Consider the following 54780-nt stretch of genomic DNA (forward strand, 5'->3'; position numbering starts at 1 on the left):
GCGTGGTCCTGCAACTGGCGGTCGATCCCGGCGCGGCGCGTTTCGAACGAGGCCACCACGCGGCCCTGTTCGGCCAGCGCGGTCTCGTAGGCATCGGCGGCGGGGAAGTCGATGGGGGCGTCGGCCATGAAGCGGTGCCCCAGGGTGCGGCGGCCGGCCTGCAGGCCCAGCGCCGCGACCGGCACCACGTCGGCGCCGTGCAGCGCCACCAGGCCGTGCGCGGGGCGCACGAATTTCACGGTGGTGACGCCGTCGGCCAGCTGGTAGCGCATGACCTTGGGAATGGGCAGGCCGTCGATCGCGGCCTGCAAGCCTTCCTGCAGGCCGTCGGCCAGCCTGGCGCCAGCGGCCGTGCCGCGCGCCACCAGGTAGTCCTGCTTGCCGTCGGATTCGCGCGCCAGCGCGGCCGGGTCGGCGCCTTCCAGGCCCTTGGCGGCCAGTTTCTTCAAGAGGGCGGGCGTGGGCTTGCCGTCGGCGTCCAGGCCCACTTTCACGGGCATGAGCTTTTCGGCGTAGGCCTGGTCGGGCGCCTGGCCCAGCACGGCCGACAGGCGCACCGCCAGGCGGCGCGGCGTGGCGTAGGGCACGGCCTGGCAGCCTTCGGCCAGCAGGCCGTGGCGGCCGAGCGTGGCGCGCACGCCTTCGGCGAAGGCCTGGCCCAGCTTCTGCAGGGCCTTGGGCGGGAGTTCTTCGGTCAGCAGTTCGACCAGCAGGGGGCGGGTGTTCGTCGTCATTCAGGCAGCCTCCCCGGCGCGGTTGGTGGCCAGCATGGGGAAGCCCAGTCGTTCACGGGAGTCGTAATAGGCCTGCGCCACCGCGCGCGACAGGTTGCGGATGCGGCCGATGTAGGCGGCGCGCTCGGTCACGCTGATGGCGCCGCGCGCGTCGAGCAGGTTGAAGGTATGGGCGGCCTTCAGGGTGGCTTCGTAGGCGGGCAGCGCCAGCGGCACGTCCATCAGGCGCCTGGCCTCGGCCTCGTAGTCGTTGAAGTGCGCGAACAGCATGTCGGCCGAGGCGTGCTCGAAGTTGTAGGTCGACTGCTCGACCTCGTTCTGGTGGAACACGTCGCGGTACAGCACGCGGTTGCCGTGCGCGCCTTCGGTCCAGACCAGGTCGTAGACGCTTTCCACGCCCTGCAGGTACATGGCCAGGCGTTCCAGGCCGTAGGTGATTTCGCCGGTGGTGGGGGTGCAGTCCAGGCCGCCCACTTGCTGGAAGTAGGTGAACTGGGTGACCTCCATGCCGTTGAGCCAGACTTCCCAGCCCAGGCCCCAGGCGCCCAGCGTGGGGTTTTCCCAGTCGTCTTCGACGAAGCGGATGTCGTGCCGGGCCGGATCGATGCCCAGCGCCTTCAGCGAGCCGATGTACAGGTCCAGGATTTCCGGCGGCGCGGGCTTGAGCACCACCTGGTATTGGTAGTAGTGCTGCAGGCGGTTGGGGTTCTCGCCGTAGCGGCCGTCCTTGGGGCGGCGCGAGGGCTGCACATAGGCGGCGCGCCAGGGTTCCGGACCGATGGCGCGCAGGAACGTGGCGGTGTGCGAGGTGCCGGCGCCGACTTCCATGTCGTAGGGCTGCAGCAGGGCGCAGCCCTGCTTGTCCCAGTATTCCTGGAGCGTGAGGATGATTTGCTGAAAAGTGAGCATAGGTTCTTGGAATTCGGAGCGCGCCGGCCTGCCTGGGCCGGCCGGCGCGGGCGGCCCGGGAGTTCCTGGCGCGGGAAACCGGCCATTTTAACTGGCCCCGGCGGCGGGCGGGGCGACGGGCCGCGCGGCGGGGACGGATCCGACCGGTTCAGTAGGTGGGCGGCGTCACCGCGCTGACGATTTCGCCCACGCCTTCGCCGACGTTGCGGAAACGGTGCGGCGTGCGGCTGTCGAAATAATAAGCGTCGCCGGCCCGCAGCACGCGGGTCTTGTCGCCCACCGTGACCTCGATGGCGCCGGCGGTCACCAGGCCGGCCTCCTGGGCGTTGTGGCTGAACAGCTCGCCGGTGTCGGTGCCCGGCGCATAGCGCTCCTGCATCATCAGCATGGCGCGGTTGGGAAAGCGGCTGCCGATCATCCGGTACGAGATCGTGCTGGTCTTGCCGATTTCGAGCAGGTCTTCCGGGCCGTAGAACGGCGATTCGGCCACCAGCAGCCGGCTGCTGGAGAAAAAGCCCACGATGGTGGTGCCCAGGGCGTCGAGCACCGCGGCCAGCGTATCGAGCGACGGGCTGATCTTGTCGCGCTCGATCAGCGAGATCGAGGCATGCGACACGCCCGAGCGCTGCGCGACCTCGCGAATGCCGAGCCCGCGCCGGCGACGTAATTCCCTGATATCTGCCCCGATTCTCGGCATGGCGTGGTCCTCCCCGGATAGCCTCGACCGCCAGGATACACGCCCGCGCGCATCGCGCATCAGCCGCGCGGCAAGGTGTCCAGGTCGACCGCCCGCGGCTGGAAGTCGAGGGCGTCCAGCGGGTAGAGCGGACGGGCCCGCGCGAACGGCAGGCGCTCGGGGTGATAACCGGTCAGCCCCGGGGTTTCGGCGCAGGCGCAGGCGCCCAGCGTGTCGAAGGCCAGCTTGAAGTGATAGCCGGACTTCACCACGATGATGTCGGCCGCGTCCAGGTCGATGCCGGCGTCCAGGTAGCAGCCGGGGTCCTGCGACATGACCGCGTCCTGGGTGATCAGCAGGTCGTAGCGTGGCTGGCGCAGTACGGCATGCGGCCCCAGGCGCAAGGTGGCGCCGCGCATGAACACGCCGCGGTTGCGGAAGACGCCATCGCCCAGCACCGCGACGCGCCCCTGCACCGGCAGGGCCGGGCAGCCGGGGCTGTAGGCGCCGCCCGCCGCGAACGCGACCTCGGCGCCCACGCCGGCGCGCTGGCAGCGCGCCAGGGCGGCCGGGTCGGTGACGATCGCGGCGATGCGTTTGTCGGTCAGGGCCAGGCAGCGCTCCAGCACGTGCATGCTGTCGCCCGGGCCGCCGGCCAGTACGCGGTCGCCGAAATCGCCGATCACCAGCTTGCCGGCATGGCGCGGGTGGGCGCGCAGCAGCGTCGCCACGTCTGGCAGCGCATGCACGTAGCGGTCGCGCTCGTCCCACAGCGTCCGCGCCAGGTCGAGCGCCAGGCGGCGCGCCGGTGCGCGCGCGCCCGCGCGGGCGTAGACGGCCACTGTCTGGCCCACGCCCGGGCCGTCGATGAACGGATTGACGTTGAACACCGACACGTCCAGCAGGCCCTCGCCGGATGCCACGGCGGCGGCGGCCCGCGCATGCAGGGCGGCCAGCGGGCCGCGGGCCGTCTCGTCGTTGCCGCGCGTCAGCATGGGCACGTGCACGCTGACGCCGATGGGGCGTTCGCCGCTATCGAGCATATGCAGCAGTTGCGCGGCCACGCGCTCGCCGGTGGCGGCGGCGTCGCCGTGCGGGTTGGTCTTGTAGGCCGAGGCGAAATCCAACTGGCCCAGCATCGCGGGGACCGCATGCCCGTGCAGGTCGAAACCCGCCACGATGGGCATCGCCGGCCCGACGATGCGGCGCAGCCGCGCCAGCAGGTCGGCCTCGGCGCTGTCCAGGCTGGCGGTCTGCATGCACCCATGCAGGCACAGGGCGATGGCGTCGTAGCCGCCGCCAGCGGCGACCGCCAGGATGCCGTCGCGCAGCCTGGCATAGGCCGCGTCCTCGACCCGGCCGCCGGGCCGGGCGCGCGCCGCCAGCGTCGGCACGGGCTGGCAGCCGCGCGCCCGCAGGGTGCGCAGAATGCCGCCCAGCACCGAATCGGCGGCCGCGTTGGCGGCCAGCATCGCCGGGCCTTCCTCGATCTCGAACGCCGCCAGCGGCGTGGCGACCGGCGTGAACCCGTGCGTTTCCTGGAACAGCTGCGCCACCAGGACGCGGTAGGGCGAACTCGGCATGGCCGGTCTCCGTGCAGGCCGCGGGCCTATTTCAGGTTGATGTGGGCGCGCTCGGCGGTCTGGCGCTGCTTGTCGATCTCGGCCGCGAGCTCGGCGGCGAATTCGCGTGGCGGATTGCCGACCGGCACCGCCGAGAAGCCGGCCAGCCGTTCCTTGACGTCCGGCATGGCGAGCACCTGGCGGACCGCTTCGTAGATGCGCTGCACGATCTCGTCGGGCGTCCCCTTGGGGGCGACCAGGCCGAACCACGACGCGTCATTCACCTCGGGCACGCCCGCTTCGGCGAAGGTCGGCACGTCGGGCAGCGCTTCCAGGCGCTGCGGATACGCGACCGCCAACGCCTTGAGATCGCCATTGCGGATGAACGGCAGCGACGAGGGCAGGTTGTCGAACACGGCCGCAATTTGTCCGCCCAGGGCATCCTGCAGCGCCGGGCTGGAGCCGCGGTAGGGCACGTGCATCATTTCCGTGCCGGTGCTCAGCTTGAACAGTTCGCCCATCATGTTGGCCTCGGAGCCCGCTCCCGCCGAGCCATAGGCGTAGTGGCCGGGCTGGCTCTTGAGCAGCGCGATGAACGACTGCATGTCGGTGGCGGGCACCTTGGGGCTGATGGTCAGCACATTGGGCACCGAGGCCAGGCGCGTGATGGCCACCAGGTCGCGGGTGACGTCGTATGGGATATCGTCGTAGACCACGGGCGTGACCGCGTGCGAACTGACCGTGGCGATGCCCAGCGTGTAGCCGTCGGGTTCGGCGCGGATCACGAATTCGCTGCCGATGCGGCCAGCCGCGCCGCTGCGGTTCTCGACCACCACCGATTGCTGCAGCAGCTTGCCCAGTGGATCGGCGATGGTGCGGGCCAGCACGTCGGTGGTGCCGCCGGGCGGGAACGGCACCACCAGCTTGATTGGGCGCGACGGATAGGGCTGCTGGGCCTGGGAGGGCCCGGCGAGGGCGGCGGTGGCCATGAGCAGGCCGGCGAGTAGCGTGTGCAGTTTCAATTTGTTCCCCTTGTGTGCGGATGATAGGTGGCGAGGGCGCCGGCTCCGCCGGCCGGCGCCCGGCGGCTGTCAGCCGAGCCGCAGCGCGGCGGCGCGGCGGTGGCCTTCCATGCCTTCGGTCCGGCTCTGGCGCACCGCCGGCGGCGCGACCGCCGCCACGCCGCGCTGGTCCAGCCATTGGTGGGTGCAGACCTTCAGGAACGATCCCACCCACAGGCCGCCGGTATAGCGGCCGGCGCCCATGGTCGGCAGCGTATGGTTGGTGCCGCAGCATTTGTCCGAATACACCACGCTGGCCAGCGTGCCGATGAACAGCGAACCGTAGTTGCGCAGCTTCAGGCTGGTGGCGTGCGGGTCGCGGGTGTGCACTTGCAGGTGCTCCGCCGCCACCTGGTCGGAATAGGCCAGCATGGCCGCCTCGTCGGCGCACAGCGCGATCTCGCCGTAGTCATGCCAGGCGCGGCCCGCCACGTCGGCGGTGGGCAGGTCCTGCAATTGGCGCTGCACCGCGGCCAGCGTGGCGCGCGCCAGCGGCTCGCTGGTGGTGATCAGGCCCACGCGGGTGCGCACGTCGTGCTCGGCCTGGGCCAGCAGGTCGGTGGCGATCATGTCGGGGTCGCCCGTCTCGTCGGCCACCACGAAGATCTCGCTCGGCCCGGCCAGCTGATCGATGCCGACTTCGCCGAAGACCTGGCGCTTGGCTTCGTTCACATAGGCGTTGCCGGGCCCGACGATCTTGTCCACGGCCGGGATCGATTCCGTGCCGCAGGCCATGGCGGCGATGGCCTGGGCGCCGCCCACCAGGAAGATGCGGTCGGCGCCGGACAGGTGGCAGCCGGCGATCATGGCCGGATGGGCGCCCGGCGGCAGGCAGGCGATCACTTCTTCGCAGCCCGCCACCTTGGCCGGCACGATGGTCATCACCGGCGCCGACAGGATCGGATAGCGTCCGCCCGGCACATAGGCGCCGATGCGCTGCACCGGAATGACGCGATGGCCCAGGTGCAGGCCCGGCAGCGGCTCGACCTCGAGCGGCAGCACGGTCGCCAGCTGCGCCTCGGCGAAGGCGCGCACCCGCTCGATGGCGAACTCGGTGTCCTGGCGCGTTTGCGCGTCCAGGTCGGCCACGGCCCGCAGGCGCGCGTCCATGCCGACTTCCAGCACGGGCGTGTCCTGGCGGTCGAATTTGAGGGAATACTCGCGCACGGCGGCGTCGCCGCGGGCGCGCACCTGGGCGATGATCTCGCGCACGGTGTCCTCGATGGCGCCGACGCTGTCCTGGGCGCGGGCGGCGGGCGACTTGATGTAGGTGGGAGTGGCGGGGGCAGTGGGCATGAATACTCTCGAATGATGGAATGACTGGCGACAGCGGCCACTATACGAGCGCCAAGCCCCGCAAATTCATGCCCGCGCAGAGGTGGTCAAGATATTGAACGCGCTACCATGGCGTTTTTGCGCCGCCAGTCCATGGACCCCTTGCGCCACTTGCCCCCGCTGACGACGCTGCGCGCCTTCGAGGCGGTCGGCCGGCACTTGAGTTTCAGCCGCGCCGCCGACGAATTGTTCGTCACCCAGAGCGCGGTCAGCCACCAGATCAACAAGCTCGAGCGCGAGCTGGGCGGGCCCTTGTTCGTGCGCCGGACCCGCGCCATCGCTTTCACGCCGCGCGGCCAGGCTTACTACGACCAGGTGCGCGCCGCCCTGGAACTGCTGGCGCGGGCCACGCGGCAGGCGCGCGCGCCGCAGCGCGCCGAGGCGCAGTTGAAGGTCGGCCTGCTGGCTTCGTTCGCGGCGCGCTGGCTGGTGCCGCGCCTGCCGGCGTTCACGCGCGCGCATCCCGGCATCAGCCTGCAACTGGTGCCGGACATCGGCCTGGCCGACGTGGCCGCGGGCGACGTGAACCTGGCCATCCGCTACGGGCGGGGACACTGGCCCGACGCGCACCTGGTCAAGCTGATGCCCGAGCGCCTGGCGCCGGTCTGCGCGCCGGGCCTGCTGGGGCGGCGGCGCCAGCTCAAGTCGCTGGACGACTTGCTGCGCCATCCGCTGCTGGTCTCGCATTCGCGCCATCCCTTCGAATGGGAAATCTGGTCGCAAGCCCACGGCGTGGACCTGTCCGGCGCCCGCACCCTGCACCTGCACGACTACAACATCGTGATCGAGGCCGCGCTGGGCGGGCAGGGCATCGCCATGGGCCGGCATCGGCTGGTCCAGCCGCTGCTCGCCGCCGGCGCGCTGGTGCTGCCCGCGCCGCACGCCGTCTATGAGGATCCGGACATCGGCTGGTGGCTGGTGTTGCCGCGCACGGCGCTGCCGGAGCCGGCCGCCGCCTTTTGCCAATGGGTGCAGGCCGAGGCCGCGCGGCGGCCCGAGTGAGCGGCATGTATGAATGGCATTGATGCGTGGGCCGCCATTTTTCATTCGCCAAAGCCGCCGCGGGACGGCTAGGATGAGGCCTGTATTGTTTTCATCGCAGAGGTAGCCAGCATGTCTTCGACCATTTCCGCCCGCGTCCAGTCCCTCGGCCTGACTCTCGAGCCGGCCGCCGGCCCGGCCGCCAACTACGTATCCAAAGTGCAAACGGGGGACCTGCTGTTCATTTCCGGGCAGGTGCCGCGCCGCAACGGCGAGGCGGTGTTCCTGGGCCGGGTCGGCGACACCCTCAGCGAGGAAGAGGGCCGCCAGGCCGCGCGCCAGGCGGCGCTGTGCGTGCTGGCGCAACTGGCCGACGCGGTCGGCGACGACCTGGCGCGCGTGGCGCGCGTAGTGCGGCTGGGCGTGTTCGTCGCCTGCCCGCCGGATTTCCAGCGCCAGAGCACGGTGGCCGATGGCGCTTCCGACCTGATGGTCGACGTGCTGGGCGACGCGGGTCGCCACGCCCGCACTGCGGTGGGCGTCGCCTCGCTGCCGCGCGGCGTGGCCGTCGAGGTCGAGGCCATCGTGCAGATCAAGCCCTAGCCGCGCGGGAGCCGCCCATGCCGCAAGCCACATTGACCGACGCCGACGTGGCGCGGCTGCGCCGCGCCACGCCCGGGATCGACCAGGTCCTGCATTTCAACCATGCCGGCGCATCCCTGCCGTCCGCCGCCACGGTGCAGGCGGTGGTGGAGCATCTGCAGCGCGAGGCCGCCAGCGGGCCGATGGAAGCCGCCCAGGCGGCCCAGGACAGCGTGACCGCGGCGCGCCAGCGGGCCGCCCGCCTGCTCGGCGCGCAGCCGGACGAAGTGGCTTTCGCTTCCGGCTGTTCCGATGCCTGGGGCCGCGCCTTCGCGGCCCTGGGGCCGTGGCGGCCGGGCGACCGCATCCTGGTGGGCCGCTCGGAATGGGGCGGCAACCTGGCCACCCTGCAGCAGGTCGCCGGGCGGGCCGGCGCCAGCATCGAGGCGATTCCCTGCGACGCGGCCGGCCGCGCCGCGCCGGATGCGCTGCAGGCCATGCTGGACGAGCGCGTGCGCCTGATCTCCCTGACCTGGCTGCCGGCCAATGGCGGCCTGATCAACCCGGCCGCCGCCATTGGCGCGGTGGCGCGCCGCCACGGCATTCCCTATATCGTCGACGCGGCGCAGGCCCTGGGGCAGTTGCCCATCGACGTACGTGCCGTCGGCTGCGATGTGCTGGTGGCGCCGGTGCGCAAGCACCTGCGCGGCCCGCGCGGCCTGAGCCTGCTGTACGTGCGCGACGATTTCGCCGGGCGGCTGGCCCCGGCGTTCGTGGACACCTCGTCCGCGCCGGTGGATGCCGACGGCGTATCGGCGCTGCGCGGTGGCGCGCGCCGCCTGGAAACCAGCGAACAGCCGGTGGCGCTGGTCTGCGGCCTGGCCAATGCCCTGCAAGAGGCACTGGACCTGGGCGTGGCGTCGATCCGCGCGCGCATCGACGCCAACGCGGGCGCGTTGCGCGAGCGGCTGGCGTCCTTGCCCGGCGTGGCGCTGCACGACCTGGGCGAGGAGCGTTCCGCGCTGGTGTCGTTCAATGTGGATGGCATGGCCGGGCCGGAGGTGCGCGCCGCGCTGGCGGCGCAAGGCATCAACATTTCCGCCAACGGCATCCCCTACACGCCGCTCGACATGCGGGCGCGCGGGCTTGTGGCGGTGGCGCGGGCGGCGGTCAGCTACCTGACGACCGCAGATGAAATCGACCGGCTGGTGGCCGCGGTGCGCGCGCTGGCGAAATAGGCGCCACCCGGGGGGGCACGGCGCTTCCGCGCCTGGTCAATATTGTGACCACCGCCGCCCGCACGGCGGGCCGGCGCCGATGGTCGTATCATTCGGTTATCCCCCAAGTCTTATAGATAACCCAGGCCCCAGAGACAGGCCAGAAGGAGTCCCGCATGTCCGAGCTGATCAAGGTAGACGTCGTCGATGGCATCCAGGTCATCACCATCAACCGCCCCGAAGCCAAGAACGCCATCAACCTGGAGACCGCGCAGGCCATGGCCGCCGCGCTCGAGCAGCTCGACAGCCGCGATGACGTGCGCATCGGCATCCTGACCGGCGCCGGCGGCACGTTTTCGTCGGGCATGGACCTGAAAGCCTTCGCGCAGAGCGGCCAGCGCCCGCTCATCCCCGGCCGCGGCTTCGCCGGCCTGAACGAACGGCCGCCGCGCAAGCCGCTGATCGCCGCCGTGGAAGGCTACGCCCTGGCCGGCGGTTGCGAGATGGCCCTGGCGGCCGACCTGATCGTGGCCGCCAGCAACGCCAAGTTCGGCCTGCCGGAAGTCAAGCGCGGCCTGGTGGCCGGCTCCGGCGGCATGCTGCGCCTGCCGCGCCGCCTGCCGTACCACATCGCCATGGAAGTGATCCTGACCGGCGACATGCTCAGCGCCGAGCGCGCCCACGGCTACGGGCTGGTCAACCACCTGACCGAGCCCGGCAAGGCGCTGGACGGCGCCCTGGAACTGGCGCGCGTCATCGTCGAAAACGGCCCCCTGGCCGTGCAGACCGCCAAGAGCATCGTGGCCCAGGCCACCGACTGGGAACAAGAGGGCATGTTCGACCGCCAGCGGCCCCTGATCGCGCACATTTTCACCTCCGCCGACGCCAAGGAGGGCGCCACCGCCTTCGCCGAAAAGCGCAAGCCCGTGTGGCAGGGCAAATAGCCCTTGCCCCGGCTGGTCATAAAATAACCCGTCGATCGCGCGCGGCCGGCTCGCCCGGCCGCGCGTCTTGCCGCCGCGCCGCGGGCCCCGCACGGGGTTTTTCCCGGTTTCCGTTTTCCATTCGCTTTCCGTTCATACCGCCATGTCCGTCCTCATCAAAGAAGAAGACTTCATCCAGTCTATCGCCGATGGCATCCAGTTCATCAGCTACTACCATCCCGTCGACTACATCCGCCACCTGGCGCGCGCCTACGAGCGCGAGGAAAGCCCGGCCGCGCGCGACGCCATGGCGCAGATCCTCACCAACTCGCGCATGTGCGCCGAGGGCAAGCGGCCGCTGTGCCAGGACACCGGCATCGTCAACGTGTTCCTGAAGATCGGCATGGACGTGCGCTTCGACACCCGCCGCACCCTGCAGGAACTGTGCGACGAAGGCGTGCGCCGCGGCTACACCAACCCGGACAACCCGCTGCGCGCCTCGGTGCTGGACGACCCGCTGTTCGCCCGCAAGAACACCCGCGACAACACCCCCTGTATCCTGCACGTCGAACTGGTGCCCGGCGCCAAGGTCGACGTGCAGATCGCCTCCAAGGGCGGCGGCTCGGAAAACAAGTCGAAGTTCGTCATGCTCAACCCGAGCGACTCGCTGGTCGACTGGGTGCTCAAGACCGTGCCCACCATGGGCGCCGGCTGGTGCCCGCCGGGCATGCTGGGCATCGGCGTCGGCGGCACCGCCGAGAAAGCCATGCTGATGGCCAAGCAGTCGCTCATGGACGACATCGACATGTACGAGCTGCTCGAGCGCGGCCCGCAGAACAAGCTCGAAGAGCTGCGCATCGAGCTCTACGAGAAGGTCAACGCGCTGGGCATCGGCGCGCAGGGCCTGGGCGGCCTGACCACCGTGCTCGATGTCAAGATCAACACCTTCCCCACCCACGCGGCCTCCAAGCCGGTGGCGATGATCCCCAACTGCGCGGCCACGCGCCACGCCCACTTCGAGCTCGACGGCTCGGGCCCGGCGCGGCTCGACCCGCCGGCCCTGTCCGAGTGGCCCGAAGTGCATTGGGCGCCCGACTACAACAAGTCGAAGCAGGTCGACCTGAACACGCTCACCCGCGAGGAAGTGGCCAGCTGGAAGCCCGGCCAGACCCTGCTGCTGTCGGGCAAGATGCTCACCGGCCGCGACGCCGCGCACAAGCGCATCCAGGACATGCTGGCCAAGGGCGAGAAGCTGCCGGTGGATTTCACCAACCGCGTCATCTACTACGTGGGCCCGGTCGACCCGGTGCGCGACGAAGTGGTCGGCCCGGCCGGCCCCACCACCGCCACCCGCATGGACAAGTTCACCGACATGATGCTGGCGCAGACCGGCCTGATCGCCATGATCGGCAAGTCCGAGCGCGGCCCGGTCGCCATCGAGGCCATCCGCGAGCACCAGTCGGCCTACCTGATGGCCGTCGGGGGGGCCGCCTACCTGGTGTCCAAGGCCATTCGCCAGGCCCGCGTGCTGGCCTTCGAGGACCTGGGCATGGAAGCCATCTACGAATTCGACGTGAAGGACATGCCGGTCACCGTCGCGGTCGACGCGCAAGGCACCTCGGTGCACACCACCGGCCCGCGCGAATGGCAGGCCCGCATCGGCAAGATCCCGGTCGCGGTCGCCTGATATCGCTGGTATATCGACCGGGCGGCGGCCGCCCGGTGGCCTTGCGCGCTTGGTGATGTAACCTGGGTTGGGTACATTCAGGGTTCTGTAAGCAACCCGTGTCCCGCCCAGCATGCGCACCAAGCCTTATTATCCCGTCGTGCTGTCCATCCTGCGCCAGCACGGCGCCCGCGTCGTGCTGGACATGCCTTGCGGCAGCGGCTGGCTGGGGCAGGCGGTGGCCGCCGGCAAGCTCCAGCTCGACGCGCTCGACGGCCTGGGCCTGTGGGAATTCCCCGCCGCCGAACTGCCGTACCGGCAGGTGCGCGAACACGATCTCGACACCCCGCTGGCCGGCGCCGCCGGCTACGACGCCATCGTCTGCGCCGAGGCCATCCACCTGCTGCGCAACCCCGGCCTGATGCTGGACGGCGCATTCCGCGCCCTGCGTCCCGGCGGCCGGCTCATCCTGACCACTCCCAACACCTGGCGCGTGGGTTCGCGGCTGGCCTACCTGACCCGCGGCTTCCATTATGGGTTCAGCCCCATGGTGGGCAAGCGCCGCGGCGACTACGTCACCTATGTGCCGTGGTCATTCCCACAATTGCATTTGTTCCTGGCGCACCAGGGGTTCGGCGAGATCGTGCTGCACGAGGTGGATGAGCCCAAGCCCAAGTACCTGGTCGAGCACCTGGCCGGCCTGCCGGCGCGCGCGTACTGCCGCTCGCGCGAGCGCGCCGCGCCGTCCGCGGACGAGCGCGACTACTGGCGCCAGGCCGGCGGCCGGCAGGCGCTGTATGGTCGCTGGCTGGTGATGTCGGCGCGGCGGCCACCGCAGGGCTGAGCCTCACGCGGCCGGCATGCGCAGCGCCATCAGGATCTCGTCGTAGTAACGGCCGTCGATCTTCAAGGCGCGCGGTTCGCGCCCATAGCTTTCGAACCCCAGCTTGCGGTACAACGCGTACGCCGCCGTGTTGGAGGCCTCGACGGTCAGCAGCAGGGTGTCCAGCCGGCCCGTTGCATAGTCGATCAGTTCCCGGACCAGGGCCTGCCCCAGGCCGGCGCCGCGCGCCTCCGGATGCACGAAGACGCCCACGATGGTGCCCTTGTGCCGGGTCTTGCGGCCCTGTTCCAAGTAAATGCCGGCGGTGCCGCACAGGCGTTCGCCCCGCCAGCCGCCCAGCATGGGTTGATTCGCCAGGCGCGCGGCAAACCATTCGACCGGGCGGACGCTTTCTTCTTCCCATGAGCTGCCAAAGGCCGTAGGGTGGGTTTGCAGCGCTTCCAGCCGCAGCCGGCGGTAGGTGGCCGCGTCCTGTGCGTCAAGGCGGCGAATGGCGAAGGGATGCTGCATGGGGGGCATGGTGTGCGTCCGGTTCCGGGCTGTGGTAAAGATGACGGAATCCGTACCATACCGCACCATGCCCGCATCCATTCCCGCCGAGATCATCCCGCAACTGGCGCGCGCCCGCGCGATCCTCGACCGCCACCTGGGCGGCGCGTTGCAAGCCCTCTACCTGTTCGGTTCGGCCGTCGACGGGGGCCTGCGGCCCCAGAGCGATATCGATTTGCTGGCGCTGGTCGGCGCCGCGCCGGACGAGCCGGTCCGGCGCGCGCTGATGCTGGATCTGCTGGACGTGTCCGCCTGGCCCGGCACCGATCCGGCATGCCGCGCGCTCGAAGTCACGGTGCTGGCCCGCGACGCGGTGCTGCCCTGGCGCCACCCCGCGCGGCGCGAGCTGCAGTTCGGCGAGTGGCTGCGCGACGATCTGCGCGCCGGCACGTTCGAGCCGCCCATGGAAGACCATGACCTGGCGATCCTGTTGACCAAGGTCCGGCAGCACAGCATCAGCTTGCTGGGCCCACCGGCGCACGAGCTGTTCGCGCCGGTCCCGCCGGCGGATTTCGCCCAGGCGCTGGCCGATACCATCGCCCAATGGAACGAGCCGGCCGACTGGCGGGACGAGGAGCGCCATATCGTGCTGGCGCTGGCGCGCATCTGGTTCAGCGTGGTGACCGGCAAGATCGCGGCCAAGGACACGGCCGCCGCCTGGGCGCTGCAACGCCTGCCCGTGGCGCATCGTGCGGTGCTGGCCCAGGCGCGCGACGCCTACCTGGGCCGCGCCGCCGACGAGCTGGCGGCGCGGCCCGACCAGGTCGCGGCATTCATCCACTACCTCAAGGCCGCGATCCGGCGCGCGGCCGGGTCGCCGGGCGCCTGACCCATGCCCGCGGCAGGCGGCTCCCCGCGGGCGCCTGGACTAGAATCCTTCCCATCAGCTTGTGACCGAATCCTCATGAATTCCCCCATCCGCCTTACCCAGTACAGCCACGGCGCCGGCTGCGGCTGCAAGATCTCGCCCAAGGTGCTGGAAGTGATCCTGGCCGGCAGCGGCGCCCAGAACCTGGACCCCCGGCTCTGGGTGGGCAACGCCTCGCGCGACGATGCGGCCGTCTACGGCCTGGACGACCAGCGCGGCGTGGTCTCGACCACCGACTTCTTCATGCCCATCGTCGACGACCCGTTCGACTTCGGCCGCATCGCCGCCACCAATGCCATCAGCGACATCTACGCCATGGGCGGCGACCCGCTGCTGGCCATCGCCATCCTGGGCTGGCCCGTCAACCTGCTGCCGCCCGAGGTCGCGCGCGAAGTGGTGCGTGGCGGCCGCGCCGCCTGCGATGACGCCGGCATCCCGCTGGCCGGCGGCCATTCGATCGACGCGCCGGAACCGATCTTCGGCCTGGCCGTCACCGGCGTGGTCGACAAGGCGCGCCTGAAACGCAACGACACCGCTACCGCCGGCTGCAGGCTCTATCTGACCAAGCCGCTGGGCATCGGCATCCTGACCACCGCCGAGAAGAAATCCCGGCTGCGTCCGGAGGACGCCAACCTGGCGCGCGACTGGATGTGCACCTTGAACCGGCCCGGCAGCCGTTTCGGCCGCCTGGCCGGCGTGCGGGCCATGACCGACGTCACCGGCTTCGGGCTGCTGGGCCACCTGGTCGAGATGGCCGACGGCAGCGGCCTGACCGCCCGCATCGTCTTCGACGACGTGCCGCGCCTGCCCGGCGTCGAACACTACCTGGCCGCAGGCTGCGTGCCGGGCGGCACCGCGCGCAACTACGACAGCTACGGCGAGCGCATCGCGCCCATCGGCCAGGACCGCATCAACCTGCTGTGCGACCCGCAGACCAGCGGCGGGCTGCTGGTGGCCGTGGCGCCCGAAGGCGAGGCCGAGTTCCTGGGCGTGGCCGCCGAGCTGGGCCTGGACTTGCGCGCCATTGGCGAACTGGTGCCGCGGCAGCGCCACGCTGTCGAAGTGCTGTGACGGCCCGGACGGCCATGCGCGACGACACCGCCGACTACCGCGCGCTGTTCCTCGGCGACGTCCCGTTGCTGGATACCCGCGCGCCGGTCGAATTCAGCAAGGGCGCCTTCCCCGGCGCCGTCAACCTGCCGCTGATGAACGACAGCGAACGGCAGCAAGTCGGTCTCTGCTACAAGCAGCGCGGCCAGGACGCCGCGATCGCGCTGGGGCACCAACTGGTCAGCGGCGCCGTCAAGGCCGAACGCATCGCCGCCTGGGCCGGCTTCGCGCGCGCCCACCCCCACGGCTACCTGTACTGCTTCCGTGGCGGCCTGCGCTCGCAGATCACGCAGGCCTGGCTGCGGGACGAAGCCGGCATTGCCTACCCGCGCATCATCGGCGGCTACAAGGCGATGCGCGGCTTCCTCCTGGAAACACTGGAGCGGGCCGTGGCCGAATGCCGCCTGGTGGTGTTGGGCGGCATGACCGGCACCGGCAAGACCGACGTGCTGCGCCGGCTGGACCACGGGCTGGACCTGGAAGCGCATGCCCATCATCGCGGCTCCAGCTTCGGCAAGCACGCCACCGCGCAGCCGGCGCAGATCGATTTCGAGAACCGGCTGGCCATCGATATCCTCAAGAAGCGGGCCGCCGGGCACGCCTGGTTCGTGCTGGAAGACGAAAGCCACTGCATCGGCAGTTGCAGCGTGCCTGTCGGCCTGTTCCAGGCCATGCAGCGCAGCCCGGTGGTGTGGCTCGAAGACAGCCTGCACAACCGGGTGGAGCGGATCCTGCGCGACTATGTCGTCGAATTGTGCGCGGAGTTTGTCCAGGTGCATGGCGCCGAACACGGCTTCGACCTGTTCGGCGAACGGCTGCGGCAGAGCCTGGACAATATCGCCAGGCGCCTGGGCGGCGAGCGCCACGCGCGCTTGCGGGCGATCATGGACAGCGCGCTGGCCGAGCAGCGGCGCAGCGGGGCAGTGGCACGGCACCGCGACTGGATCGAAGGGCTGCTGGTGGAATATTACGACCCGATGTACGGGTACCAGCGCAAGTCCAAGGCGGACAGGATCGGGTTCGTGGGAGAGCTCGAGGAAGTGGTCGCGTATTTGCGGGGCGCGCGCCGATAGACGGCAAGGGGAGGGGCGCCGGGGGCCTTGGCCGCGCTGAAAGAGGCCTGGGCAGGCCCTAGCCCTGGTCCAGCAGCAGCACGGCCTCGGCCAGCGACAGCACGGTCGTGCGCGACTCGAACGCGGTGGAAAAAAGATGCTCGTGCACGACCTGGTCCGGGTCGTAGCAGCAATCCTTGACGGTAAACAGGCGAAAATCCGCGTCGCTCGCATGCGCGACCGAGGACAGCACCACGCCGGTCGACGCGATGCCCGCCATGAGCAGCGTATCGATGCCTCGCGCGCCAAGTCGCGCCTGCAGGTCGGTGCCGTAGAACACGCTGGCGCGATGCGCGAGGATGACCGGCTCGTCGGCCCGCCGGTCGAGTTCCGGCGAAATATGGTCGTCGACGAACAGCCCCAGCTGCTTCATCCCCTGTCCGTTCTTGTTCAACGGACTGACTTCCGGATACCCCGGGCTGAAATGGATCTTGGCAAAGTAAACGCCGACGCCCCGGCGCCGTGCCGCATCGCAGAGCTTGCGTGTATTGGCGAGCAGGAGCGGCGCCACCGCGGGAAACAGCCGTAGGATGTCGGTCTGGTAGTGCATCACCAGCAACGCGGTCTGCCCCGGCACGATGGCCGGGGCAGGTGTGGCCGCGCGCGGTTCGGCAGGAGGGCGCGCCACCTCAGTCGCGGTGACGCCAGTGATGCTTGTCGCCGCGATGCTTGTAGTGGCCCCGGTAGCCGGCCCGCTTGTAATAGTGGTCGCGGCCGCGGTCGCGATCCCAGTGGCGGCGGTGGCGGCCGCGGTCGTCGTCATCGGTGATGACGTGCCCCAGGACGCCGCCGGCGGCGGCGCCGCCCAGCGTGATCCAGGGGTCGCCGTCCGACAGCAATGCGCCGGCTACGCCGCCCAGTCCGGCGCCGATGATCGCGTTGCGACCCTGCTCGTCGGCCAGCGCCGAAGTGCTGATGCCAAATGCCAGCATGCCCGCCAGAGCGGCTTGAGTGATTCGTTTGGTGATGTTCATGATTATTCTCCTGTGCCCGGCCGTCCCTGCGACGCAGCCAGACAGATACGGCGGGTTGAACTGGAAATCGCCCGCCTCGCAAGCAAGTTAGCATCGGGCGCCTGTGTCAGTCCCGCAGACTGGGCTACGGTGTGTATAAACTGTTTCAGTCGCTTTCTCCCCACGGGGCGCCGGATTATTCCGGTAAGTGGAATGATGAAATAACAAAACTATGGATTCTGTATTTCGATAGACCTTATTAATCTTCGGGAACGGTACGGCGCTGGGCCGTCCACTCTCGGAGATGCCTCATGAAGCTCTATCACCATTCGCTTTCCGGCCACGCCCATCGCGCCCGCCTGTTCCTGTCCCTGCTCGGGCTGCCGCACGAACTGGTCGAAGTCGACCTGGCGTCCGGCGCGCACAAGACGGCCGGTTTCCTGGCGCTCAATCCGTTCGGGCAGGTGCCCGTGCTGGACGACCACGGCACGGTGGTGGCCGATTCCAACGCCATCCTGGTTTATCTCGCCAAGAAGGCCGGCCGGACCGACTGGTTGCCCGAAGATCCGCAGGGCGCCGCGGCCGTGCAGCGCTGGCTGTCGGTCGCCGCCGGCGAGATCGCGTACGGCCCCGCCGCGGCGCGCCTGGTCACGGTGTTCGGCGCCACATTCAACGCCGCCGAAGTGATCGCCCGGGCGCACGCGATTCTCGGCAAGCTGGAGAGCCACCTGGCCGCGCGCGAATGGCTGGCGGGTGCGCACCCGACCATCGCGGATGTGGCCATCTACAGCTACGTGGCGCGGGCGCCGGAAGGGAATGTCGACCTGGCCGGTTACCCGGCGGTCAACGCCTTCTTGCGCCGGGTCGAGGCGCTGCCGGGCTTTGCGCCATTCATCCGCACGCCCGCCGGCCTGGCGGCCTGAAGCGGCCGCCCGGACGCGCCCTTTCATTCATCGCCAAGGACACTGACATGGCCGGGAAACTGCCGAAGCTGCCCGCCTGGCACGCGGGCGAGACCTACCTCCAGGAGCAGATCGGCGTCGCCGACCGCATGCGCGCCGTCGGCCAGCGGGTCGTGCGCGACTACATGCCCGACCAGCATCGCGAGTTCTACGCGCAACTGCCTTTTATCGTGCTGGGCAGCGTCGATGGCATCGGCGACGCGTGGGCCACTATGCTGTCGGGCAGGCCCGGCTTCATGGCGTCGCCGACGCCGACGACCCTGGACATTGCCGCCCAGGCAGGCGCCGGCGACCCGGCGGGCGCCGGCCTGCAGGCCGGCGCGCCCGTCGGGCTGCTCGGCATCGAAATGCACACCCGGCGCCGCAACCGGATGAACGGCATCGTCAGCCATGCCGGCAGCGGCCTGCGCGTCGAGGTGGACCAGAGCTTCGGCAATTGCCCGCGCTATATCCAGCTGCGCGATTGGCATTTTGCACGCGACCCGCAACAGCCCTTCGCCGCGCCGCGGGAGGACCTGCCCGCGCTGGACCCCGCGGCCCGCGCCATGATCGAGGCCGCCGATGCGTTCTTCGTCGCCTCGTATGCCGACCGGGCCGAGCGCCGGCAGGTCGATGTCTCGCATCGCGGCGGCAAGGCGGGCTTTGTGCGCGTGAGCGACGACGGCCTGCTGACCATCCCGGATTTCGACGGCAACCTGTTCTTCGCCACGCTAGGCAATTTCGTCCTCAATGGCAAGGCGGGGCTCATCTTCGTCGATTACGAACGCGGCGACGTGCTGCAGATGACGGGCGACGCGGCCGTCCTGCTGGATTCGCCGGAGATCGCCGCATTCCAGGGAGCCGAGCGTCTCTGGACCTTCCGCGCGCGCTGCATCGTGCGGCGTCGCGGCGCGCTGGCGCTGCGGTGGCGGTTCCAGCAGGACGGCTGGTCGCCCAATTCGCTGATGACCGGCGATTGGGCACAAGCGGCCGGCCGGCTGCGCGCGGGCGAACTGGCCGGGCGCTGGCGGCCTTTCACCGTCGCGCGGATTGTCGACGAGAGCGCCTCGATCCGCTCGTTTCATCTGCGGCCCGCCGATGGCCTGGGCCTGCCGGCGCACGAGGCGGGCCAGCACTTGCCTGTCCGCGTGACGCCGCCCGGCGCGGCCGCGCCGGCCGTGCGCGCCTACAGCCTGTCGGTCGCCCCGTCCGATGATGCCTATCGCATCAGCGTCAAGCGCGGGGGGGCGATCTCGCGGCATTTGCATGAACACATCCAGGTGGGCGACATCATCGAAGCCGGCGCGCCGGCCGGCGGATTCACCCTGGACGCGCGCGCGCGGCGTCCCGCGGTGCTGCTTGCCGGGGGCGTCGGCATTACGCCCATGCTGGCCATGCTGCGCCACGTCGTCCATGAAGGGCTGCGCAAGCAGCGCGTGCGCCCGACCATCTTGTTCCAGGCCGCCCGCACCAAGGCCGACCGTCCCTTCGATGCCGAGCTGTCCGGGTTGGCGGCCGCGGCGCGAGGCGCGGTCAGGCTGGTGCGCGTGCTCAGCGACTCCGCCGGCGCCGAGGCCGGCCGCGATTATGACGCCGTCGGCCGCATCGACATGGCGCTGCTGACGCGCTTCCTGGCGTTCGACGACTACGACTTCTACCTGTGCGGGCCGCCCGGGTTCATGCAGGCGCTGTACGAAGGCCTCAGGGGCTATGGCGTCGCCGACTGCCGCATCCATGCCGAATCGTTCGGGCCGGCGTCGCTGACGCGCGGCGCCGAAGTCGCGGCCGACGCGCCCGCGCGCCGGCCCGCTTCCGCTGTCCCGGTCTCCGTCGCCTTCCTGGAATCCCTGAAGGAAGCGCGCTGGACGCCCGGCTCGGGCTCCTTGCTCGAGCTCGCGGAGGCGCGCGGGCTGGCGCCGGCGTTCGGCTGCCGGGCGGGCTCTTGCGGAACCTGCCGCACCAGGCTGCTCAAGGGGGAAGTGACCTACACCGGGGAACCCACCGCCAGGGTGGCCGACGGCGAGGTTCTGATCTGCTGCGCCGTGCCGGCCCGGCAAGAAGGCGCATCGCCCGGACCGGTCCACCTTGCTCTCTGACCCGCGGGCGGGGCCGCCCCGGTATTCTGATGGACGTAACATAGGCAGCACATCGGAATGCGGGAGGCCTTGGGTGGATCGCTGGCAGGCAATGCGGATTTTCGTAAAGGTGGCGGAAACGGGCAGTTTCGCCGCTTCGGCGCGCCAGCTGCATATGAGCCCGCCGGCGGTGACCCGGGCGATCGCCGCCCTGGAGGACGCGATCGGCGCGCGCCTGTTCGTGCGCACGACCCGTTCGGTGAAGCTGACGGAGCCGGGCAGGCGCTACCTGGATGACTGCAAGCGGATCCTGGCGGACATTGTCGAAGCCGAGGCCGCGGCGGCGGGGTCCTATGCGGCGCCGTCCGGCACGCTGGCCATTACCGCATCAGTGCTGTTCGGCCAGATGTACGTGCTGCCCATCCTGCACGAATTCCTGAAGCGCCATCCCGCGGTGAACGGCAGGGTCTTGTTCGTGGACCGGCCGGTCAACCTGGTCGACGAGGGCATCGACGTCGCGATCCGGATCGGGCGCCTGCCGGATTCCGGGTTTGCGGCGATCCAGGTCGGCACGATGCGCCGGGTGGTGTGCGGGGCGCCGGCCTATTTCCAGGAATACGGCGTGCCCGGGACGCCGGCGGACCTGAAGGGCCATCGCATCGCGGCATCCACCGGCGCGTGGGGCTCGCCGGAATGGCGCTTCGCCGGCGACCAGCGCGTGACGATCCAGAATTGGCTGCAATCCAATAACAACGAAGTGGCCATCGCGACTGCCCTGGCCGGCCTGGCCCTGACCCGGGTGTTGCATTACCAGGTCGAGCCGGCCCTACGCGACGGCAGGCTGCAGATCGTGCTCGCCGAGCACGAAGAACCGCCTTTGCCCATCCACGTGCTGTATCCCGAGGGACGGCAGGCGCCGGCCAAAGTCAGGGCCTTCGTGGATCTGGCGGTTGCGATGTTGCGGGGGAAGTGAGCGGCGCGCGTTGCGGGCGGTTGCGCGGGGGCCGGCACAGGCCGGCCCCCGCGCCCGCCCCGGGGCGTCAGTTCGCCTGCGACAGGTCGATGCGGTAGACCGCGCGGCCTTCGCCCGAGCCGTCGTCGGCGGCCGCCAGGCTGATGCCGGTCAGGCCGGCGGCCTGCGCCACGCCGAGCGCGTCCTTGCCCGACTTGAACAGCACGGCTCCGGCGACCCGCACCGGGGTGAACCGCCAGCTGCGGGCGGAACCATTGGCGGCGCGCGTGATCTGCGGGTGGTCCTTGATGTAGTTGATCACCACGTCGCGATTCGCGTCGGGCGAGGCATAGACGATGTCGAACGCCTTGCCTTCGCCGAGGATATAGCGCGCGCTGCTTTCGGCCCGATAGTTGTTGGTGGCGACGATGAAGTCCAGGCCCTCCACCGGCGCGCCGCGATAGCTCAGGTTCTTGATGCGGCTGCCCGGGGGCTGGGTGACGTCGATCTCGTAGCGCAGGTCGGGCGTGGTGAACATGTCGAAGTTATACCCGGCGAAGGCGGACTGGCCCTCCGGCACCTGGCCGGTCTTGGTGTCCTTGATCAGCCACTGGTCCTGCGCGGCGGCGGGATCGATCTGGTTGAAGCGCAGCGCGGCGTTTTCCAGCCAGAGCTTGAGTTCCGCGCCGGTGACCTTCACTGCATAGACAGTGTTGGGGTACAGGTAGAGGTCGGCGGCGTGGTAGATGGCCAGCGGGCCCGCGGCAACGTCGGTGTAGTCGCCGCCGCCCTGGAAGCCGGCCTTGAAGGGCGCGCTGATCGACAGCACCGGCAGGCCGGCGTATTGCGGCAGGTTGGCCGCCACATAGTCGCTCACATAGGCTTGCTGGGCCTGGTTCACCAACTGGATCGCGGCCGGGTCGCCGACGTCGGCGAACAGCGTGCTCATGCGGAAGTCCGAGGTGCCGATGGGCGTCTTGACGTACTCCACCGCGGCTTCGTGCTGGGTCTGCACCGAGGCCGCCACGGCCGCGTCGGGCTCGACATACCGGGTATTGCCGGCGGCGTCGACGGTCTGGATGCTGCGCACCTCGGCCTGCGTCTGCGACTTGTCCACCTGCCAGGCCTTGCCGTCCCAGCGCAGCGTGTAGTCGATCACGCCCAGGCCCTTGCCCCAGGAGCTGGCCATGACCGCCGGTACGCCATGCACGGTGCCCGCCGCGTTGTCCACGCCGGCATAGTCGTAGGCCGGCCGGGCGCCGCGGTCCGGGAACACGCCATGCTGGTGCCCCATGACCAGGCCGTCGATGCCGGGAACCTGCGCCACGTACAGGCCGGGGTTCTCCATGTCGGGCGAGTAGCCGGCATCGCTCATGCCGCCGTGCAGCAACACCAGCACCAAGTCGGCGCCCGCGGCGCGCGCCTGGGCGACCTGGGCGGCCGCGGCTTCGCGGCCGCCGCTCACCGTGACCTTGCCTTCCAGGTAGCGCTTGTCCCAGTTCATGATGCCGGGCGTGGTCAGGCCGACCACGCCGATCTTGATCGGCAGGCTGACCGGATCCCCGTCGTCCTGGGTGGCCTTGAGCTCGCGCTCGAGGATGACGTAGGGCGGCAGCAGCTCCTTGCCGCTGGCGACACTCTGCACGTTCGCCAGCGTCATCGGGAAGCCGGGGCCGGCGCACTTCACGCTGGCGTCCACGCCTTCCACCTCCAGGCCGCCGCCGAGGACCTGGTTGAGGAAGGGCAGGCCGTAGTTGAATTCATGGTTGCCCAGCGTGCCGGCGTCGTATTTCAGCACCGCCATGGCCTGGTACATGGAGGACTGGCTGGTGCACGGAATGGGCGCCACCTGGGCTTCGTAGTCGGCCAGGGCGGTGCCCTGGATGGTGTCGCCGTTGTCGACCAGCAGCGTATTGGGAAATTCCTGGCGCGCGGCGCGTATCAGCGTGGCGGTCCGCTCGAAGCCATAGCTGGGGTCGTCGGCCAGCTTGAAATAGTCATAGCTGCGCACGTTGAAGTGCAGGTCGGTAGTCGCCAGCAACGCCAGGTTGGCGGTAGCGCTTTCCTGTTGCGCGGGTGGCGGCGCCGCGCCGTTGTCGTCGTCGGAATCGTCGTCGCTATTGCTGCAGCCGGCCAGGGAACCTGCCAGGAACAGCGCCAGCAGTATTCGCGGAACGCGTCTGCGGCGATCGAGCAACGGCATGCGCACGGACATCGGAAACTCCTCAATTCGGTTGGGTCGGGAAGGCGTTGCCGAGTATTGGGTCCGATGCTGACGCCGTTGTGACGGCCAGATGCCAGCCAGATGAAAGTGTGTATCAAAAAATGCGCGCGGCGACCGGCAGTCAGGCGCCGCGCCGCATGAATTTCGACGGCGCGAGGCCGAAGTGCTGCTTGAAGGCCAGGGTGAAGGCACTGTGGCTCTGGTAGCCGTGGTCCAGCGCCACTTGCAGGATCGGCGCGCCGCGCAGCAGGGCGTCCAGCGCGCGCATCAGCCGCAGCCGCTGGCGCCAGCGGCCGAAGGTCATGCCGGTGTCCTGCTGGAAATGGCGATGGAAGGTCCGCGCGCTCATGGCCAGCGCGGCGGCCCAGTCATCCACGCCATGGGGATGCCCCGGGTCGGCCGCGAGCGCTTCGCATACCCGTGCCAGGCGGGCTTGGGCGGGCCAGGGCAGGTGGAAGGGCAGGGTCGTCTGGCGCTGCAGCTCTTCCAGCAGCAGGGCGGCCATCAGCCGGCCATGGCGCTGCGCGCCGATGGCCAGGCCGGCGTCGGCGATGCGCTGGATTAGCGCGCGCAGCAGCGAAGAAATATTGATGACGCCGTCCGCGCGCGGCAGGCCCGGCCCGCCGCCGGCCACGAAAATGCCCAGCACGCGCGCGCGGCTGCGCATGACCAGGCGGTGCTCGACCTGCGGCCCCAGCCAGACGCCGGTAGTGGGCGGCACCATCCATTGGCCGGATGCCGCGCTGACATGGATGACGCCTTCGGCGGCATACAGCAACTGGCAGCGGTCGTGGCGGTGCAAGGCGACTGCATGGCCGGCCGGATACTCCGCCGCCACGCCGGTCACAGGAAAGCCGGCGCGCGCGTGGCCGTCCAGGTCGAGCGGGGCGGAGCCGGGGATGGGCACGCGGTCCATGGGCAGTGTCGGTTTTTATTGATAAATGAGCAGTTTATATAAAGAAAGACAGGGGCGCGCTGCCTAGACTGACGGCACCCTGCTTCCACGGCGTTTCCCTCCCATGCGTGCTTGCCCGCCCCTACGACTAGCGCTGCCAGGCCTGACCCATGGTCGGGGTCCGGGCGCGCCGGCGCGCGCCGCGACCCACCCTGATTCCCCCTGACCCCGACCTCGACCAGCCTGCGCCCAGGCAGGGGAATCAGGACGACAACCGATTCCCGAGGTCTTTCATGATTGCCCGACCCCATACCAAGTACCGCCCCTATCCCGCGGTGGAATTGCCCGACCGCCAGTGGCCGTCGCGCACCCTGGCGCAGGCGCCCGCCTGGTTGTCCACCGACCTGCGCGATGGCAACCAGGCGCTGTTCGAGCCGATGAACCGCGAACGCAAGCTGCGCCTGTTCGCCGAACTGGTGCGTATCGGCTTCAAGGAGATAGAAGTCGGTTTCCCCTCGGCTTCGCAGACCGATTTCGACATCGTGCGCCACCTGATCGACAAGCGGCTGATTCCGGACGATGTGACGCCGATGGTCATCACCCAGTTGCGCGACGACCTGATCCGCCAGACCGTGCGCAGCGCGCTGGGCGCGCGGCGCGTCATCGTGCATTTCTACAATGCCATCGCGCCGGCCTGGCGCGAGATCGTGTTCGGCATGAGCGTGCCGCAGATCATCGAGATGGTCCGCCATCACATCGGCCTGCTGGCGGAGCTGACCGCCAGGCATCCCGAGACCGAGTGGGTATTGCAGTATTCGCCCGAGACCTTCTGCATGGCCGAACTGGAAGTGTCGCTGGCCGTGTGCAATGCCGCCATCGAAACCTGGGATGCCGGACCCGGCCGGCCCATGATCATCAACCTGCCCACCACGGTGGAGGTCGCCACGCCCAATGTGTTCGCCGACCAGATCGAATGGATGGACCGGCGCCTGGCGCGCCGCGAGCACATCGTGCTGTCGGTGCATCCGCACAACGACCGGGGCACCGGGGTGGCGTGCGCCGAGCAGGCGCTGCTGGCGGGCGCGCAGCGAGTCGAGGGTTGCCTGTTCGGCAATGGCGAGCGCAGCGGCAACCTGGACGTGGTGACCCTGGCGCTGAACCTGTATACGCAGGGCATCGCGCCGGGGCTGGATTTTTCCGATATTGCCGCCGTTGCGCGCATCGCCGAGGAATGCACGGCCCTGCCCATCCATCCCCGGCATCCCTACGTGGGCGACCTGGTGTTCACGGCGTTCTCGGGCTCGCACCAGGACGCCATCGCCAAGGGGTTCGCCGCGCAGCGCGAGGGCGGGCCATGGCGCGTACCGTACCTGCCGATCGATCCCAAGGACCTGGGCCGCACCTACGACAGTATCGTGCGGGTCAACAGCCAGTCGGGCAAGGGCGGCATTGCCTACCTGCTGCAGCGCGACCACGGCATCGTGATGCCGCGCCGCATGCAGGTGGAATTCAGCGCCATCGTGCAGAAGCTGGCCGACGCCAGCGAGGCCGAGCTGAGCAGCGCCGCCATCTGGGACTTGTTCCAGCGCACCTACCTGGCGCCGGCGGCGGGTGCGTACGCGTACCGGGGCCACCGGCTGTCCGACGCGCCACAGGGACAGCGCATCGAGCTCGAGCTGGCGGCGCCGGACGGCGCCGTGCGCCGGCTGCAGGGCGTGGGCAACGGGCCGATCGACGCCACGGTGGCGGCGCTGGGGCTGCCCTTGCGGATCGACAGCTATGAGGAACGCAGCCTCGCCACGGGGGCGGACGCCGCGGCCCTGGCCGTGGTCGAGGCGGCATGGCCCGGCGTGGCGGGCTCGCGTTTCGGCGCGGGCCTGCATGCCAACATCGTGACCGCTTCGGTGCAGGCCGTGCTGAACGCCGCGGCGCGTTTCGGCGCCGGCGGGCCCGCCCAGCCGTGACCGCGCCCGCGCGGCGCGATGCGCGCCGCGCGGGCTGGCGGCCGGCATATACGGCCATTGATTGGTGCCCGTGAGGCAACACCGTGGTCCCTTGGCGGCGTCTACCGGGTTGGCCGGGCCGGACCTACGATTTGCCCGTTGCCCAAGCCAACACAACGCTCCGGCCACCTTCGCGGGTGGCGCCAACCAACCGAGGGAATCATCATGACCCAACGCCTGAACGCAGCCGCCCACGCCCCCGATCTGTTCAAGAAGTTCGCCGAGTTCGGCATGCTGCTCAAATCCCGGTCGATCGAGCCGTCGATCCTGCACCTGGTCGAGATCCGCGCCTCGCAAATGAACGGCTGCGGCTTTTGCCTGGATATGCACGTGAAGCAGGCCAGGATCCACGGCGAACGCGAACTGCGCCTGCACCACGTCGCCATCTGGCGCGAATCCACGCTGTTCTCGCCGCGCGAGCGCGCCGCGCTGGCCTGGACCGAGGCGCTGACGCACCTGGGGGTCCAGGGCGTGCCCGACGAGGTCTATGAGCGCGTGCGCAGCCAGTTGTCTGAACAGGAGATCACCGACCTGAGTTTCGCGATCGTGACCATCAACGCCTGGAACCGGCTCAACGTCGGGTTCCGCACCGTTCCGGGCTCGGCCGACAAGCTGTTCGGCCTGGACAAGGCCGAATTGAACTGAGGAAGCCCATCATGAAAATCCTGGTCATCGGCGGAACCGGCCTGATCGGTTCCAAGCTCGTCGACATCCTGGCCCGGCGCGGCCACCAGGCCATTGCCGCGGCGCCCAGCACCGGCGTGAACACGCTGACGGGCGCAGGCCTGGACGCGGCGCTGGTCGGCGTGGACGTGGTGGTGGACGTCGCCAATTCGCCTTCATTCGAGGACAAGGCGGTGCTGGAATTCTTCCAGACCTCGGGCCGCAACCTGCTGGCAGCCGAGGCGGCGGCCGGCGTGCGCCACCATGTGGCGCTATCGGTGGTGGGCACGCACCGGCTGGCCGCAAGCGGCTACTTCCGCGGCAAGATCGCCCAGGAAAACCTGATCGAGGCCGCGTCGATTCCCTACACCATCGTGCACAGCACGCAGTTCTTCGAGTTCCTCGGCGGCATCGTGCAATCGGGTACTGAAGGCGATGCGGTGCGCCTGTCGCCGGCGTTCATGCAGCCGATCGCCTCCGATGACGTGGCCGCGGCCGTGGCGGACGTGGCGCTCGCGGCGCCGCTGAACGCCACGGTCGAAATCGCCGGCCCCGAGCGGGTGCGCCTGGCGGACCTGGCGCAGCGCTACCTGCGTAAAATCGGCGACGCGCGCACTGTGGTGGCGGACGGCGAGGCGCGCTATTTCGGCGCCGCGCTGGACGACGACACCCTGGTGCCCGGGCCGGGCGCGCGCCTGGGCCGGATCGACTTCGAAACCTGGTTCAGCCGCTCTCGTCCCCAGCAAGCCGCCTGACCGCACGAGAATGCCGATGAGCAAGCCGCAAGCCCCGTCCCTGTCGCTGCTGGAAAAATACCGTGGGGAAGACTTCCGGGCCCTGTACACCACCCGCGTCACCGTGCGGGGCGGGGAGGCCGCCCATGGCAGGGCGTCCGGCATTGCGCGTTCCGACGACGGCGCATTGCAGGTGGACTTGCGGCTGCCGGCCGAACTGGGCGGGCAGGGGGGCGGGACCAATCCCGAGCAACTGTTCGCGGCCGGCTACGCCGCCTGCTTCCATGGTGCGCTGAGCTTGCTGGCCGCGCAGGCGGGGCTGGCCATTCCGGACGCGGCGGTGACCGCGTGCGTCACCTTTGGACGCGATCCGGTCGATGGCCTGTACGCCCTGACCGCTCACATCGAAATCCATTTGCCGGGGCTGGACAAGCCCGTGGCCGAGGAGCTGGTGCGCAATACCGAGCGCCTGTGTCCCTACGCGAAGATGGCGCGGCGCGGCATCGACAGCGTGGTGGCGCTGACCCAATAGCGCACCGGTCACGGCTGCTTCAACAGCAGGCTTTGCAGGATCTGCAAGTCCTGCGCGCGGATCTGCTCGGTCATGTAGTCGATGAAGGCGCGCATGCGCGACGGCAAGTGCTGGCGGCTCAGGAAGCACAGATAATGGCCGCGGTCGTCGGGCGCATACTGCGGCAGGCAGGCCACCAGCCGGCCCGCGCGCAGGTGCTCGCACACCTGGTAGCCGGCCATCTGGGCGATGCCATGGCCGTCCAGCACGGCCTGCAGCACCAGGTCGGCATCGTTGAAGGCCAGCATCCCCGGCGGCGTGAACTTGCGCAGGTGGCCGCCCACCTTGAATTCCCATTCGAACACCCGGCCCGAGGCCAGGCGGAAGTTGACGCAGTCGTGGCTGGCCAGCTCGTCGATATCGCGCGGCAGCGGCTGCCGCGCCGCGTAGGCCGGCGACGCGCAGACCAGCATCTGCATGGGGATCAGCTGCTTGGCGATGACCTGGCTGTCTTCCATGCGCCCGTTGCGGAACGAGACATCGATGCGGTCGGTGGTGAAATCGGTGGGGGCATCGTCCAGCAGCAGGTCGATCGCGATGTCCGGGTAGCGGGCGCGAAAGCCATGCAGCAAGGGGGCCACCACCTTGCGGCCGAAGCCGACCGTCGAACATACCCGCAGGTGGCCTGACGGTGGGCCTTCGCGCAGGTCGCGCATGGCATCCAGGGCCTGCACGATGCGCTCCACGCCGGGGTGGCAATTCTCGTAGAAACGTTCGCCCTCGGGGGTGAGCGAGGTGCTGCGCGTAGTCCGCACGAACAGGCGGGTGCCCAATTGGTCTTCCAGCTTCTGCACACTGCGGCTGACCGCGGAGCGGCCGATGCCCAGGCGGTCGCCGGCCTTGGCGAAATTGCCTTCGGCCGCCACCGCGATGAAGGCGACCACCCCCGCGTAGCTGGTGGCGAAGCTGTATGCCAGGGAATCGGCGCCGTTGGATGGCGCGGCCGGGTTGGACGGAGCGGGCGGCAGGGCGAGAGGGGAGAGGGTCGGCATGGTCGCTGGAAGAATGGAAGGGTGGTCCATGCCTCCAAGACGTTCCAGCCTGCGATTTTGTGACGCAGTTTGAAAAAAATCCCGGTTTCCGCATCGTGGAAAACCAGGGCTCCGCCCGCCAGCGGCCGGGCCGCCCCCGGGCGGCGCGCTTATTGCAGCGGCAGGAGCGCGGGCGTGCCCGCTTTCTTGACCAGCACGACCACGAACTTGGCCGGCTCGGTCTGGCTGGCGTTGCGGCCGACGGTGTGAATATCGTCCGGTCCCTCGTAGAAAGTCTGTCCGGGCTTCAGCGTCACCTCCCGGCCGCCCTTGACCTGCATCACGATGCTGCCTTCCAGCACATAGACGAAGGCGTGGGCATCGTGCCGGTGAATGGGGTCGGCCGCGCCGGGCGGGTAGTCGACGAGGAGCATGAGAGCCTCCTTGCCGGGGATGTCGGGCAGCGCCTTGGTCAGCAGCGGCGTGACGATGGGGTCGGCCGCCCCGCCCGCGTGGCCCGCGTGGCCGGCCGGCGGCGCCGCGTGGGCCGGCGCGCCGAGCAGGACGCCGGCGGCAATGAAGGGTAATGCGATTTTCATGAGCTTCGACATGGCCTTTCCTTGGTCAGTGGGGAGACAGGCCTATCGTAGGAGCCGCGCCGGCGGCCCGGTAGATCCGCGCGCGGGATCACGGTGTTGAACGTCCGGCACCAATGCGCGCGCGGCGCCGGCCAAGGCCCCAGGGCCAGGCCCTAGCCGTGCGCCAAGGCGCTGGCGATGCGTTCGAGCTTGTCCGGATTGCGCTGCACCAGTATGCGGGTGATGCGCTGGCCGTCGGTATCGTAGGACTGCACCGACTCCAGGCTGCCGTTGATGAAGCGCAGCAGGGCCCATTGGCCGTTGACTTCGGCCAGCTCTACGCGCACGCCGTCGCCGAAGCGCCGCGTGCCGGCATAGAACAGCTGCGCCAGGCGCTTGCCGCCCACCAGCCGGGCGAAACTGGGCACTCTGCCGCCGCCGTCGCCGATCAATTCGGCATCGTTGTCGAGCAGGGCGTGCAGGGTATGGAAGTCGCCCTGTTGCATCGCCTGCGCGAATGCCTGCATCAGCCGGCGGTGCGTGTCGCGCGGCACGGTCCGGCGCGGATCGGCCTGGCGCAATTGCTGCCGGGCGCGCCGCACCAACTGGCGGCACGCCGCCATGCTCTTGCCCAGTGTCAACGCGACATCTTCATAGTCGGCGTCGAACACCTCGCGCATCAGAAAGGCGGCGCGCGCTTCGGGCGAGAGGCGTTCCAGCATGAACAGGAAGGCCACCGAGACATCGTCGGCGAACTCGCGGATCTGCTCGGGCGTGTCCGGCGCCGCCATCAGCATGGGTTCCGGCAGCCAGGCGCCCACGTAGTGGGCCCTTTCAGCCTTGGCCGCGCGCAGGCGGTCGAGGGCCAGGCGGGTGGTCACCGTCACCAGCCAGGCTTCGGGGCTTGCCAGCCCGGCGTGGTCGGCCTCGTGCCAGCGCAGCCAGGCATCCTGCACCACGTCCTCGGCGTCGGCCACCGTGCCCAGCATGCGGTAGGCAAGGGCGTACAGGCGCGCGCGATGCTGGTTAAACAAACGGGTGGGGTCGGTCATGGGGCGAGCCGGCGCCAGGAGGCAGGGACCGGTATTTTGCGATCCCCCCGGCGAAACGGCAAGCCGCCCCGCCGTCCGAGGCCGGCCCGGCCCGCGTTCTCGCAGGAATGCCGCCCGCAACTGGTATTCTCCCCGTCATGGCCCGGCCGTCATCGCTCATCTGCCTCGACACGCTGCTGCGCGGCGTCGAGCGCCGCTATCGCTTGCCGGACCTGCCTTCCGACAGCGGCGGGCAGTCGCGCGGCGACACGGCCACCGAGCTCGCGCTGGCGATCGAACGGGTCCGCCAGGAAATCGCGCGCGGCGCCATTCCGGACGCGGCCCGGCAACGCCAGTTCGTCGAGTTGCTGCGGCAATTGATTCGCGATGCCATGCGCGCGAACCAGGGCGACCCAGTGTTCCAGGCCATGGTGCTGCGCCATGCGGCGCCGCGGGTGCGCGAATACGCGTCGCTGTCGGCCCATGCCGGGCAGTATCGCCGCGCCGTCCATGGCGCCGTCAACACCTTCGCCCATCCGGCCAAGCAACAGCGCATGCCGCCGGGCCGCTTGCGCGCCGCCCTGGCGCGCTTGCACGGGGCGGCGTCGGCGGCGGCCTGGACGGCACTGGCCGATACTGCGCGCGACACCCTGGCCATGCCGGAGCTGGCCGCCGAGCCCGCCATCGCGCAAGGCCTGGAGCGCCTGCTGGCCGAGCCCGCCCTGGGCCGCCTGCGACGGCTCGACGCCTTGGCGTCCGATGCGCTGGCACGGCAATACCAATCCCTGTGGGACCGCAACAGCCCGCGCCCGGGCAGCGACACGGCTGCCATGCAGGGCTCGGCCTCGCGGCGCCGCGGCGCCGCGGTCGAAGCGCTGGCCGCGCGCGCCCTCGAGGCGGTGGCCCGGCGGCTCGACGGCCTGGACGGCGCCGGGCGGCCCTACCGGGTGGTGACCTCGATGCGCGTCCCGGCGGCCATACCGGGCGAGGCGGCGCGCGCCAAGACCGAATGGGACGCCATCCTGCTGCGGCGGGCCAGTACCGTTGCGGCCGAGCCGGTGTGGGACATCTGCCTGTTGGTGGAGGCCAAGGCCTCGGCCGACGCGGCCGGCACCGACCTGCCGCGCCTGTTGCGCGGCCTGCGCCTGCTGGCGCACGCGGTGCCGGACGGGATTTATCCCTTTGAAACGCGCCAGGGCGTGGTGCGGCTGCGCGGCGCCTCGCTGGCCAGGCTGCCGGACGACGCGGCCGGCCTGGCGGCAACGGTGCTGTACTGCTGCGACGCGCCTGTCGAAGCGGAGCCGCGCCTGCTCAGCGCCGCCAGCCGCATGCAGTTGTTGTCCGCGCCGGCCAGCCTGGCGTTCGCCAGCGGCCTGGCGGCGGGACGGCAGGGCGACGCGGCCGAGCTGGAGCCGGTCTGGGCCGACTTGCTGCAATCGCCCCGGTGGCGGGCGGTGCTGAATCAATACCCGGCGCTGCGCCAGGCGCGGGAACTGATGGTGCATCCGGATGACCTGATGCGGGCGGCCGCGATGTTCCGGACAGGCGCGGAAAACGAGTCGCCATGATGGGCGACGTGGCGCTCCTGATTGATGCGGGTGGATTTCATTCTTGGCGCCTGGATGCCGCCGCCTTCTTCAGCACCAGCACCTCGCTGCAGCCGTCCTGCACCGTGTCGCCGTGCTGGTTCACCAGCCGGAGCCGTCGATCCACCGCGCCGACGCGCGCGCTGGCGCCGGGCTTGACGGCCAGGATCTCCAGCACCAGGTGCAGCGTGTCGCCCACGAAGATGGGCTTCTCGAATTTCCATTCGCGCAGCGACAGCATCGCCACCACCGAGCGATGAAAGATGCCCAGTTCGTGCATCATGCCGGTGGCGATCGCGATGCCCAGCGCGCCATGCACCAGACGCTGCCCATACTTGGTGCCTGCCGCGTACACCTGGTCGGCATGGGTCGGGTTCCAGTCGCCCGACAGCATCGAGAACATCGTCAGGTCGGCCTCGGTAATGGTGCGGGCGCCGCTTTCGAATGCCTGGCCGGCGTGGAAGTCTTCGAAGTACAGGGAATGGGAGCTCATCGCGGTGCGGGTGGGACGGGCCGGGCGTCAGGCCGGCGTTTCCTGTTGCAGGCGTTCCTCGGCCATCTGGCGCAGGCGCACCCGCTGGATCTTGAAACCGTTGGCGCTGGCGGCGGTGGGGAACTCATCCACCAGCCACAGCCGAGCCGGCACCTTGAAGGGCGCCAGCGAGGCGCGCAGCGGCGCCAGCAGCGCCTCGGGCGTCGCGCCGGGATCGGCGATGACGAAGGCTGCCGCGCGCGGCTGGCCGTCCAGCTCGATGCCGACCACCTGGGCGTTGCGCACCCCCGGCTGCCGCGCCAGGGCGTGCTCGATCTCGGCCGGGTCGACCAGGTAGCCGCCCAGCCGCAGCGCGTCGCCCATGCGGGCCAGGTAGACGAAACTGCCGTCGGGGCGCAAATAGCCCAGGTCGCCGGTGCGGAAGTAGCCATCGGGCGTCATGGCCTGCGCGGTGGCATCGGGGTTGTCGAGATAGCCGATGAAATTGCCCGGCGCGCGAATCTCGATCTCGCCCTGTTCGCCGGGCCGGCATGGCGCGCCGTTGGCGGGGTCGCGCACCCGCACTTGCGCCGCCGCGCCGGCCGCCGGGCGGCCGCCGCCGAGGGCGCGCTCGGCCACCGGCAACCCGGCGGCCTGCAGCGCGAACAGCGCCTGCACCTCGCTGGAACCGTACAGGCCGCGCAGCGGCAGGCCGCGTTGTTGCAGGCGCTCGACCAGTTCCACCGCGCCCGGGCTGAACGTGGCGAAGCCGAACACCCGGGCATCCGGGAACGGCCGCGCGCCGGGCGCCTCGTCGGCAATGCGGCGCAGCATCTCGTCGCTGCCGAACAGGTGCGTGATGCGCTCCTCGCGCAACAGCCGGGCGGCCCGCGGCGCATCGAACAGGTCCATCATGACGATCGGCGCGCCGGCCTCGAGGGCGGCCAGCGCGCCGTTCAGGCCGAACACGCCGCACAGCGGCAGGGCGGCCAGCAGCCGGGCGCCCGGTTCGCGAAAACCACAGGAGGCGGCTACATGGCGGCTGTGCACCGCCAGCGTGGCGGCGCTGTGCATGACCAGCTTGGGTCCCTTGGTGGTGCCCGACGTGGTGAACAGGATGACTTCGCGCGCCGGGTCGGCGGCATCGGCCGGCGCCGCGGCGGCTATGCCCGGGTCATCGAGGTCGAAGGCCACGGTGCGGCGCCCGCAGACCGGGGCGGGCGCCGCGCTGCCCGGGTCGACCAGGGCGATGCGTTCCAGGTCTGGCAGGGCGGCCGGGTCCACCCCGGCCAGCACGGCCGGGAAGTCGATCTTGCGGAACGACGGCTGCATCAGCAGCATGCGGGCGCGCGAGCGCGTCAGGATGTATTCCAGCTCGGCGCTGCGGTAGCGAGTGTTGATGGCCACCAGCGTGGCGCCGCGCTGCGCCAGGCCGAACAGCAGGGCCAGCCATTCGCGGCGGTTGGCCAGCCAGACCGCGACCTTGTCGCCCGGGCCGATGCCCTGGGCGGCCAACCACTGTGCCGCGCGCTGGCACAGGCCGTGGAAGTCGCGATAAGTCAGCGCGCCGGCTTCGTCGATCAGCGCGGTGTCCTCGGGCCGCGCCCGCAGGTGCGCGGCGTACAGGTCCGCCAGGCGCGCGGGCGCCGGCGCGGCGGGTCCGGGCATCAGTACAGCTCCATCAGGTCGGTGTTGTCGGCAAAGTCGGCCGGCACGCCGGCGCGGATCAGCGCGCCGGACTTCATCACGATGACGCGGTCGGCGATCTTCAAGGCCTCGCGCACGTTCTGTTCCACGATCAGGATGGACATGCCGCGCTGCTGCTGCAGCGCGCGCACCGGGCCCATCAGGTCCTGGAACAGTTTGGGCGCCAGGCCGATCGAGGGTTCGTCCAGCAGCAGGCAGCGCGGCTGGCTGAGCAGGGCGCGGCCGAGCGACACCATCTGCTGCTGGCCGCCCGACAGGGTGCCGGCGCGCTGGCCGTAGAACTTGCGCAGGGCCGGCAGCACCTCCATGACCCAGTCCAGGCGCGCCGCGTGCTCATGCTTGGGCACGCCGGCCGACCACAAGCCCAGCCGCATGGTCTCGGCCACGGTCAGGCCGGGGAAGATGCCGCGCCCTTCGGGCACCATCGAAATGCCGGCCGCGGCCAGGCGCCGCGGATCGGGCCGCGCCACTTCGACGCCGTCGAGCAGCACGCTGCCGGCCTGCGGCGCGAGCAGGCCGAACAAGGCCTTCAGCAAGGTCGATTTGCCGGCGCCGTTGTGGCCGATCAGGCACAGCACTTCGTTGGCGTCGAGCCGGACGTCCAGGCCGTCGAGCACCGGCCGGCCGCCGTAGCCGGCGCGCAGGCCGCGTGCTTCCAGGACAGCGGGGGCGGCGGCGCTCATGCGCGTTCTCCGAAGTAAATGGCGGCCAGCTGCGGGTCCTTCAGAATCGCCGCCGGGTCGCCGCAGGCTAGCAGCCGGCCTTGGTCCAGGAAGGCCAGGCGGTCCGACAGTTGCGTGACCAGGTCCAGGTTGTGCTCGATGATGCAGATGGTGATGTCGCGCGCCGCGTAGTCGCGCAGCAGCGCCACGAAGCGCGCGAACGAGCGCGGGTCGAGGCCCGAGGCCGGTTCGTCCAGCAGCCACAGCGACGCGTCGCCGGCCATGATGCGGGCCAGGCTCAGGAACTTGCGCTCGGCATAGGCCAGGTCGGCGGCGCGCTCGTGGCGCTTGTCCCACAGGCCGGTCTCGTGCAGCACCGCTTCGATGCGCGCGCGGTCGGCGCGCGGCTGCCACAGCCAGCTGCCGCGCTCGACCACGGTGGTGACGTTCTCCAGCACGCTCATGTGCGTGAACAGGCGCAGGTCCTGGAAGGTGCGGCCGACGCCGCGGCGGGCGATCTGCCAGGGCGCCATGCCGGCCAGCGGCTGGCCATGCAAGTACACCGCGCCCGCCGAAGGCGCCAGGTGGCCGGTGATCATGTTGAATAGGGTGGTCTTGCCGGCGCCGTTGGGACCGACCAGGGTGGTGATCTGGCCGGCCGGCAGGTCCAGCGAGACGTCGCTGATGGCCTGCAGGCCGCCGAAGCGCTTGGACAGCCCCGACAGGCGCAGCAACATGGCGGAAGCGTCGGCGGCCGCCTTCATGCGCGGTCTCCCTTGCGGCGGCCGCCCACCAGGCCGCCGGGCCGGTACATCATCAGCAGCACCATGATGGTGCCGTAGACGATCTGCTGCACGGTGCCCAGCTCGGCGGGCGGCAGGAAGGGCAGGTAGGTCAGGGCGGCCGGCAGCAGCATCAGCAGCGCCGCGCCGATGAGGGGGCCGAATACCGTGCCAGTGCCGCCGATGATGACCATGGCCATCAGCAGGATGGAGGTTTCCAGCATGAAGCCTTCGACGTTGACGAAACTCATGTAGAAGGCATAGATGGCCCCGGCCACCGCCGCCAGGCCGGCCGAAACGGCCACCGACAGCGTCTTGATGGCGGCCACCCATTTGCCGGCCGCCTGGGCGGCCGATTCGCTGTCGCGGATGGCCATCAGGCTGCGTCCGAAGCTGCCGCGCAGCAAGGCCGTGGTGATGAGCAGCACGGCGGCCAGGCCGGCCGCCGCCAGCGCCAGGAACTCGGCCGGGGTGGCCAGGGCGTGGCCGAAGATCGTCGGCGGCGGGATGCCCACCAGCCCGCCCAGGCCGCCGGTGACGCCCTTCCATTCGGAGAACACGGTGACGCCGATCACCTGCAGGCCCAGCGAAGCGGCCACGAAATATTCGCCGCGCACGCGCAGCGCCGGCAGGGCCAGCGCCATGGACAGCACGGCCGACACCAGCACCGCGCCGCCGACGCACAGCAGCAGCGAGTCGCTGAAATGCATGGCGATGTTGGCCGCGGTATAGGCGCCGACGCCGAAGAAGATGGCGTGGGCCAGCGAGAAAATCCCCGCGTACCCCATGATGAAATTGAGCGTCACCGCCAGCATGGCGTTGATGCAGAACAGCACGGCAATGTTTTGCAGGTAGGCCAGCATGCGTTGCCTCTGTCGGATGGCTACGAGGCCACGGCGCGGCCGAACACGCCGCCGGGCCGGAACAGGATGAACAGGAACAGCACCACGAAGGTGACCGCTTCGCTCCATTGCGGATCGATCCAGGCCAGCGAGAGGTTTTCCGCCATGCCCAGCAGCAGCCCGGCCACGGCCGCGCCGCGCAGGCTGCCCACGCCGCCGACGATGGTGGCGGCGATGCTGATCAGCATGACGTGATGGCCCATGGCGGGGTTCAGCCCGGACGTGGCCGCCGTCAGGATCGCCGCCGGAACCGCCAGCAGCGAGCCGATCAGGAACACATACTGCGACAGCCGCCGCGGGGTCAGGCCGTAGACGCGCACCAGCTCGGGATTCTCGCCCAGCGCGCGCAGGGCCAGGCCCAGGTTGGTGCGCGTCAGCAGCCATTGCAGCGCGCCGAACGCCAGCAGCGCGCACAGCACCGCCACGGCCGCCATCGGCGCCACGTACAGGCCGGGCAGCAGCTCGACGCTCTTGCTGAGCGGGGTGGGCACCGTGACCAGGCCCCGGCCGAAGCCGATGGTGATCAGGTTCTGCACCACGATGGCGAGCCCGAACGAGGCGACGAACACGGTGAAGAACGCGCCCTCGTGGCGCTGGATGGCGGCATACACGTAGCGGTCGACCAGCACGCCGAACAGGGCGGCGGCTGCGGCGGCGCCCAGCGCGGCCAGCGGCCAGGCCCAGCCCAGCGCGGTATACAGCTCGTAGAACACGAAGCCAGCCAGCGTGAACGCGGCGCCGTGGGCCACGTGGAAGACGCGGGTCGTGCCGAAAATCAGCGAGAAACCCGCCGCGATCAAGGCATACAGGGCGCCGGTCTGGATGCCGTTGATGAACAGCTGGACGAACAACATGGCGGCAGCGAGCGTGGCGGCGCCGCGCTTATTGCGCCACGTCGGCGAGCGGCTTGGCGCCGTTCTCGCCGATCTGGTTGATCTGGATCGGCGCCTTGATGGTGCCGTCCTCGGCGAACGACACGGTCGCGCCCACGAATTCGAAGGTGGGCGTGGCCTTGCGCTGCGCCAGCAGGTTCTCGCCGGTGACCGGCTTGCCGGCCTTTTCCAGCGCGGCGGCCAGCACGGCGAAGGTGCGCACGGCGTTGTAGTAGTTCAGCACGTACATGTTGGGCGCCTTGCCGTGCTGCTTCTTGTAGTCCGCCAGCATGCGCTGCGTGATGTCATCCTGCTTGTCCCAGTCGACCTTCTGGCTGGTGAAGATCGCGCCGCGCGATTCGGGCAGGCCCAGCGTCGAGGGGATGGCGAAGGCCGAATAGCTGACGATCTGCTGCGATACGCCGTTGTCGCGCAGCTGCTTGACGATCTGCCCCTGCTGGCTGCCGTACGAGGCGATATACACCGCGTCGGGCTTGACGTCGCGCACGCGCGCGGCGATGCCGGAGAACTGCTGGGCGGTGGCGGGCACCGAGAAGCTGCCCGCCAGCTCGCCGCCGGCCTTGCCGAGCTCGGCTTCCAGCTCCTTGACCACCGACTGGCCCAGCGGGTCGTCCACGTAGACCAGGGCGATGCGCTTGATGCCGCGCTCCTTGACCAGGTAGGGCACGATGGCGCGCACTTCGAAGTCGACCAGCGGGATGGTGTTCCAGAAGTAATCGCCCAGGTCCGCCAGGTCGGGCCCGACGCCGCCGCCGTTGACCATCACCGTCTTGCTGCGCGTGCCGACCGGGGCGATGGCCTTCGACACGCCGGTGAAGGCGCTGAGCACGAACGGCACCTTGGCGACGTTGACCAGCTTGTTCATGCCGATGACGCCCTGCATGGGCAGGGCCTGGCTGTCCTCGTACACGATGGACAGCTTGCCCGACAGCATCTTGGAAGCATTGATGTGCTCGACCGCCAGGTTGGCGCCGGAAGAGAAGATCTGGCCGTATTCGGCATTGCTGCCGCTCATGGGCAGCAGCCCGCCGATGGCCAGGTCGGCCGCGGCGGCCTGCGACGTCAGAATCAGGCCTTGGCACAGCGCCAGGCCGGCAAGCAGCTTCTTCATGAATGTCTCCACACGGGGCGTCATTATTGTGCGCCGCAACGCCGTGCCGGACGGGCGGGCGGCTTGGAAAATGCTAGCCATTCCCCCTGGCCGAACCTATTCGGATTTGCTTAACGCCGGGTTTTCCCGTGTGGATTGGCGGCCAATCGGGGCGGGCGCCAGGCCTGCGCCAGCCCCGCGGCATCAACGCGCCAATGCGGCGATTTCCGCGTCGCTCTTGCCCAGCACGTCGCGCAGGATCTCGCGGGTATGCTGGCCCAGCAGCGGCGGGGCGTTGCGGTACACCACCGGCGAGGCCGAGAAGCGCAGCGGGCTGGCGGTGACGGCGGCGCTGCCGCCCAGCGGGTGCGGCAGGTCGCGGCGTAATTGGCGCGCCTGCGCTTGCGGGTGGGCGAACGCCTGGGCAATGTTGTTGATCGGGCCGCAGGGCACGCCGGCCGCTTCCAGCCTGGCGATCCAGTCGTCGCGGCGACCGCGCTTCATGATGTCGCCCAGCAGGGCGATCAGCGCGTCGCGGTTGGTGACGCGCAGGCGGTTGGTGGCGAAGCGCGGGTCGTCGCCCAGCTCCGGCGCGCCGATCGCCTTGCAATAGGCCCGGTACTGGGATTCGTTGCCGGTGGCCACGATCAGGTGGCCGTCGGCAGCCGCGAATACCTGGTAGGGCACCACGTTCTGGTGCGCATTGCCGGCGCGGGTGGGCGCCACGCCGGAGGCGAAGTAGTTGGAGTTCTGGTTGGCCAGCATGGCAACGTGGCAATCCAGCAGGGCGATGTCCAGGTGCTGGCCCCGGCCGCTGCGATGGCGTTCCTGCAGGGCCGCCAGCACGGCCACGGTGGCGTACATGCCGGTGATGATGTCGGTGACGGCCACGCCGGCCTTCTGGGGGCCGCCGCCCGGCAGGTCGTCGCGTTCGCCGGTGATGCTCATCAGCCCGCCCAGGCCCTGGATCATGAAGTCGTAGCCGGGCAGGTGGGCGCAGGGGCCGTCCTGGCCGAAACCGGTGACCGAGCAGTAGATCAGCCGCGGGTTGAGCTGTTTCAGGCTGTCGTAGTCCAGGCCGTACTTGCGCAGCCCGCCGACCTTGAAGTTCTCGACCAGGATGTCGCTCTTGGCCGCCAGCTCGCGTATCAGCGCGGCGCCGGCGGGCGTGGCCATGTCGGCTTCCAGGGAACGCTTGTTGCGATTGGCGCTCAGGTAGTAGGCGGCTTCCGAAGTGTCCTGGCCGGCGCCGTCCTTCAAATAGGGCGGGCCCCAGTGGCGGGTGTCGTCGCCGGTTCCCGGGCGCTCGACCTTGATGACGTCGGCGCCCAGGTCGGCCAGGTTCTGGGTGCACCAGGGGCCGGCCAGGATGCGGCTCAGGTCGAGCACGCGGATGCCGTCCAGCGGCGGGGGGCGGGATTCCATGTGTATGACTGCTCTTTGCGCGTGGCCGCGCCTCAGGAAACGATGGTGGCGGCGCCGTGGCTCATGACCACCACGTCGCGCGCCGGCGCGCGCACGGTGAACTGCAGCGCGCCGTCGGCGCCGCGCCACATGTCGAACTGCAGCGTTTCGCCCGGGTAGACCGGCGCCGAGAAGCGGGCGTCCAGGCTGGTCAGGCGCGCAGCGTCGTAGTCGCACCAGCTCCTGACAATGGCGTGCGCCGCCATGCCGTAGGTGCACAGGCCGTGCAGGATGGGCTGCGGGTAGCCGGCGCGGCGCGCGACTTCCGGGTCGGCGTGCAGCGGATTGCGGTCGGCGTTCAGGCGATACAGCAGCGCGGCGTTGGGCGCCACCGCCAGGCTGCATTGCCGGTCGGGCGCGCGCGTCGGCGCGGGCGCCAGCGGCGCGGGGCTGTCGTCGCTGCGTGCCAGGCCGCCGTCGCCGCGGCAGAAGGTGGTCTGCCGCAGCGTGGCCAGGCAGGCGCCGGATTCGTCGTGCAGCTTGCGTTCGGTGATCACCAGCGCGCCCTTGTCGGCGCCCTTGTCGATGACGTGCGTGATGCGGCTCTTGCCGACCACCGTGCCGCTGGCCGGCAGCGGCGCGTGCAGCGCCAGGCGCTGCTCGCCGTGCACCAGCCGCACCCAGTCGATGCCGGCGCGCGGGTCGTTCATCCAGAAGCCGGGGTGGGCCAGCACGGTGGCCAGGGTCGGGAACGCCCGCAAGTCCCGCTCGTAGACGTAGCGCAGCTGGTCCGCGTCGAGCGGATCGTGCCCCAGGCCGATGCCGAGTGCGTACAGCATCGTGTCCTTGTCATCGTAGCGATGGCGGATGTCTTCGAAGCGCCAGTTCTTGATGGTGTCGTAGTCCATGGCCGCCTCAGATGGGATCCCAGTCGATGACGTCGGGCGAGCGCTCCAGCGCATAGAAATGCTTGCGCATGGCCGGCATGGCTATCTCGCCGATCAGCTCGGGCGTCCAGCCTTCGCTGTAGTGCACGCTGCGCAGCGGGCGCGGCTGGCTCATCAGCATGATCTCGTTGGCGCGCACGGCGAAGATCTGCGCCGTGATCTCGCTGGCCGCGTCGCTGGCCAGGTACACCGCCAGGGGGGCCACCTTGTTGGCTTCCATTTTCTTCAGTTTCTCGACGCGCGCCTTCTCGGCCTCGGTCTCGGCCGGGATGGAGCTGGTCATGCGGCTCCAGGCGAATGGCGCGATGCAGTTCGAGCGCACGTGGTAGCGCGCCATGTCGAGGGCGATGGATTTGGACAGGGCGACGATGCCGAGCTTGGCGGCGGCATAGTTGGCCTGGCCGAAATTGCCGATCAGGCCGGAGGTGGAGGTCATGTGGACCAGCGCGCCGGATTCCTGCTCGCGGAAGTAGGGAGCCGCGGCGCGGCTCATGTAGAACGAGCCGTTAAGGTGCACGTCCAGCACCTGGCGCCATTCTTCTTCGCTCATCTTGTGGAATACGCGGTCGCGCAGGTTGCCCGCGTTATTGACCACTGCGTCGATACGCCCGTAGGCGTCGACGGCGGTCTTGATGATGCTGTGGGCGCCCTCGTAGCTGGCCACGCTGTCGGTATTGGCGCAGGCCTGGCCGCCGGCGGCGACGATTTCCCGGACCACCGACTCGGCCGGCCCGGCGCCGCCGCCTTCGCCCTGCAGCGAGACGCCGATGTCGTTGACCACCACCTTGGCGCCCGCCGCCGCCATCGCCAGCGCGATGCCGCGCCCGATGCCGCCGCCGGCGCCCGTTACAACCACCACCTTTCCTGCAACCATGCCGCTCATGAGGATTCTCCTTTGGGGGGCCGCGCCAGCATGCCGCGCCCCGACTCTCTGCATGGTAGATTTCAGGACCGGGCAGCGGAATTCAAAATTAAAGACACCCCCCTTTTGCGTGGCGGAACATGAGACACGACCTGACCGACCTGCGTTTGTTCGTGAACGTGGGTGAAACCCTTAATCTGACGCGCGCGGCCGAGCGCACCTTCCTGTCGCTGCCCGCGGCCAGCGCCCGCATCAAGAACATGGAAGAGGCCTTCAAGGCCCGCCTGCTGGTGCGGCAGGCCACCGGGGTGGCGCTGACCCCCGCCGGCGAGGTGCTGCTCAAGCACGCGCACGCGGTGTTCCGCCAGCTCGAATGCCTGAACGCCGACCTGCAGCCGTATTCCAGCGGCATCAAGGGGCGGCTGCGGCTGCTGGCCAATACCACCGCGACCAACTCGTTCCTGGCCGACGCCATGTCCACCTTCCTGGCCGAGAATCCGGACGTGGACATCGAGCTGGAAGAGAAGATCTCCGGCGACATCGTGCTGGCGATCCGCGCCGGGGCTGCGGACCTGGGCATCGTGGCGGGCAATATCGACGTGGACGGCCTGGATGTCATGCCGCTGTTCCGCGACGAGCTGGCCATCGTGACCGCGCTGGGGCACCCGCTCGCGCAGCTCGAGTCGGCGCGCTTCGTCGATGTGATCGATGCCTACCAGTTCGTGGGCATCCACCCCAACAGCGCGATCCAGACCTTCCTGGAGGACATCGCCTCGGGGCTGGGCAAGCGCCTGTGCCAGCGCGTGCACGTCGGCAGCTTCGAGGCGGTATGCCGCATGGTCGAGGCCGGCGCCGGCATTGCGGTGGTGCCGCGCGCCTGCGCGGCGCGCTACAGCCGCCCGCAGGCGCTGCACGTGCTGCGCCTGCAGGATGCCTGGGCGCAGCGCGACCGCCTGCTGTGCCGCCAGCGCGGGCGCGACCTGCCGCGCTTCGTCGAGGATTTCATCGAGCATGTGCGGGTGGCGGCGCGGGCGGCCTGAGCGCGGGCGGCCGGCGCCATCGCGCCGGCGCTGAACGGGGGGTTCGGCAAAAAAGAATCGGCAAGCGGGCATGGCCGCGCGAATAATAAGCGCACCGTGCGGGCCCTGGGGTCCGCGCGCGTTCACAAGAAAACCGGAGACACACCATGCACGATCCGCAACGCCGCCGCCTGATGGCGGCGCTGGGCGCCGCCTGGGCGGCCGCTTCCCTGCCTTCGCCGGCCCGCGCGGCCAAGTGGCCCGAACGCCCCGTGAATTTCATCGTTCCGTTCCCGCCCGGCGGGCCGGTGGATACCACCGCGCGCTTCACCACGCAGCCCCTGGGCGGGATGTGGAAGGTTCCCACCGTGGTAGACAACAAGGCCGGCGCGGGCGGCATCGTCGGCGCGCAGGCGGCGGTCAAGGCGCCGGCCGATGGCTACCACTACTTCTTCGCGTCGATCCATCACGCCGTGCTGCCCAGCCTGCGCGCCAACCTCAGCTACGACGTGATGACCGATTTCGTGCCGGTTGGCCTGGCGGCGGTGTTTCCCGTCGTGCTGGTGGTGCACGAGTCCCTGCCGGTGAAGAGCGTGAAGGAACTGATCGCCTACGCCAAGCAGCACCCCGGCAAGCTGTCGTTCAGCTCGTCGGGCACCGGCGGCGGCACGCACCTGGCGGGCGAGCTGTTCAACAGCATGACGGGCACGCGCATCCAGCACGTGCCTTACCGTGGCAGCGCGCCGGCCATGCAGGACCTGCTGGGCGGCCAGGTCCAGATGATGTTCGCCGACGGGCCGTCGGCCATGCCGCACCTGTCGGGTGGCAAGATCCGTCCGCTGGGGGTCGGCAACCCCGAGCCGTCCGCCCTGTTCCCCGGCATTCCCACCATCGCCGCGTCGGGCGTGCCGGGCTATGAAGCCTATTCCTGGAGCGGCGTGCTGGCGCCGGCCGGCACGCCGGCGGAGATCGTCGAGCGCGTCAATGCCGACATGACCCGGGTCCTGGCCGACCCGGCCACGGTCAAGGGCATGCTGGCCGCCGGCGCCGAGCCCAAGCCTGGCAGTCCGGCGCAGTTCGGCGCCTTCTTGCAGGCCGAACTCGCCAAATGGAGCAAGGTGATCAAGCAGGCCGGCATCAAGGTGGAATGAGCCGCCGGCAGCGAGGCGGCGCGCCGCTATCCCAGCAGCGCCCGCCGCGCGTCGTCGTATTCGCGCGCCAGCTGTTCCACCAGCGCCTGCGTCGACAGCAGCTCCTGCGCCGCCCCCACCCCCTGGCCGGCGCTCCAGACATCTTTCCATGCCTTGGGCCGGGTCCGCTTGTCCAGGTTGACCGGGTTGGCGGCCATCTGGTCGAGCAGGGCGGGATCCAGGCCCGCGGCGACGATGCTGGGCGCCAGGTAGTTGGCCGGTACGCCCGAGAAGTACGGCGTGTAGACCACGTCCTCGACGCTGGCGGACAACACCATCTCCCGGTAGCGGTCGGAGGCCAGCGATTCGTGGGTGGCGATGAAGCGGGTGCCCATGTAGGCGAAATCGCAGCCCAGCGCCTGCGCGGCCAGCACATCCTTGCCATGGCTGATGCAGCCCGACAGCGCCAGCGGGCCGTCGTAGAACGCGCGGATCTCGTTGACCAGCGCGATAGGGTTGATCGCGCCGGCGTGGCCGCCGGCGCCGGCCGCCACCAGGATCAGGCCGTCGACCCCGGCATCAAGCGCGCGCCGCGCGTGTCGCACCGTGGTCACGTCGTGGAACACCAGGCCACCGTGCGGCCGCATCGCTTCCACCACCGCGTCCGGCGCGTGCAGCGATGTCACCACCAGCGGCACCCGGTGCGCCACGCAGATATCCAGGTCGCCGCGCCAGCGGTCGTTGGTGGGGTGCACGATCAGGTTCACGCCATAAGGCGCCACCACACTGCCGGGATGGGCCTGGCGGCGCGCCGCCAGGCCGTCCTCGATGCGCGTAAGCCAGTCGCCCAGCGCCTGCTGCGGCCGCGCGTTGAGCGACGGAAAAGTGCCGATGATGCCCGCCGCGCACTGCGCGACCACCAGGTCGGGCCCCGACACCAGGAACATGGGGGCGCCGATCACCGGCAAGCGGGTGGTGGCGCGCAGGAACTGCAAGACGGACATCGACGGGCTCCGGTCAGTTGGTCTGGATGCCGGCCGACTCGATGACGTCGGCCCACATGGCGTATTCGCGCTCGATGCGCGCCTGCACGGCCTTGCCGTCGCCTTCGTCGACGGTATAGCCGCCCTCGACCATGGCCTTGCGGAATGCCGGATCCTGCGAGACCTCGCGCAGCGCCCGCGCCAGCCGCGACTTGATGTCGCCGGGCAGCCCGGGCGGCGCCATCAGCGCGTACCAGCCGACCACTTCGTAGTCCTTGAGGCCGGCCTCGATCATGGTGGGCACGTCGGGCAGCTCGGGATTGCGCTGGCGCGAGGTCACCGCCAGGGCGCGCGCCTTGCCGCTCTTGATGAACGGAATGGCGGTGCTGGTGATGTCGAACATGAAAGTGATCTTGCCGCTCACCACGTCCATCATGGCCGGGGAGTTGCCGCGGTAGGGCACGTGCAGCATCGGGGCGCCGGCCTGCTGCTTGAGCAGCTCGGCCGACAGGTGGTTGGACGCGCCCACGCCGGCCGACCCGAAGCTGACGGCGTCCGGATGGGCCTTGGCGTAGGCGATCAGCTCGCCCACGTTCTTGGCCGGTATCTGCGGGCCGATCAGCAGCACGTTGGTGTAGTCGACCACCATGCCGATGGGCGTGAAATCCTTGCGCGGATCGAACAGCTTGCTCTTCTGCACCAGCGGCGAGATCGTCAGCGACGGGCTGGCGGCGAAGCCCAGCAGATAGCCGTCCGGCGTTGCCTTGGCGGTGGCGTCGGAGGCGATCATGCCGCTGGCGCCGGCGCGGTTTTCCACCACCACCGGCTGGCCCAGCTTGTCGCCCAGGTATTTGGCGAAGACCCGGGCGGTGGTGTCCACCGGCCCGCCGGGGGCGTAGCCCACCAGCAGGCGCAGCGGCCGGTCGGGGTAATTGGCGGCCTGGGTGGCGGTGGCGGTGGCGGCGCACAGCGCCGCGGCCACGGCGCACAGCAGCGTACGGATGTTCATGAGCTTGTCTCCTTGTGTTCTTGTATAAGGCGAGCCCTGGCGCAGCCGCCTCAGGCCAGCCGGTCCCGCAGCGGCTGCTTGAGGATCTTGCCGCTGACTGTGGTGGGAATGGCGTCTATCGGGATGATGCACGCCGGCCGCTTGTACGGCGCCAGCTCGGCGCGCAAGTGCGTCATCAGGGCGTCGCAGTCCACGCCCGTGCCGGGCCGGGCTTCGACGAAAGCCACCACTTCCTCGTTCTGGTCCGCTTCCACGCGGCCCACCACCGCCGACAGCCGCACGCCCGGGAAGGCGTTGATGACAGCCTCGACTTCGGCGGGATACACGTTGAAGCCGGAGCGGATGATCAGGTCCTTGGAGCGTCCGGCGATGAACAGCGCGCCGCGCTCGTCCACATAGCCGATGTCGCCCGTGTTGAGCCAGCCGCCCGGCAGCAGCGCCTGCGCGGTCTGGGCCGGGTCGCGGTAATAGCCCAGCATGACGCCGGGGCCGCGCACCAGGATGTCGCCGCGCCGGCCGGCGACCGGCGGGCCGGCGTCCGGCGCGCCGATGCGCAGCTCCACGCTCTCGACCGCGTAGCCGGCCGAGCAATCGTCGCGCGGCGCGTCGATATCGGTGATGAACAGCGAGCCGGCGTATTCCGTGATGCCGTAGCCGTGGTGCATGGGCAGGCCGAAGCAGCGCTCGGCGGCCCGCTTGAGCGTCGGGTCGAGCGCCGCACCGCCGGTATACACGTAGCGCAGGCGTGGCGCGCGCGGCCGCTCGGGCGCCGCGGCCAGCAGGCGGGTGAACATGGTGGGCACGCCCTGCAGGATGCTGATGCCCGGCGATTCCAGCGCCCGCAGCACGTCCTGCGCGTCGTAGCGGCTGCGCACCACCAGGCTGGCGCCGGCGTGGATGGTGGCCATCAGCACCGTGGCGATGCCGAAGATGTGCGACAAGGGCAGGGCGGCATAGCCGATGTCGTCCGCCGCCAGGCGGCGCGAGGCGGCCGAGATGCGCGCGAAATGCAGCAGTCCCCGGTGCGGCACCATCACGCCCTTGGGCGCGCCGGTCGTGCCGGAGGTGTAGATCAGCGTGGCGACCTGGCCGGCCAGCTCGCCGCGCTCGGGCGCGGGCCGGTTTTCGGCCGGCGCCCAGTGGTTGCCGGGCCCCCATGCGGCGGCGTCGGCGGCGCGCGCGCCGGCGGCCTGGGCATGGGCCGCGGCGGCGGGCGAGATGCGGCTGGTGTACAGCGTCAGCGCCGGCTCGGCATGACGCCGGATGACATCCACCTCGCGCGCGCTCAGGCGCGCATTCAGGCCCACCGGCCAGGCGCCCAGCAGGCTGCAGGCGAACAGGGCCTGCACCATTTCGGCGCAGTTCTCGCCGACCACGGCCACCCGGTCGCCGGGCCGCACGCCCCGCGCGGCCAGCCAGTCGCGGGCCTGCTCGACGCGCCGCCACATGGCGCCGTAGCTGAGCGTGCCGCCGCCTTCCTCATGCAGGAACACCGCCTCCGGCTGGCGCGCGGCGCGGTCCTGCAGCAACTGGTGAATGCGCGCGGGCAGGGAGGCAGTGGTCACAGCGCCTCCGCCGTGCCCAGGATGGCGGTGGACTGGCTCGACAGCGTGCCGCCGTTGCCGTGCACCAACGCCAGGCGCGCGCTGGCGACCTGGCGCTCGCCGCAGTCGCCGCGCAGTTGCCGCACTGCTTCGATCATGATGAAGACGCCGTACATGCCCGGGTGCACGCAGCACAGGCCGCCGCCGTTGGTATTGACCGGCAGCCGCCCGCCGGGGGCGATGGCGCCGTCCTCGACGAACGCTCCGCCTTCGCCCTTGGCGCAGAAGCCCAGGTCTTCCAGGAACAGGATGGTGTTGATGGTGAAGGCGTCGTAGAGCTCCAGCACGTCGATATCGGCCGGCCGCACGCCCGCCATGGCGAAGGCGCGCCGGCCGGATTCCTGCGCGGCAGTAACGGTCAGGTCGGCCATCGAGGAGATCTGGCGGTTCCAGACCGCGGTGGCATTGCCCAGCACGTAGACTGGCTTGCGCGGCAGGTCGCGCGCGCGCTCGCTGCGCACCAGCACGTAGGCGCCGGCGCCGTCGGTGACCAGGCAGCAATCGCGCACGGTGAGCGGGTCCGACACCATGCGCGAGGACAGGATGTCGTCCAGCGTCGCGGGGTCGCGCAACTGCGCCTCGGGATTGCGCTGGGCCCACTGGTTGGCGGCCAGCGCCACATGGGCCAGCTGCTCGCGCGTAGTCCCGTACTGGTGCATGTGGCGCGCCGCCGCCAGGGCGTACGAGCTGAGCGGGCTGAGCGGCTCGTAGGGCGTCTCGTACGGCTGCGGGTCGAAGCTCTTGCGGACCCGGCCGATCTCGGCGCGGCTGAGCGTCGAGGTGCGCTGGGTGCTGCCGTAGCACACCAGCACCGCGTTGCACTGGCCGGACTGCAGCGCGTGCAGCGCCGGCAGCAGGTGCGTCACGAAGCTGGAACCGCCCAGCATGGTGCTGTCGATGAAGCTGGGGCGGATGCCCAGGTGCTCGATCACCGGCATGGCCCACATCGGCGCGGCCACGCTGGCGGTGCAGATGCCGTCGATGTCGCGCATGGTCAGACCGGCATCGGCCACGGCCCGCTGGGCCGCCTGCACCAGGATTTCCATTTCGGTGTAGCCGTCGGCGCGGCCCAGGCCGGCATGGCCGACGCCGGCCACCGCCACGGCGCCGCGCAGCGTGTGCAGGTCGCTCATGCCGCCTCCCGCGCCACGAATACCACCAGTCCCGCGTCGCCCTGGCGGCGCACCTCGGCGCGCACCGGCATGCCGATGCGCACGGCGTCGGGCGCCATGCCTTCGACGCGGCTCATCATGCGCACGCCTTCTTCCAGGTCGACCAGCGCCACGTTGTAGTCGCCGCCGGCCTCGGCCTTGCGCCGCACCACCGTGGTGGAATAGACCGTGCCGCGCCCGCTGGGAGCTTCCCAGTCCAGTTCGGGCGCGCCGCAGTGCGGGCAGATCATGCGGGGGTAGAACACCGCGCGCGCACAGGCGGCGCAGCGCTGGATGAGAAACTCACCTTGCGCCAGCGCGGTGCGGTAGCGCTGGTCGGCGCCGCCGGGCGACGCGTCATCTTGGCTGGAAGGGTTCATGGTTGCTCGAAATCGGAGTATTGCGGTGGGTGCAGTGTCCGGTGAGCGGGCCGCCTTTGCCTATTCTTGATTGCCGAAGCAGGGGTTTTGCGCGGCAGTACGCTGCCGGCCTGCCGCACGCGCTTCGGTTGGGCAAAAGCCCGGCTTCCGCGAAGCCAGATTGCGCCGGCGCGCCGATCGTGGCTAGATACGCCGCAAGGAGACTGCACATGGACCTGAGCTGGACACCCGAGGAACGGCGCTTCCGGGAAGAGGTGCGCGCTTTCGCGCAGGAGCACCTGCCGGAGGACATTCGCGCCAAGGTGCTGCGGCACCAACGCCTGCATCGCGACGACTACGTGCGCTGGCACCGCATCCTGGACGACCGGGGCTGGGGCGCGCCGACCTGGCCCCGGGAATTCGGCGGCACCGGCTGGAACGCCATCGAACGGCTGATTTTCGAGGTGGAGTGCTTCAAGGCCGGCGCGCCGCGGCTGCTGCCGTTCGGCCTCAGCATGATCGGGCCGGTGCTCATGAAGTACGGCAGCCCCGCACAGCAGCAGCGCTTCCTGCCCCGCATCGTGCGGGTCGACGACTGGTGGTGCCAGGGGTATTCCGAGCCCGGTTCCGGGTCCGACCTGGCCTCGCTCAAGACGCGCGCCGAGCTCGACGGCGACCATTACGTGGTCAATGGCCAGAAAACCTGGACCACGCTGGCGCAATATGCCGACTGGATGTTCTGCCTGGTGCGCACCGACCCCGACGCCAAGGCGCAGCGCGGCATCACCATGCTGCTGGTGGACATGAAGTCACCCGGCGTCAGCGTCCGTCCCATCAAGACGCTGGACGGCGGGCACGATGTCAACGAGACCTGGCTCGAGAACGTGCGCGTGCCGGTCGCCAACCGGGTCGGCGAGGCCGGCCAGGGCTGGACCTACGCCAAGTACCTGCTTGGCCACGAGCGCACCGGCATCGCCGGGCTGGGGCACTGCCATCGCGAGCTGGGCATTCTCAAGGACCTGGCGGCCCGCACGCTGCGGCGCGGCCGCCCCATCCTCGAGGACAGCCGCATGCGCGACCGCATCTCGCGCGTCGAGGTCGACATCATGGCGCTGGAAATGCTGCTGCTGCGGGTGGCGGCCGCGCGCGGCGACGCGCCGGGGCCGGAGGCCTCGGTGCTGAAGATCCGCGGCTCCGAGATCCAGCAGGATCTCGCCATGCTGCAGATGGAAATCGCCGGCCCCGACGCCTGGCCGTACGACCCCGACTGGATGGAGGCCGACGCGCCGTTCCACGGCCCCGGCCCGGAGCTGGCCGCGGCGGCCGGCGCCGGCTATGCCGACATGCGCAAGACCACCATCTACGGCGGCACCACCGAGGTGCAGAAGGGCATCATCGCTCGCATGATGCTGGGCCTCTAACGGGACACGACCATGGATTTCGCGTATACCGAAGAACAGCGCATGCTGGCCGACAGCCTGCGGCGCCTGGTGCAGGACGAATGGATTTTCGCGCAGCGGCGCGCGCGCGCCGCCGAGGCGGCGCTCGACCGGCGCGCCTGGGCACAACTGGCCGAACTCGGCGTGCTGGGCCTGAACGTGGCGGCCGCATACGGCGGCTTCGGCGAGCCGCCCGCCAGCCTGCTGCCGGTGCACCTGGAGCTGGGACGCGGGCTGGTGTCCGAGCCGGTCATCCCCAGCGCGGTGATGGGCGCCACGCTCATCGCCGCCTGCGCCGACGCGGCCGTGCAGCAGCAATGGCTGCCGGCGCTGGCCGCGGGCGAGACGGTGGTGGCGCTGGCCTACCAGGAGCCGGGCCGGCGCTACGATACCGAGCCCGAGCAATGCCGGCTGCAGGCGGATGCCGCGGGCGCCCTGCGGCTGTCGGGCGCCAAGCACCTGGTATGGCACGGCGCCGCGGCGCAGGCCTGGATCGTCTCGGCGCGCGACGCCGCGGGCGAGACGCAACTGCTGCTGGTCCCCGCCGACGCGCCCAGTGTGACGCTGCTGGATACCCCCACGCTCGACCGCGCGCGTTGCGCGCGCATCGATTTCGACCGCACGCCCTTGCCGGCCGCTGCCGTTATCGCCAGCGGCAGCGCGGCCCGCGCCGGCCTGGCCGCCGCGCTCGAGTGGGGCACCGCGGCGCTGTGCGCGCACGCGGCCGGCGCCATGGAGCGCCTGCTGGAGATCACCATCGACTATCTCAAGACGCGGCGCCAGTTCGGCCAGCCGCTGGCCGCCTTCCAGGTGCTGCAGCATCGCATGGCCGACATGCTGGTCGCCAAGGAGATGGGCCTGTCCATGGCCTACGTGGCGGCCGCGGCGCTCAGCGAGCCGGACGGCGCGCAGCGGCGCCGCATGCTGGCCAGCGCCAAGCTCGAGGCCGCGCGCGCGGGCCGCTTCGTGGCCCAGAGCGCGGTACAGCTGCACGGCGGCATGGGCATGACCGACGAGCTCGAGGTCGGCGACTACTTCAAGCGCCTGACCATGATCGACCAGCTGCTGGGCGACAGCGCCGAGCAACTGGCCGTGCTCGAGGAGCTGGCATGACGGCGGACTACCAGCAGATCCGTTTCACCCTTGAGGACGGCGTGGGCGTCATCACCCTGAACCGTCCCGAGCGCCTCAACAGTTTCACGCAGGTCATGCATGCCGAGCTGGCGCGCGCGCTCGACCAACTGGAAGCCTGTGCGCAACTGCGTGGCGTGGTGATCACCGGTGCGGGACGGGGTTTCTGCGCCGGCCAGGACCTGGGCGAACGCAAGCCGCTGCCGGCCGGCCAGCGGCGCGACCTGGGCGAAGGCCTGCGCAGCCATTACCGGCCCCTGATCCTGCGCCTGCGGGCGCTGCCGGTGCCGGTGGTGTGCGTGGTCAACGGCGTGGCCGCGGGGGCGGGCGCCAGCCTGGCGCTCGCCTGCGACGTAGTGTTCGCGGTGGAATCGGCGCGCTTCATCCAGGCGTTCGGCAAGATCGGCCTGCTGCCCGACGCGGGCGGCACCTGGTTCCTGCCGCGCCTGGTGGGCTCCGCACGCGCCATGGGCGCCGCCCTGTTCGGCGAGGCCGTCCCGGCCCACCAGGCCGAAGACTGGGGCCTGATCTGGCGCTGCATCCCCGACGCCGCGCTCGACGACACCCTGGCGCAGGTCGCGCGTACCCTGGCCAGCGGCCCCACGCGCGCCTACGGGGCCGCCAAGCGGGCGCTGCAGGCGTCCAGCGGGCATACCCTGGAGCAGCAGTTCGACCTGGAATGCGAGCTGCAGCGCGAACTCGGCTATACCGACGACTACCTGGAAGGCATGCGCGCCTTCGCCGAGAAGCGCCCGCCGGCGTTCCAGGGCCGCTAGGGCGCCGGCCGGGGGGACAGGCGGATTCCGGTCTCTTGAACCCGGCCTTGAAGAAAAACGAATTCCCAAGACGGGTTCGCCTCAGGCATGCTTGCGGCTGCACTGTAACTGCCAAGGACAAGAACCATGACGTCTTCCAACCCCGCCGCCTGGGTGGGCCGCGGTGAATCCGTGGCCGATGGCCTGGACGCCAGCCATGCCGCGCGCATCGCGGTGACGCTGGGCGAGCCGGCTCCGGGCGCCGGCGCGGCGCTGCCGCCGCTGTGGCACTGGGCCTATTTCATCAATCCGGTCGAGATGAACGGCCTGGGCACCGACGGCCATCCGGCGCGCGGCGGCTTCCTGCCGCCGGCCGACGACCGCAACCGCATGTGGGCCGGCGGGCGCGTGACCTTCCATGCGCCGCTGCGCGTGGGCGTGCCGGCCGAGCGCCGTTCCGCCGTCGCCGACGTGCGCGAGAAGACCGGCCGCACCGGGGCATTGCTGTTCGTGACCGTGCGCCATGAATACCATCAGGGCGGGGCGCTGGCCATCGAGGAAGAGCAGGACATCGTCTATCGCCAGCCGGCGCCGCCCAAGCTGGTCGGCACCGACGCGCCGCCCGCGGCGCAATGGCGCGAGCCGGTCGACCCGTCGCCGGTGCTGCTGTTCCGTTATTCCGCCGTCACGTTCAACGGCCACCGGATCCACTACGACCACCCCTATGTCACCGGCACCGAGGGCTACCCCGGGCTGGTGGTGCACGGCCCCATGATCGCCACGCTGATGGTGGCCGCGTTCCGCCACGCCCATCCGTCGGCCACGCTGCAGCACCTGTCGTACCGCGGCCTGCGGCCGCTGATCGCGCCCACCCCGTTCGCGGTGGCCGGCCGGGTGGCCGAGCCGGGCCTGGCCGAATTGTGGGCCGAACAGGACGGCACGCTGGCGCACCAGGCGCAGCTGAGGTTCACGGCATGAGCGGCGCCACGCCTGTCCGCCCGCTCGACGGCATCACCGTCATCAGTCTCGAGCATGCCATCGCCGCGCCGTTCTGCACCCGCCAACTGGCGGACATGGGCGCGCGCGTCATCAAGATCGAACGACCCGGCGCCGGCGATTTCGCGCGCGGCTACGACGAACGCGTGCGCGGGCTGTCGTCGCACTTCGTCTGGACCAACCGTTCCAAGGAAAGCCTGACGCTGGACCTGAAACACCCCGAGGCGGCGGAGGTCATGCAGCGCCTGCTGGCGTCGGCCGACGTGCTGGTGCAGAACCTGGCGCCCGGCGCGGCCGAGCGGCTGGGCCTGTCGTTCGAGACGCTGCATCCCGCCCATCCGCAACTGATCGTCTGCGACATCTCCGGCTACGGCGAGGGCGGCCCGTATGAGCGCAAGAAGGCCTACGACCTGCTCATCCAGAGCGAAAGCGGCTTCGTCTCGGTGACCGGCACGGCGCAGGACCCGGCCAAGGCGGGCTGCTCCATCTCCGATATCGCCGCCGGCATGTACGCGTACTCGGGCATCCTGAACGCGTTGCTGCTGCGCCAGCGCACCGGCCTGGGCAGCCGCCTGGACGTCAGCATGCTGGAGAGCATGGTCGAATGGATGGGCTATCCGCTGTACTACGCCTTCGAGGGCGCGCCGCCGCCGGCGCGCGCGGGCGCCGCGCACGCCACCATCTATCCGTACGGCCCGTTCCCGGTCGGCGACGGCGCCACCATCATGCTGGGCCTGCAGAACGAGCGCGAGTGGCGCGTGTTCTGCGAGCGCGTGCTGGCGCAACCCGAACTGGCCGACGACGAGCGCTTCGCCTCCAATTCGCGCCGCGCGGCCAACCGCGAGGCGCTGCGCGCCCTGATCGTCCAGGCGTTCGCGGCCCTGACCATCGGACAGGTCACCGAGCGCCTCGAGGCTGCCCAGATCGCCAACGCGCGCGTCAACGAAATGAAGGACGTGTGGACTCATCCCCAGCTGCAGGCGCGCCAGCGCTGGCGCGAAGTCGGCAGCCCGGCCGGGCCGCTGCCCGCGCTGCTGCCTCCCGCCTCCAGCAGCGCGTTCGCGCCGCGCATGGACGCCGTGCCGGCAGTGGGCGAAAACACCGATGCGGTGCTAGCATCATTGGGGTACGCGCCCGCCGATGTGGCGCGCCTGCGCACTGCAAAGGTCGTGTAATG

The 54780-nt window shown here is 70.1% G+C and carries 54 protein-coding genes (2 of these 54 cut by a window edge); 25 read left to right on the plus strand and 29 right to left on the minus strand.

The genetic code is table 11. The annotated features are described in order from the left end of the window. From glyS to hisD, 6 genes are all read right to left on the minus strand, one after another. On the minus strand, positions 1-734 hold the start of the coding sequence (glyS, locus tag ACKTT0_RS13050; RefSeq protein WP_407850300.1) for a glycine--tRNA ligase subunit beta. The gene continues 1405 nt to the left of window position 1, outside the view; 734 of the gene's 2139 nt are visible here — the first part of the coding sequence; the start codon lies at positions 732-734; its stop codon lies off the left edge, out of view. Further along, positions 735-1643: a glycine--tRNA ligase subunit alpha gene (gene glyQ / locus ACKTT0_RS13055; protein WP_028356740.1), complete on the minus strand. Its 909-nt coding sequence runs from the start codon at positions 1641-1643 to the stop codon at positions 735-737. A gap of 148 nt (positions 1644-1791) precedes the next feature. After that, positions 1792-2340, minus strand: a complete 549-nt coding sequence (locus ACKTT0_RS13060) for a cupin domain-containing protein (protein ID WP_407850301.1) — start codon at positions 2338-2340, stop codon at positions 1792-1794. Between the two features lie 59 nt (positions 2341-2399). Beyond that, entirely contained in the window at positions 2400-3902 is a 1503-nt protein-coding gene (locus ACKTT0_RS13065; RefSeq protein ID WP_407850302.1) for a M81 family metallopeptidase, read from the minus strand. A 26-nt stretch (positions 3903-3928) separates the two neighbouring features. Then, complete coding sequence (locus ACKTT0_RS13070) at positions 3929-4870, minus strand: Bug family tripartite tricarboxylate transporter substrate binding protein (RefSeq protein ID WP_407852424.1); 942 nt, start codon at positions 4868-4870, stop codon at positions 3929-3931. A gap of 102 nt (positions 4871-4972) precedes the next feature. Continuing rightward, positions 4973-6238, minus strand: a complete 1266-nt coding sequence (gene hisD / locus ACKTT0_RS13075; RefSeq protein ID WP_407850303.1) for a histidinol dehydrogenase — start codon at positions 6236-6238, stop codon at positions 4973-4975. A 132-nt stretch (positions 6239-6370) separates the two neighbouring features. On the opposite strand from hisD, the gene gcvA reads away from it, so the two are divergent. From gcvA to ACKTT0_RS13105, 6 genes are all read left to right on the plus strand, one after another. Beyond that, entirely contained in the window at positions 6371-7279 is a 909-nt protein-coding gene (gene gcvA, locus ACKTT0_RS13080) for a transcriptional regulator GcvA (protein WP_407852425.1), read from the plus strand. A gap of 111 nt (positions 7280-7390) precedes the next feature. Beyond that, a complete protein-coding gene (locus ACKTT0_RS13085; RefSeq protein ID WP_407850304.1) occupies positions 7391-7861 on the plus strand; it encodes a RidA family protein in 471 nt (156 codons plus the stop codon). A gap of 17 nt (positions 7862-7878) precedes the next feature. Beyond that, positions 7879-9078, plus strand: coding sequence for an aminotransferase class V-fold PLP-dependent enzyme (locus tag ACKTT0_RS13090; protein WP_407850305.1), 1200 nt, complete (start codon positions 7879-7881; stop codon positions 9076-9078). 155 nt (positions 9079-9233) lie between these two features. Further along, on the plus strand, positions 9234-10001 hold the full coding sequence (locus ACKTT0_RS13095) for a crotonase/enoyl-CoA hydratase family protein (RefSeq protein WP_407850306.1): 768 nt from the start codon (positions 9234-9236) through the stop codon (positions 9999-10001). 142 nt (positions 10002-10143) lie between these two features. Continuing rightward, a complete protein-coding gene (locus ACKTT0_RS13100) occupies positions 10144-11667 on the plus strand; it encodes a fumarate hydratase (RefSeq protein WP_407850307.1) in 1524 nt (507 codons plus the stop codon). 112 nt (positions 11668-11779) lie between these two features. Further along, positions 11780-12490, plus strand: coding sequence for a class I SAM-dependent methyltransferase (locus ACKTT0_RS13105; protein WP_407850308.1), 711 nt, complete (start codon positions 11780-11782; stop codon positions 12488-12490). Between the two features lie 3 nt (positions 12491-12493). Here ACKTT0_RS13105 and ACKTT0_RS13110 read toward each other — a convergent pair whose 3' ends face one another. Further along, positions 12494-13009 (minus strand): GNAT family N-acetyltransferase, encoded by a 516-nt coding sequence (locus ACKTT0_RS13110; protein ID WP_407850309.1) that lies wholly within the window; start codon positions 13007-13009, stop codon positions 12494-12496. A 58-nt stretch (positions 13010-13067) separates the two neighbouring features. Here ACKTT0_RS13110 and ACKTT0_RS13115 point away from each other — a divergent pair, with 58 nt between their 5' ends. From ACKTT0_RS13115 to mnmH, 3 genes are all read left to right on the plus strand, one after another. Next, the gene (locus ACKTT0_RS13115; protein ID WP_407850310.1) at positions 13068-13868 is read left to right on the plus strand and encodes an AadA family aminoglycoside 3''-O-nucleotidyltransferase; all 801 of its coding nucleotides are present in this window, start codon (positions 13068-13070) and stop codon (positions 13866-13868) included. 75 nt (positions 13869-13943) lie between these two features. Further along, positions 13944-14978, plus strand: coding sequence for a selenide, water dikinase SelD (gene selD / locus ACKTT0_RS13120; RefSeq protein WP_407850311.1), 1035 nt, complete (start codon positions 13944-13946; stop codon positions 14976-14978). Positions 14979-14992: 14 nt separating this feature from the next. Beyond that, positions 14993-16090 (plus strand): tRNA 2-selenouridine(34) synthase MnmH, encoded by a 1098-nt coding sequence (gene mnmH, locus ACKTT0_RS13125; RefSeq protein WP_407850312.1) that lies wholly within the window; start codon positions 14993-14995, stop codon positions 16088-16090. Between the two features lie 58 nt (positions 16091-16148). Here the strand turns inward: mnmH and ACKTT0_RS13130 are convergent, their stop codons facing one another. Further along, positions 16149-16757 (minus strand): cysteine hydrolase family protein, encoded by a 609-nt coding sequence (locus tag ACKTT0_RS13130; RefSeq protein WP_407850313.1) that lies wholly within the window; start codon positions 16755-16757, stop codon positions 16149-16151. A gap of 1 nt (position 16758) precedes the next feature. Further along, a complete protein-coding gene (locus ACKTT0_RS13135) occupies positions 16759-17103 on the minus strand; it encodes a hypothetical protein (protein ID WP_407850314.1) in 345 nt (114 codons plus the stop codon). Positions 17104-17393: 290 nt separating this feature from the next. Here ACKTT0_RS13135 and ACKTT0_RS13140 point away from each other — a divergent pair, with 290 nt between their 5' ends. The 3 genes from ACKTT0_RS13140 to ACKTT0_RS13150 all read left to right on the plus strand — a co-directional run bounded on the left by ACKTT0_RS13140 (position 17394) and on the right by ACKTT0_RS13150 (position 21071). Further along, complete coding sequence (locus tag ACKTT0_RS13140; protein WP_407850315.1) at positions 17394-18005, plus strand: glutathione S-transferase family protein; 612 nt, start codon at positions 17394-17396, stop codon at positions 18003-18005. A 47-nt stretch (positions 18006-18052) separates the two neighbouring features. Next, complete coding sequence (locus ACKTT0_RS13145; RefSeq protein ID WP_407850316.1) at positions 18053-20119, plus strand: 2Fe-2S iron-sulfur cluster-binding protein; 2067 nt, start codon at positions 18053-18055, stop codon at positions 20117-20119. A gap of 73 nt (positions 20120-20192) precedes the next feature. Then, entirely contained in the window at positions 20193-21071 is an 879-nt protein-coding gene (locus ACKTT0_RS13150) for a LysR family transcriptional regulator (RefSeq protein WP_407850317.1), read from the plus strand. A 67-nt stretch (positions 21072-21138) separates the two neighbouring features. Here ACKTT0_RS13150 and ACKTT0_RS13155 read toward each other — a convergent pair whose 3' ends face one another. Further along, positions 21139-23265 (minus strand): bifunctional 2',3'-cyclic-nucleotide 2'-phosphodiesterase/3'-nucleotidase, encoded by a 2127-nt coding sequence (locus tag ACKTT0_RS13155; RefSeq protein WP_407850318.1) that lies wholly within the window; start codon positions 23263-23265, stop codon positions 21139-21141. A 130-nt stretch (positions 23266-23395) separates the two neighbouring features. After that, positions 23396-24190, minus strand: a complete 795-nt coding sequence (locus ACKTT0_RS13160) for an AraC family transcriptional regulator (RefSeq protein ID WP_407850319.1) — start codon at positions 24188-24190, stop codon at positions 23396-23398. 272 nt (positions 24191-24462) lie between these two features. Between ACKTT0_RS13160 and ACKTT0_RS13165 the strand changes: the two genes are divergently transcribed. From ACKTT0_RS13165 to ACKTT0_RS13180, 4 genes are all read left to right on the plus strand, one after another. Further along, positions 24463-26133, plus strand: a complete 1671-nt coding sequence (locus tag ACKTT0_RS13165) for a 2-isopropylmalate synthase (RefSeq protein ID WP_407850320.1) — start codon at positions 24463-24465, stop codon at positions 26131-26133. A 204-nt stretch (positions 26134-26337) separates the two neighbouring features. Next, positions 26338-26817 carry a carboxymuconolactone decarboxylase family protein gene (locus ACKTT0_RS13170; protein WP_407850321.1) on the plus strand — a complete coding sequence of 160 codons (480 nt, stop codon included), beginning with the start codon at positions 26338-26340 and terminating at the stop codon, positions 26815-26817. An 11-nt stretch (positions 26818-26828) separates the two neighbouring features. Continuing rightward, positions 26829-27590, plus strand: a complete 762-nt coding sequence (locus ACKTT0_RS13175; protein ID WP_407850322.1) for an SDR family oxidoreductase — start codon at positions 26829-26831, stop codon at positions 27588-27590. Between the two features lie 10 nt (positions 27591-27600). Further along, a complete protein-coding gene (locus ACKTT0_RS13180; protein WP_407850323.1) occupies positions 27601-28101 on the plus strand; it encodes an Ohr family peroxiredoxin in 501 nt (166 codons plus the stop codon). 8 nt (positions 28102-28109) lie between these two features. On the opposite strand, the gene ACKTT0_RS13185 is transcribed toward ACKTT0_RS13180, so the two are convergent. The 3 genes from ACKTT0_RS13185 to ACKTT0_RS13195 all read right to left on the minus strand — a co-directional run bounded on the left by ACKTT0_RS13185 (position 28110) and on the right by ACKTT0_RS13195 (position 30741). Continuing rightward, positions 28110-29132: a LysR family transcriptional regulator gene (locus tag ACKTT0_RS13185; RefSeq protein ID WP_407850324.1), complete on the minus strand. Its 1023-nt coding sequence runs from the start codon at positions 29130-29132 to the stop codon at positions 28110-28112. Positions 29133-29281: 149 nt separating this feature from the next. Continuing rightward, entirely contained in the window at positions 29282-29722 is a 441-nt protein-coding gene (locus ACKTT0_RS13190) for a cupin domain-containing protein (RefSeq protein ID WP_407850325.1), read from the minus strand. 140 nt (positions 29723-29862) lie between these two features. Then, on the minus strand, positions 29863-30741 hold the full coding sequence (locus ACKTT0_RS13195; protein ID WP_407850326.1) for an RNA polymerase sigma-70 factor: 879 nt from the start codon (positions 30739-30741) through the stop codon (positions 29863-29865). 137 nt (positions 30742-30878) lie between these two features. On the opposite strand from ACKTT0_RS13195, the gene ACKTT0_RS13200 reads away from it, so the two are divergent. Further along, positions 30879-32288, plus strand: a complete 1410-nt coding sequence (locus ACKTT0_RS13200; RefSeq protein ID WP_407850327.1) for a 3-deoxy-D-arabino-heptulosonate 7-phosphate synthase — start codon at positions 30879-30881, stop codon at positions 32286-32288. A gap of 37 nt (positions 32289-32325) precedes the next feature. Here the strand turns inward: ACKTT0_RS13200 and ACKTT0_RS13205 are convergent, their stop codons facing one another. From ACKTT0_RS13205 to ACKTT0_RS13250, 10 genes are all read right to left on the minus strand, one after another. Then, positions 32326-32799 carry a MaoC/PaaZ C-terminal domain-containing protein gene (locus ACKTT0_RS13205; protein WP_407850328.1) on the minus strand — a complete coding sequence of 158 codons (474 nt, stop codon included), beginning with the start codon at positions 32797-32799 and terminating at the stop codon, positions 32326-32328. 27 nt (positions 32800-32826) lie between these two features. Further along, on the minus strand, positions 32827-34446 hold the full coding sequence (locus ACKTT0_RS13210; RefSeq protein ID WP_407850329.1) for an AMP-binding protein: 1620 nt from the start codon (positions 34444-34446) through the stop codon (positions 32827-32829). Then, complete coding sequence (locus ACKTT0_RS13215; RefSeq protein ID WP_407850330.1) at positions 34446-35168, minus strand: ABC transporter ATP-binding protein; 723 nt, start codon at positions 35166-35168, stop codon at positions 34446-34448. Before ACKTT0_RS13215 ends, ACKTT0_RS13210 begins: the two co-directional genes overlap by 1 nt. Then, complete coding sequence (locus tag ACKTT0_RS13220; protein WP_407850331.1) at positions 35165-35911, minus strand: ABC transporter ATP-binding protein; 747 nt, start codon at positions 35909-35911, stop codon at positions 35165-35167. Before ACKTT0_RS13220 ends, ACKTT0_RS13215 begins: the two co-directional genes overlap by 4 nt. Continuing rightward, positions 35908-36792 carry a branched-chain amino acid ABC transporter permease gene (locus ACKTT0_RS13225; RefSeq protein ID WP_407850332.1) on the minus strand — a complete coding sequence of 295 codons (885 nt, stop codon included), beginning with the start codon at positions 36790-36792 and terminating at the stop codon, positions 35908-35910. The genes ACKTT0_RS13220 and ACKTT0_RS13225 overlap by 4 nt, the downstream gene beginning before the upstream one ends. Positions 36793-36812: 20 nt before the next feature. Next, positions 36813-37685, minus strand: coding sequence for a branched-chain amino acid ABC transporter permease (locus ACKTT0_RS13230; RefSeq protein WP_028356708.1), 873 nt, complete (start codon positions 37683-37685; stop codon positions 36813-36815). A gap of 28 nt (positions 37686-37713) precedes the next feature. Next, the gene (locus tag ACKTT0_RS13235) at positions 37714-38835 is read right to left on the minus strand and encodes an ABC transporter substrate-binding protein (protein WP_407850333.1); all 1122 of its coding nucleotides are present in this window, start codon (positions 38833-38835) and stop codon (positions 37714-37716) included. A gap of 183 nt (positions 38836-39018) precedes the next feature. After that, entirely contained in the window at positions 39019-40239 is a 1221-nt protein-coding gene (locus ACKTT0_RS13240) for a CaiB/BaiF CoA transferase family protein (RefSeq protein ID WP_407850334.1), read from the minus strand. Between the two features lie 32 nt (positions 40240-40271). Continuing rightward, positions 40272-41126: a MaoC/PaaZ C-terminal domain-containing protein gene (locus ACKTT0_RS13245; RefSeq protein ID WP_407850335.1), complete on the minus strand. Its 855-nt coding sequence runs from the start codon at positions 41124-41126 to the stop codon at positions 40272-40274. 7 nt (positions 41127-41133) lie between these two features. Continuing rightward, entirely contained in the window at positions 41134-42048 is a 915-nt protein-coding gene (locus ACKTT0_RS13250) for an SDR family NAD(P)-dependent oxidoreductase (protein ID WP_407850336.1), read from the minus strand. A gap of 119 nt (positions 42049-42167) precedes the next feature. On the opposite strand from ACKTT0_RS13250, the gene ACKTT0_RS13255 reads away from it, so the two are divergent. Together ACKTT0_RS13255 and ACKTT0_RS13260 are read left to right on the plus strand one after the other, a co-directional pair. Further along, positions 42168-43067 (plus strand): LysR family transcriptional regulator, encoded by a 900-nt coding sequence (locus ACKTT0_RS13255; RefSeq protein WP_407850337.1) that lies wholly within the window; start codon positions 42168-42170, stop codon positions 43065-43067. A gap of 146 nt (positions 43068-43213) precedes the next feature. Beyond that, positions 43214-44197 carry a Bug family tripartite tricarboxylate transporter substrate binding protein gene (locus ACKTT0_RS13260; protein ID WP_407850338.1) on the plus strand — a complete coding sequence of 328 codons (984 nt, stop codon included), beginning with the start codon at positions 43214-43216 and terminating at the stop codon, positions 44195-44197. A gap of 26 nt (positions 44198-44223) precedes the next feature. Here ACKTT0_RS13260 and ACKTT0_RS13265 read toward each other — a convergent pair whose 3' ends face one another. From ACKTT0_RS13265 to ACKTT0_RS13285, 5 genes are read right to left on the minus strand one after another with little or no spacing between them, the layout of a single operon-like run. After that, entirely contained in the window at positions 44224-45180 is a 957-nt protein-coding gene (locus tag ACKTT0_RS13265; protein ID WP_407850339.1) for an NAD(P)H-dependent flavin oxidoreductase, read from the minus strand. Positions 45181-45193: 13 nt separating this feature from the next. Continuing rightward, the gene (locus ACKTT0_RS13270; protein WP_407850340.1) at positions 45194-46168 is read right to left on the minus strand and encodes a Bug family tripartite tricarboxylate transporter substrate binding protein; all 975 of its coding nucleotides are present in this window, start codon (positions 46166-46168) and stop codon (positions 45194-45196) included. 50 nt (positions 46169-46218) lie between these two features. Further along, positions 46219-47733, minus strand: a complete 1515-nt coding sequence (locus tag ACKTT0_RS13275; RefSeq protein ID WP_407850341.1) for a class I adenylate-forming enzyme family protein — start codon at positions 47731-47733, stop codon at positions 46219-46221. Then, on the minus strand, positions 47730-48905 hold the full coding sequence (locus ACKTT0_RS13280) for a thiolase (RefSeq protein WP_407850342.1): 1176 nt from the start codon (positions 48903-48905) through the stop codon (positions 47730-47732). The genes ACKTT0_RS13275 and ACKTT0_RS13280 overlap by 4 nt, the downstream gene beginning before the upstream one ends. Beyond that, positions 48902-49303 (minus strand): Zn-ribbon domain-containing OB-fold protein, encoded by a 402-nt coding sequence (locus tag ACKTT0_RS13285; RefSeq protein ID WP_407850343.1) that lies wholly within the window; start codon positions 49301-49303, stop codon positions 48902-48904. Before ACKTT0_RS13285 ends, ACKTT0_RS13280 begins: the two co-directional genes overlap by 4 nt. A 209-nt stretch (positions 49304-49512) precedes the next feature. Between ACKTT0_RS13285 and ACKTT0_RS13290 the strand changes: the two genes are divergently transcribed. The 6 genes from ACKTT0_RS13290 to ACKTT0_RS13315 all read left to right on the plus strand — a co-directional run. Then, entirely contained in the window at positions 49513-50703 is a 1191-nt protein-coding gene (locus tag ACKTT0_RS13290; protein WP_407850344.1) for an acyl-CoA dehydrogenase family protein, read from the plus strand. Positions 50704-50715: 12 nt separating this feature from the next. Continuing rightward, positions 50716-51834: an acyl-CoA dehydrogenase family protein gene (locus tag ACKTT0_RS13295; RefSeq protein WP_407850345.1), complete on the plus strand. Its 1119-nt coding sequence runs from the start codon at positions 50716-50718 to the stop codon at positions 51832-51834. Beyond that, positions 51831-52628: a 2-(1,2-epoxy-1,2-dihydrophenyl)acetyl-CoA isomerase PaaG gene (paaG, locus tag ACKTT0_RS13300; protein ID WP_407850346.1), complete on the plus strand. Its 798-nt coding sequence runs from the start codon at positions 51831-51833 to the stop codon at positions 52626-52628. The genes ACKTT0_RS13295 and paaG overlap by 4 nt, the downstream gene beginning before the upstream one ends. A 126-nt stretch (positions 52629-52754) precedes the next feature. Beyond that, entirely contained in the window at positions 52755-53585 is an 831-nt protein-coding gene (locus ACKTT0_RS13305) for an HTD2 family dehydratase (protein WP_407850347.1), read from the plus strand. After that, the gene (locus ACKTT0_RS13310; RefSeq protein ID WP_407850348.1) at positions 53582-54778 is read left to right on the plus strand and encodes a CaiB/BaiF CoA transferase family protein; all 1197 of its coding nucleotides are present in this window, start codon (positions 53582-53584) and stop codon (positions 54776-54778) included. Before ACKTT0_RS13305 ends, ACKTT0_RS13310 begins: the two co-directional genes overlap by 4 nt. Continuing rightward, positions 54778-54780: the 5' end (the start) of an HpcH/HpaI aldolase/citrate lyase family protein gene (locus ACKTT0_RS13315; RefSeq protein WP_407850349.1), read on the plus strand. 822 nt of this gene lie beyond the right edge of the window; the window shows 3 of its 825 coding nt (coding positions 1-3); the start codon lies at positions 54778-54780; its stop codon lies off the right edge, out of view. The genes ACKTT0_RS13310 and ACKTT0_RS13315 overlap by 1 nt, the downstream gene beginning before the upstream one ends.

The organism is Bordetella saccharivorans, assembly GCF_045862855.1.
GTDB classification, from domain to species: Bacteria; Pseudomonadota; Gammaproteobacteria; order Burkholderiales; family Burkholderiaceae_B; genus Bordetella_A; species Bordetella_A petrii_F.

Coding starts and splice junctions, on each gene's coding strand:
- glyQ (WP_028356740.1), bottom strand. CDS start 1,643: ATGCTCACTTTTCAGCAAATCATCCTCACGCTCCAGGAATACTGGGAC.
- ACKTT0_RS13060 (WP_407850301.1), bottom strand. CDS start 2,340: ATGCCGAGAATCGGGGCAGATATCAGGGAATTACGTCGCCGGCGCGGG.
- ACKTT0_RS13065 (WP_407850302.1), bottom strand. CDS start 3,902: ATGCCGAGTTCGCCCTACCGCGTCCTGGTGGCGCAGCTGTTCCAGGAA.
- ACKTT0_RS13070 (WP_407852424.1), bottom strand. CDS start 4,870: ATGGCCACCGCCGCCCTCGCCGGGCCCTCCCAGGCCCAGCAGCCCTAT.
- hisD (WP_407850303.1), bottom strand. CDS start 6,238: ATGCCCACTGCCCCCGCCACTCCCACCTACATCAAGTCGCCCGCCGCC.
- gcvA (WP_407852425.1), top strand. CDS start 6,371: ATGGACCCCTTGCGCCACTTGCCCCCGCTGACGACGCTGCGCGCCTTC.
- ACKTT0_RS13085 (WP_407850304.1), top strand. CDS start 7,391: ATGTCTTCGACCATTTCCGCCCGCGTCCAGTCCCTCGGCCTGACTCTC.
- ACKTT0_RS13090 (WP_407850305.1), top strand. CDS start 7,879: ATGCCGCAAGCCACATTGACCGACGCCGACGTGGCGCGGCTGCGCCGC.
- ACKTT0_RS13095 (WP_407850306.1), top strand. CDS start 9,234: ATGTCCGAGCTGATCAAGGTAGACGTCGTCGATGGCATCCAGGTCATC.
- ACKTT0_RS13100 (WP_407850307.1), top strand. CDS start 10,144: ATGTCCGTCCTCATCAAAGAAGAAGACTTCATCCAGTCTATCGCCGAT.
- ACKTT0_RS13105 (WP_407850308.1), top strand. CDS start 11,780: ATGCGCACCAAGCCTTATTATCCCGTCGTGCTGTCCATCCTGCGCCAG.
- ACKTT0_RS13110 (WP_407850309.1), bottom strand. CDS start 13,009: ATGCCCCCCATGCAGCATCCCTTCGCCATTCGCCGCCTTGACGCACAG.
- ACKTT0_RS13115 (WP_407850310.1), top strand. CDS start 13,068: ATGCCCGCATCCATTCCCGCCGAGATCATCCCGCAACTGGCGCGCGCC.
- selD (WP_407850311.1), top strand. CDS start 13,944: ATGAATTCCCCCATCCGCCTTACCCAGTACAGCCACGGCGCCGGCTGC.
- mnmH (WP_407850312.1), top strand. CDS start 14,993: ATGCGCGACGACACCGCCGACTACCGCGCGCTGTTCCTCGGCGACGTC.
- ACKTT0_RS13135 (WP_407850314.1), bottom strand. CDS start 17,103: ATGAACATCACCAAACGAATCACTCAAGCCGCTCTGGCGGGCATGCTG.
- ACKTT0_RS13140 (WP_407850315.1), top strand. CDS start 17,394: ATGAAGCTCTATCACCATTCGCTTTCCGGCCACGCCCATCGCGCCCGC.
- ACKTT0_RS13145 (WP_407850316.1), top strand. CDS start 18,053: ATGGCCGGGAAACTGCCGAAGCTGCCCGCCTGGCACGCGGGCGAGACC.
- ACKTT0_RS13155 (WP_407850318.1), bottom strand. CDS start 23,265: ATGTCCGTGCGCATGCCGTTGCTCGATCGCCGCAGACGCGTTCCGCGA.
- ACKTT0_RS13160 (WP_407850319.1), bottom strand. CDS start 24,190: ATGGACCGCGTGCCCATCCCCGGCTCCGCCCCGCTCGACCTGGACGGC.
- ACKTT0_RS13165 (WP_407850320.1), top strand. CDS start 24,463: ATGATTGCCCGACCCCATACCAAGTACCGCCCCTATCCCGCGGTGGAA.
- ACKTT0_RS13170 (WP_407850321.1), top strand. CDS start 26,338: ATGACCCAACGCCTGAACGCAGCCGCCCACGCCCCCGATCTGTTCAAG.
- ACKTT0_RS13175 (WP_407850322.1), top strand. CDS start 26,829: ATGAAAATCCTGGTCATCGGCGGAACCGGCCTGATCGGTTCCAAGCTC.
- ACKTT0_RS13180 (WP_407850323.1), top strand. CDS start 27,601: ATGCCGATGAGCAAGCCGCAAGCCCCGTCCCTGTCGCTGCTGGAAAAA.
- ACKTT0_RS13185 (WP_407850324.1), bottom strand. CDS start 29,132: ATGCCGACCCTCTCCCCTCTCGCCCTGCCGCCCGCTCCGTCCAACCCG.
- ACKTT0_RS13190 (WP_407850325.1), bottom strand. CDS start 29,722: ATGTCGAAGCTCATGAAAATCGCATTACCCTTCATTGCCGCCGGCGTC.
- ACKTT0_RS13195 (WP_407850326.1), bottom strand. CDS start 30,741: ATGACCGACCCCACCCGTTTGTTTAACCAGCATCGCGCGCGCCTGTAC.
- ACKTT0_RS13200 (WP_407850327.1), top strand. CDS start 30,879: ATGGCCCGGCCGTCATCGCTCATCTGCCTCGACACGCTGCTGCGCGGC.
- ACKTT0_RS13205 (WP_407850328.1), bottom strand. CDS start 32,799: ATGAGCTCCCATTCCCTGTACTTCGAAGACTTCCACGCCGGCCAGGCA.
- ACKTT0_RS13210 (WP_407850329.1), bottom strand. CDS start 34,446: ATGCCCGGACCCGCCGCGCCGGCGCCCGCGCGCCTGGCGGACCTGTAC.
- ACKTT0_RS13215 (WP_407850330.1), bottom strand. CDS start 35,168: ATGAGCGCCGCCGCCCCCGCTGTCCTGGAAGCACGCGGCCTGCGCGCC.
- ACKTT0_RS13220 (WP_407850331.1), bottom strand. CDS start 35,911: ATGAAGGCGGCCGCCGACGCTTCCGCCATGTTGCTGCGCCTGTCGGGG.
- ACKTT0_RS13225 (WP_407850332.1), bottom strand. CDS start 36,792: ATGCTGGCCTACCTGCAAAACATTGCCGTGCTGTTCTGCATCAACGCC.
- ACKTT0_RS13230 (WP_028356708.1), bottom strand. CDS start 37,685: ATGTTGTTCGTCCAGCTGTTCATCAACGGCATCCAGACCGGCGCCCTG.
- ACKTT0_RS13235 (WP_407850333.1), bottom strand. CDS start 38,835: ATGAAGAAGCTGCTTGCCGGCCTGGCGCTGTGCCAAGGCCTGATTCTG.
- ACKTT0_RS13240 (WP_407850334.1), bottom strand. CDS start 40,239: ATGGAATCCCGCCCCCCGCCGCTGGACGGCATCCGCGTGCTCGACCTG.
- ACKTT0_RS13245 (WP_407850335.1), bottom strand. CDS start 41,126: ATGGACTACGACACCATCAAGAACTGGCGCTTCGAAGACATCCGCCAT.
- ACKTT0_RS13250 (WP_407850336.1), bottom strand. CDS start 42,048: ATGAGCGGCATGGTTGCAGGAAAGGTGGTGGTTGTAACGGGCGCCGGC.
- ACKTT0_RS13255 (WP_407850337.1), top strand. CDS start 42,168: ATGAGACACGACCTGACCGACCTGCGTTTGTTCGTGAACGTGGGTGAA.
- ACKTT0_RS13260 (WP_407850338.1), top strand. CDS start 43,214: ATGCACGATCCGCAACGCCGCCGCCTGATGGCGGCGCTGGGCGCCGCC.
- ACKTT0_RS13265 (WP_407850339.1), bottom strand. CDS start 45,180: ATGTCCGTCTTGCAGTTCCTGCGCGCCACCACCCGCTTGCCGGTGATC.
- ACKTT0_RS13270 (WP_407850340.1), bottom strand. CDS start 46,168: ATGAACATCCGTACGCTGCTGTGCGCCGTGGCCGCGGCGCTGTGCGCC.
- ACKTT0_RS13280 (WP_407850342.1), bottom strand. CDS start 48,905: ATGAGCGACCTGCACACGCTGCGCGGCGCCGTGGCGGTGGCCGGCGTC.
- ACKTT0_RS13285 (WP_407850343.1), bottom strand. CDS start 49,303: ATGAACCCTTCCAGCCAAGATGACGCGTCGCCCGGCGGCGCCGACCAG.
- ACKTT0_RS13290 (WP_407850344.1), top strand. CDS start 49,513: ATGGACCTGAGCTGGACACCCGAGGAACGGCGCTTCCGGGAAGAGGTG.
- ACKTT0_RS13295 (WP_407850345.1), top strand. CDS start 50,716: ATGGATTTCGCGTATACCGAAGAACAGCGCATGCTGGCCGACAGCCTG.
- paaG (WP_407850346.1), top strand. CDS start 51,831: ATGACGGCGGACTACCAGCAGATCCGTTTCACCCTTGAGGACGGCGTG.
- ACKTT0_RS13305 (WP_407850347.1), top strand. CDS start 52,755: ATGACGTCTTCCAACCCCGCCGCCTGGGTGGGCCGCGGTGAATCCGTG.
- ACKTT0_RS13310 (WP_407850348.1), top strand. CDS start 53,582: ATGAGCGGCGCCACGCCTGTCCGCCCGCTCGACGGCATCACCGTCATC.